Consider the following 57,671-nt stretch of genomic DNA (forward strand, 5'->3'; position numbering starts at 1 on the left):
TCAATTATGGCTTTACCGTTCTTGCATCTGCAATGCTTGTGTCATCAATCGTTACAACAAAGTGACCATTTATAATACTTGGAGAGGTTGAATTCTTCCATTGTATCGCCAATCCATTTCGATAACGTAAGTCAATTGACGAGATTTTAGACCAAACTGGTTTTAAATCACTTTGTGCCAGATGACTCAAGCGTTGAAGTTTACTCATGGTCTGATCTTGATCCACAATAACGCGTAGACCCGAATCAAACTGCATAAACCAGGTCATACGTTCTGTTAAATATAATTCTTTTAAACGAACATTGACCGGCAGGAATAACTGATTAATTTCATTGTAGCGACGCATCATCATTTTGGACTGAGATGTTGGGCCGTGCAGCAATGGTAATCTTTGATTATTTTGCGGAATCACTTCTGCAAAAATATCACCACTATCGCTTAACAGTCGTCCAGTTCCCCAACGCGCAATGGGATGACGCGGCATCACGCGTACCCGAATTGAATTGGGCCATGCACGTGAGACCACCACGCGATCCACCCAAGACAACTCTAGCGCCTGATCTCGAATTTGTTCCAGATCAGAAGTAAAATAATTCGCTGTTACCGCTGGGGTAACATGCTTCATGACCTGACTGTTTTCTGCGTCTGAACGCGTACCCACAACATTGAGTTCCGCGACATGCGCATCGGTCATGACTGTATATAAAGCATAGACCCCTACAGCCAATACCATGAGTGCAACCAGCAATAATAACCAGCCACCGAAATTCGCAAGCTTTTCCTTACGCGTTGGTGGCTTGTCATGTATTGATGTGATTGCTGCTCGTTTACGGCGCATTGAAGCAGGAAGTTGAGCCATAGTTTAGTGAGCCACACCTGTCAAAGTTTGTTCCAAAATGGCAACACAAAGCTCATCAAAGCTATAGCCCACCGCTTGTGCAGCTTTAGGTACCAATGAATGACTGGTCATCCCCGGAACAGTGTTCACTTCTAGCAACCAGAAGTTGCCGTGTTCATCCTGCATTGCATCAATACGACCCCAACCGCTTGCACCAACGGCTTGGAAAGCACGTAAAGACAAGGCTTGCAAACGTTTTTCATCATCTTCGCTTAGACCGCAAGGAATGCCGTACTGTACATCGTTACGATTGTATTTGGCTTCATAATCGTAGAAAGCCACATCTTTTGGCGGCTCAAGACGAATCACAGGAAGCGCCTGGCCATTAAGAATCACAATCGTGAACTCACGACCAGTAATCCATTTTTCAGCCATCACCACTGCATCATGTTCAGTGGCTTTTTCAATCGCTAGCGCAAAGTCTTCAATACGTTCAACTTTACTCATACCGATACTTGAGCCTTCATGTACCGGTTTGATAATGAAAGGCAAGCCAATACTGTCTACAACAGCATTCAAATCCGAATCTTTGGTCACAATACGGTAGGGTGCAGTGGGTAGTTCTGAACCTTGCCAAACCTGCTTGGTTTTGACTTTATCCATACCAATGGCTGAGCCTTGTACACCTGTACCAGTATATGGAAGATTCAACCATTCCAATGCGCCTTGAATTTGACCATCTTCTCCGCCACGACCATGCAAAACAATAAATGCACGATCATAGTTGACCAGTTCAGTCACGCTACGCTCTTGCGGGTCAAAAGCTTCTGCATTTACACCCGAGCGTACTAATGCTTCAAGTACAGCTTTACCACTATCTAGAGAAACCTCGCGCTCAGCCGATTTACCACCAAGCAACACGGCAACTTTGCCGAATTCTGAAGCATTTGCCACGTTTATATCCTTAAACTTTATAACTGAACAATCAAATTCAAAATCACATAAAGTGATTATTTTAAATACAATTTATTTTGTGCAAGATCAATCGAGATAGCACCCACATTACCTGCGCCTTGGGTTAATAACAAGTCATTCGCTTTTAACACTTTTTGCACCGCATTTTGCAAATTGCCTTCCACAGGATCAATCAAAATTGGTTCAACATCGCCACGTAAACGAATGCTACGCGCCAAGCTGCGACTGTCCGCGCCCACAATCGGTTTTTCACCGGCAGGATACACTTCCAGCAATAGTAATTGATCGACTTGTGACAATACATCTACGAAGTCATCGAAGCAGTCACGGGTACGGCTAAAGCGGTGGGGTTGGAATATCATTACCAAGCGACGATCTGGGTGGCTTTGACGCGCAGCTTTAATCGTTGCTTCCACTTCTTTAGGATGGTGACCATAGTCATCGACCAGTTTGACGTTACCCCCATCAAGTTCAAATTCACCTTGAACCTGGAAGCGGCGACCTACACCACTGAAGCCTTCCAATGCACGGCAGATTGCGCCATCAGAAACACCTTCATCAGTTGCGATCCCAATCGCTGCCAAAGCATTGAGTACATTATGCAAACCCGGCTGGTTTACAGTCACACGAAGTGGTTCACGATTTTTTCGCAGCACGGTAAAGTGTGTGCGCATACCGTCTTGATCAACATCGACTGCACGGATGTCATTATCTTCGTTAAAACCGTAAGTTAAAAGTGGACGGCCGATACGCGGCATGATTTCGTGGACATTGGCATCATCGCCACAAACTACAGCCAAACCATAGAATGGAAGTTTTTGTAAGAATTGTACGAAGGTATCTTTAAGGACATCGAAACTACCGCCATAAGTATCCATATGGTCAGCATCGATATTGGTCACAATTGCCGCCATCGGATGCAAATGCAAGAAGGTTGCATCAGATTCATCCGCTTCAGCCACGATATAACGGCTCGCACCCAATGCAGCATTGACCCCAGTACGGTTCAGCAAACCACCGATCACATAAGTCGGATCCATGTTTTCTTCCGCCAACATACAAGTGATCAGACTTGTGGTTGTGGTTTTACCATGTGTGCCCGCCACTGCGATCCCATGACGGTAACGCATCAACTCACCCAACATTTCAGCACGACGAACCACAGGAATACGGGTTTCAATCGCTGCCTTGATTTCCGGATTTTCTGGATCAATCGCTGTAGATACTACCAGTACATTGGCATCTTTAATATTTTCAGCCGTATGACCGATATAAACTTTGATACCGTTTTCTTCAAGTTGCGCAGTCGTTTTAGATGCTTTGATGTCAGAACCAGAAACTTTATAGCCTTGGTTTTTTAACACTTCCGCAATGCCACACATACCGGCACCACCAATCCCTACAAAATGAATGTGTTTGATACGGCGCATTTCAGGCACTTTAATTAATTTTTTCGCTTGCTCAGCAGGAGTAGATGGAGACATATATCACTCTAATTTACAATTCTTGAATTAAACGAACCACATGCTGGGTTGCATCAGGTTGTGCTTTTTGACGTGCCTTGACTGCCATTTCTGACAACAATTGGCGATTCATCAGTGGTGTTAGCAATTCTTTTAAATGATCAACAGTCATGCTTGCTTGCGGACAAATTTTCGCAGCATTGATACCCGCAAGGAATTTAGCATTTGCGGTTTGATGGTCATCTACTGCACTTGGCAGTGGAACAAAAACCGCAGCCACACCCGCAGTTGCAATTTCAGTGACCGTTAATGCGCCCGCACGGCAAATAATTAAATCAGCATCTGAATAGGCTTTGGCCATATCTTCAATAAACGGCTGCACTTCAACCTGTAATGTTGCAGGTGCATTACTATAACGTGCTTGCGTTGCATCTTGATGGTTTTGACCACATTGATGAAATACATGCATCGGTACATTAAGTTGTTTCAATGCTTCCGGCACACGCTCATTCAATGCTTGCGCACCCAGTGAACCACCGACAATTAAAATCTGTAAAGGCTTCGCCGCTTTTTCACGTTCTTGATAACGCCAAGACGGATTTAAAATTTCAGTAATTTCTTTGCGTACAGGATTGCCTGTGGTCACAATTTTTGCACTTTCGGCGAAAGTATCGGGAAAAGCCTGACACACAGTTTTAGCAATACGGGATAATTGGGTATTGGTAAAACCTGCAATCGCATTTTGCTCATGGATAATGACCGGAATACCTAAGGCACGCGCAGCTAAACCACCCGGTCCCGCAACATAACCACCAAAACCTGCAACAGCATCAATATTAAGCTGCTTCATATAGCGCATAGCGCTTAAAGTTGCTTTTAAAATTTTTAAAGGTGCCAATAATTTACGTACAACCCCGTTGCCACGTACACCCTGAATATCAATTTGATAAATTGGAATATTGTGATTTTTTAACAGACGATTTTCCATGCCTGCTGGCGTTGCAAGCCAAGACACCTGTACCCCTTGTTGCTGTAATTCTTTAGCAACAGCGAGTGCTGGAAAAACATGCCCGCCAGTACCTGCGGCCATCATCATGACATGTTTGGGCTTTGTTTGCGTTGCTTCAGTCACAGTCTAATTCTTCAATTCTAAAATATGGATAACGAAATTCGATTTTAAGCGATCAATTGTAATCACAAACGCATAACCGTGAAAGGTTATTTACTTTTTTTCAACAGGCGCTTCATTGTTTTTTTCTACGTATTTAAAAGTTTAAACTAGTTTTATTATTAATCGACGAAAAATATACAATTTTATGCATTTTTTATCCAGTTTCGTGACCTTGTTTTTGATCAGCTGATCAATTTAATACTCTCCTGCCCTAGAAGCTTCGCTAAAAAAAAGAGCCCAAATTGGACTCTTTTTATTTCGTAATGATTCAATCAACTCAATGAAAAGTATCTTGTTACTTTTACCATTATTTGCTTTTCACTACAGCAGGCTCAGTCGCATATCGTTTACCCACTTTTTTCCATGGATTATTACGCTGATATTTTTCCTCTAAAAAATCCAAGCCTTTCCAATACAAGGGAACAAGCCTTTTATTCAGTAAAGGTAAAGACAAGGGATTTAAACCCACCCAAGGCAAAAAAGGATTTCGGCGTGCATATGCCCACAACTCAATCCGCGTCGATGCATGAGTTGATTGACCACGTGCATGAAATCCATAGGTATCCGCCACAACCAAGGTGTTTGCCTTAACTGCAAATGCTTTGGGCTGAGCATATCCCATAGCTAGCAGTTCTTCAGCTTTCACCCGGAAAGAACCACGGCGTGTCATAGCATCGGTCTTTTCAGTGATGGATAACGCTTTTTCATGCTCCCAATTCAATCGTTGCTCTGTAATCTGATGTGAACCGGGGACATAAACAAAAGGCCCCTCATCTTCAGCGACATCCGTTAAAAACAGCCAGGCTTTTACACTGGGATGAAAGGTATCACTATGTAAATTGGTTTGTGGATCGGGACGAGCTTTACGTACATGCGATAAAATCACTTGCACGTAATACATGGGCTGAACTTTAGAACTTCCCACATAATTAATGAGACTTTTCCACTGATGACTCTGTAGCAATGTTTTTGTTACTGGAAGTTGATTCAGCACTTGATGATCTAGAGACATTCGACGTGTCACGGTATCACCTTGCAAAGTTTCACGTGTTTCGAATTTCGTCTCTAATAATTCCTGCTTTAACTGATTAAATTCGGCATCTGACAGAAAGTTTTCTTTTAAAATAAAACCATTTTTCTGAAACTGTTCAACATCTTCTGAAGCAATAAATTTGGCAAGATGTTGTCTACGCTTTTGTGCCAATTGAGCTGCTTTTTGAACCCGAAATCGATGTAATCCCAGCTGATTAAATACAGGATTTCCAATAATTGAATGTGATTCAAAAGATTTTGCTTCCCCAAAAAGTGTAAAGGCATCCACCATCAACTTATTTGGTTTTTCTCTGACTAAGGTTTTAATTTCATTGAGCGCAACTTGCGTGCGCTCATCTTGAAAAAAACTTTTGATCTTTTTTAGCGTTATTTTCATTGATCAAACCTGACCTATTTTTGACCTGCTTCTAAAACATCAAATAAATCATCCGCAATAGATGTCCCAAATTGATCATCAATTTCACGAATACAGGTTGGGCTAGTGACGTTGATTTCTGTCACGTAATTACCAATCACATCCAGACCAACAAAAACTAAACCTTTTTCACGTAAGAAAGGACCGACTTTTGCAGCAATCGCTTTATCATTTTCACTTAATGGGCGTGCTTGACCCAAACCACCGGCTGCCAAGTTGCCACGCACTTCGCCATTTTGAGGAATACGCGCCAAACAGTAAGGTACAGGTTCGCCATTAATCATTAAAATACGTTTATCTCCTTCAACAATTTCCGGGATATAACGCTGTGCCATAATCGGTTGGGTACCATTATTGGTCAGCATTTCAATGGTAGATCCAATATTTATGCCATCTTGATATAAGCGGAAAATGCCTGTACCGCCCATACCATCAAGTGGTTTTACAATCACATCAACGTGTTCTTTCAGAAATTCACGAATCAGACCTTCATTTGAGGTCACTAAAGTCGGCACCTGAAGTTCAGGGAACTGTGTTGCAAAGAGTTTTTCATTACAATCACGCAGGCTTTGCGGTTTGTTGATAATCCACGCGCCTTCACGCTCTGCCTGTTCCAGAATATAAGTGGTATAGACAAAATTCATGTCGAACGGTGGGTCTTTACGCATCAACACCACGTCATAATCTGCAATCGATTCTTTTTTCTTTTCACCCAATTCAAAGTAATGGTTATAGTCTTCAAACACTTTCAACGATGAAATTAAACCGAATGCCTTACCTTGTTCGATATATAAATCTTGCTGTAACGCATAACCCAACTCATGTCCACGACGGCTGGCTGCCCACAGCATTGCCATAGAGGAATCTTTTTTCAGGTTTACATTTTCGATGGGATCCATCACAACAAGTACGCGCATATCGATCTGCTCATGTATTTTTAAATTGAGAAAAGTATAGCGGAGTTTAATCTTTCTTTTTTCTCAATTTTGGTAAAGCTTTTATATGATTGTACAAAGTGGTTTCAGGAGCAGTTGATGCAACAAGCAATTATTGGTTTTCATTTGGACGAAGAATGTCATTGGGTCGCTGACCTTGCCTGTGGTCATGCGCAACATGTTCGGCATAATCCACCATGGCAAAACCTCCCTTGGGTGATCACGGAGCAAGGACGGAAAGAGAAGTTAGGCGTGATATTGGAATGTAAGAAGTGTGATGAACAAATTGAGTAGGTTTTGTATAAACAATTGGTGTTCAATAAGCTATTTATGACTAATTTGATATTGCTTACCTAATCTCTCATTACTGTTCCATAAATTTGATTAGATCACATAAAGGATCAGCATTTTTAATTTTATAGTGCTGATCTTTTTATATTCTTTCTTGATTATTTTTAAATCTTGGTAAGAAAAAAGTTCTCATGCTAAATTCCCCCCAATAACGACCAAGAAGAGTTATATAAAATATATCCTCTTTTCCTGAGATGGAATTAGATTATGCATATTTCTCTAAAACAAAAATAAATCAGCAAACTATCCTAAACTTCTTTTTGATTAAATTTAGCTTAATGGGCTAGGTTTTTGAAAATATGCTTAAGATTTTCTAACATTTTTTCAATTTGCAAGGGGGTTAAACCCTCAAAAGACTGCTCCAAAACGATGTGACTAAGGTCATTAATCTTTTCGATCATCTGCTGTCCTTTATCAGTTAATAAAACTCGGGTAATTCGACCATCATATTCACAACAATAGGTATCCACTAAGCCTTCATCTTTTAAACGGTAAATGATTTTAGTCGTCGTCGACATTTTAGAAATCACCATTTCTGATAGATCAGATACGCTCGCTTTATTTTTAGATTTTAAAGCCAGTAAAATACGACGGCGAGAATAATCTAAACCATATTTTTTTAATGCATGATCAACATTCTGTATATATTGAGAATGCACTTGAGTGATCCAGTAATATGGAGAATTTTCTAAACTAAAATCTGCGGCAGCAGATAAAAACTTATTGTACTTTTTTGTCATGACCTTACCTCTCTAAGTTATTGTTGCCATTAAAATTGTTTAAAAAATTATTTTTAAATCTATACACTCTAGTAACCGCTATATTTATTGAATTTTTGGTATTACTTATTTCGCTATACACTCTGTTTTCAAATTGACTCTCTAATTTGTCCTTCGCTTTCTCCTAGCCGGCTTTATAAAAAGGACTCGAGAGCCAAATGCCACATAAAGTCCTCTTTTGTATTTATTTATTGCTATTTTGTAAGCAAATTAAATCACTTTAATGGTTAAATGATCTATCACAAAAAATACCAATTTATTAGCTTAGATATATAAAAATATTACACATTTAACATTAATTTTTTTTATAAAAATCATCTATTCCCGTCAGTTTCAGCTTATTGGAATAAGTTTAAATTAAAGTAATGGAGGTTTTTTAGACTCAAAAATTCTATCAAGTCATTGTTTAGTTTAATATTTTTTTATTTAACAAAATATAATAGTTAAGCTTATATCTTTAAATAATACTATAAAAATCACATATTTTTACATAATAACTAGATGCATTTTATATAATTAATTTTAATGATTATCAGTTTTTAATTTTTTTTATTTAATATTTCTAAAAAATAATTTTTTACTCTAAAGCAATTGGGTCTCCCTATCGGGAGTTTAATATGCTTATTCACTTAATCACTATTGTGAAATAGATCTCTCCACTCAATTTTCCTCTCAACCCCTTAAACTTATTAAAAGACTTGTTTAAATGTTGTGGATTGAAACATCAATAAAAGAGATTGAACGTTCATAGTTCTAAACCCTAGAGATAGTACATTATGAATATTGCGAATAATTGACCAAATCTAATCATTTTTACTTTTCTACTTTTCTACTTTTCTACTTTTCAGTAATTTATCACTTTCTTAAAATCATAAAAAAAGGAAGCACTTGGCTTCCCTTCTCAACCATCTAACCATTAAATACCATATTTCACACGGTACGCTTCCATTTTCGCTAAAGCTTCTTTGTCGCCTTTAGCATCTAAAAAGTCCATTAAATCTTTCATGGTAATTAACGCATGTACTGGAATTTCGAGTTCTTTTTGCACTTCTTGAATTGCAGACAAGTCACCTTGACCTTTTTCTTGACGGTCTAACGCAACCAATACACCGGCAATTTTCGCACCGGCATTTTTAAGAACAGTTACCACTTCACGAATAGCTGTACCTGCAGTGATCACATCATCAATGATCCAGACTTTTTTACCTTCAACAGAAGCACCAACCAGCACGCCACCTTCACCGTGGTCTTTAGCTTCTTTACGGTTAAAGCCCCAAGGCACGCTCACACCATGATTTTGTGACAATGCCACAGCAGTCGCGGCTACAAATGGAATACCTTTATACGCAGGTCCAAAAATCACTTCAACATTATCGCAAGTTGTTAATTTATCGGCATAGCCTGAAGCCAATAATGTTAAAGCTTCACCATCATTGAGCAAACCCGCATTGAAAAAATAAGGACTCACACGACCCGATTTTAAAGTAAACTCACCAAATTTCAGCACACCACGTGATAATGCAAGTTCGATAAAAGCTTGAGGGTTAAATTGAGCTGGCGAGGTCATGAGGTGCTCCAAAATTCATAAATAGAGGTAAGACTTGCGCATGATACCAAAGAGTAGCTATCCAAGTGATCAAAAAATTCTAAGAGTCGTTTCAATTAACGTAAATGGCTTACGTTCATCAGTGACCAAAGGTTTACTTGAATGGATGGAACAGTCAGATGCCGATGTCATCTGCATGCAGGAGAGCCGGATCACGCATGCGCAGTGGACTGAAAAATTTAGACCTGACGGTTGGTACACCCATCTGTTCCCTGCAGAACGTGCAGGCTATGCAGGTACTGCCATTTATAGCCGCTTGCCCTTTGTCTCAGTGACTGATGGTTTAGGTTTTGAATTAGCCGATTCTCAAGGGCGCTTTATTTCTGCTGAATTTGACTTGGGCTTGGAAAAACCTGTTCATATCTGTTCACTTTATTTACCTTCAGGCTCATCAGGCGAAGAAGCCCAAGCGCGTAAAGACCATTTTTTAGATCAATATCAAGACATTTTAAAACAATGGCGTGATGAAAATAAATCGGTCATCGTCTGCGGTGACTACAACATCGTGCATAAACGCATTGATATTAAAAACTGGTCGGGCAATCAAAAATCTTCAGGCTGTTTACCGCATGAACGTGCTTGGCTCGATCATATTTATGATGATCTGGGTTATGTCGATACTTTTCGTGAAGTACGTAAGGAAGCGGAACTTTATTCATGGTGGTCAAACCGCGGACAAGCCCGTGCCAAAAACGTCGGTTGGCGCATTGATTACCAAGCGTGTTCGCCAGACTGGAAAGACCGCACCATCAATGCCTGGGTCTATAAAGAAACCTGGTTCAGCGACCATGCCCCAGTGGTGATTGATTATAAAATCTAATCAATAGCACTCATTTGAGTGAACATGTGTTCACTCAACACCATCCAAAAACCTACAACACTTGACGCGTTTGTGTATTTTTATACACGCATTTTAAGTGCATTATGGCTTCACGGCAAAGGGATATGTCAGGATGACACAAAAGGACAGGACGCCGTAGGATGAAACAAAATAAACGACTTCGGTCGCTTATTTTGCAAGGATGTGACAATGGACGTTGAAATGAGACCCGCATGATCAGGATGATTAAATGCGGGTTTTCTCTTTTTATAGATCTATTAAATCCATATTTTTAATCATAAAGTTATTCTTATCTATAGCGCTATATTGGCAAATCTAAATGTCAATTTCATGACATCTCGTTTGTTTTTTAGTTTTAATACTTTTAATTCCCCTCTAGAGCTTCTTGATAATTTTCGCTAGGCTATCCAGCAATCGAAAATGGAATGATCCTCTTATGCTTAAAATTTATGGCATCAAAAATTGTAGTTCAATGAAGAAAGCGTTCGACTTACTCAATGAACTGGGTCTGGCGTATGAATTTCATGATTACAAGAAACAAGGCATTGATGCTGAAACTGTAAAGAAATGGCTAGATGAAGTCGGACCAGATCTCATCCTGAATAAAAAAGGCACCACTTGGCGCAAACTGAGCGAAGAAGAACAACAAACTGCGCTTGAAAATGAAACAAACTTAATCACTGCCTTAACAACGCATAACAGCTTGATTAAACGTCCGGTACTCGCAACTGAGCAAGGCTATATCGTAGGTTATGATGAAGCTGCTTACCGAGCTTTAAAGTAAAACTGAAGCATTAAAGCTTATATTAAATTAAAGCTCACATGAAAAAAGCCTAGCTGAATATCAACTAGGCTTTTTTCTTCGTTTTCATTTTGGCTTGAAATTAGTTTGCACGAATCCAAGTTTGGTTACGACCTAAAGCCGCTACACCAATAAAACCGCGTAACTCTAATTTTTTACCACCTTCAACCACTTGACCTTTTAATCTGTAGGTTTTACCTGAAGAAGGATCTAGAATAGTACCGTCTTCGTAGCTTGTACCACCACTATTTTTAAGACCATGAACAATCTTTAGACCTTTTAAAGATTTATTATTATAAGGGCCTTCACATTTTGTACATGCGTTTTCTTCACCTGGTGTTAAAACCTTTTGAATACTCGCAGATAATGTGCCATTTTTTTGCTCAGTAAATTTTACTATCGCTTTCGGTTGTTTTGTTTTGTCATCAATCGTTTTCCAAACAGAACCATTTAGTGGATCAGCAGCATTAGCCAAAGCTGTTAATCCGAGCAATCCTAGTGCAAGTGCAATTTTTTTCATTTTTTTTCGTTTCCCTAGTCTGGTATAGACGGCTTAGTATTAAAAAGTCACAACATTATTGCAATTTTTCAGTGTGACCATTTAGTGTAATCTTGTAACTTGAATTGGTAAATATCCAGTCATCCCCTAAAAGATAGAACAAGATGGAAAAAATATGAAGATAAGTCCGTTATGGAAACAATTAATTACAGAAAGCATCTTAAAAACCACCATACGTAAACCCAGCCAATTTAACTTACCTCCCAACTCGATACGTTTTGCATTGGAGCAAATGTGTCGTGCCTTTCCAAGCAACAAGGAAGTTGAAATCAGACCACTACGCTTGGCAGGTTTTCGCGCTGAAGAAATCAAACCTCAAAGTGAATCATCGCAACTCATTTTGCACATTCATGGCGGTGCATTCTTTTTGGGCTCACTCAAAACCCATCGTGCCTTTTTAACCCATGTCGCTGCACGTACACAAATGCAGGTGCTTCATGCCGACTATCCACTAGCTCCAGAATCTGTTTATCCTGAAGCCAGCGATGCGATTTTTGATATCTATACCACCTTGTTAGGTCAAGGGATTCAAGCCAAAGATATTATTTTATCGGGCGACTCTTGTGGGGCTAATTTGGCTTTGGCTTTGGCACTTAAAATCCGTGATGAAGGCCTTCCACAAGTTAGTGGTCTGATACTACTATCACCCTTTCTAGATTTGACCCTGACCAGTGAATCCTTACGCTATAACCGTAAACACGATGCATTACTCTCGATTGAAACTTTAGAAGCAGGCATTGACTATTACCTACCTAAATCTATAGATAGCGCAGACCCTGCCATTTCACCCTTGTTTGCAGACTTAACCGGATTACCCCCGATCTTGGTTCAAGTCGGCTCTAAAGAAATTTTATTGGATGATGCGCAGCGCTTTAAAGAAAAAGCGGAACAAGCAGGTGTAGATCTGACCTATAAACTTTACACGGGTATGTGGCATAACTTTCAGATGTTTCATCATTGGTTTGATGAAGGTAAACAGGCCTTGGCCGATCTGGCCGAATTTGCACATCAACTCGATCGGGATTAGATCTTGGTGTTAAAAAGTGATGGGCATAAAAAAGGTCAGCCGAAGCTGACCCAAAAGGAATGTACTATATTTTCAAAAATTACAGCGCTTGCACTTGAGCCAAAGCGCTAGAAATTGCTTTGTCCTTCAACTCTGGTCCCATATTCACGCCTTCAGCACGAATAATTTCGACATCATTCACACCAGTGAAGTTAAATACAGTTTTCAAAAAGCCTTCCTGGAAATCGACTGGGCTATTTTCACCATAAACCCCACCACGGCTACTTGCGATATAAACTTTTTTCTCACCTGCCAAACCGACAGGACCGTTTTCAGTATATTTAAATGTTTTACCGGCTACGCTAATACGGTCAATCCACGCTTTTAAAGTTGAAGTCAAACCGAAGTTGTACATTGCAGCACCGACCACCACGATATCTGCATCCAGATATTGCTGAATAATTTTCTCACCCAGCGCAGTTTGTTCTGCATCTTGCCCCATTAAAATAGCACCTGTTAAATGCGGAATAGGCTGTGCAGCTAAATCTAGATAATCCACAGCTAAATCTGCGTGTTTAGTCTGTAATTGATCAACAATTGCTTTGCTTAATTGGCGTGAAACTGAAGCCTCGCCTAAAATACTTGAATCGATATGTAAAACTTTCATGCTCAAAACCTTAATGTTTATTTATTCAATGAACGCAGTTTAATCGATTAACAAAAATAGAATAATATCCTTATGCACAACACACTGTTTTATATTTAGAACAATAAACATTCGGATAAAATCCATTTTTATACCTAAAAGTACAAAATACAGGCATTACCATTCATAAAAAAACGTGCTATGTTGTGAATTATTAAAAATAAATCAGATCAACTCATCATTAATACATAATTTGAAGATCTAAAGGTCATATCTATCGAATGAAGCAAACCTTTTCACCCAATCTCAGCTCCTCACTCAAAGAGAAAATTGCGAAATATCTGATAGAAGATGAAGTCGTAATGAACTGGAGTGTCCTCAATAAATGCATCCTGATGCTTATTTTAGGAAGTTTGGTGCATGTGATTTGGATTGTCTGGAAAGTTTTTGTCCTTGTTTCACCTAATGTATGGCACTGGGTGAATTTGCCTTTACTTAAGCTCCAGCTTGGACTCAACATCCTCACCTTGATGGTTTTTATTGGGCTGATTTACCCCTGTTCCGTCTGGCGAAAAAAACCTGCAGTACAGCAGTGGTTGCCTCATGTATGTGTGGCCATTTTTGTTATTTCATTATGCCGGGATGGCTATATCGTTGGGGTTCTCAGTCCCGCCACCATGATCTCTTACATCAGTTTGGTGACTGTGGGCCTGGTGCTATTTAAGCGTAAAATTGTTTACTATGCATTGATTCCAGCTACTCTATATTTGGTCTTATGTGGCTATTTAAGCTTACAAGGTCAAATCAGCTACGCACCGATTTTTTATCTACATAGTCTTCCCTATCAAAATATGTTTTGGGTTCTCACGATGATGTATTTCATTGCACCCATTTTGATTACCTGTTTAATTTTATTTGAAATTTTACTCAGCCAATGGCGCCATCGAGAAAAATTAATCCAGCATTTAAGTCAGATTGACCCACTCACCAATGCGCTTAACCGTCGTAGTATTAGCGATTGCCTGGAAAAATTAGAGCGCAAGCCAGACAACTCTTATGCATTGGTGTTAATTGACCTGGATCATTTTAAACGGATTAATGACCAATACGGACACGATAAAGGGGATGAAACCCTGATTAAAGTCAGTGAAGTGCTTTCCCAAATCATTCGTGATAGCGATGTGGTGGGCCGCTTTGGTGGAGAGGAATTTATTCTTATTCTGAATCAATCTTCTTTAGAACAAGCAAAAATTATTGCTGAGCGTTGTCGCCAAGCTATTCAACAGCTAAATTTAATCAGTGATTTGGGTAAAACCATTCAGGTCACCGCCAGTTTTGGGATTTCATTATCGAATACCCAACTTAGACCGCAACAATTGTTAAGCCAAGCAGATAAAGCACTTTATGAAGCAAAAGCGTGTGGCCGTAATCAGGTCAAATGCTATCAAGAAGAATTGTTGAGTGCAGCCAAGCTGTGTTAAAGCGGTTTCTGTTGATACGACTCTAAATAATTCACCCAGGCATCTTCTTGCAATGCTGCATCGATCCAGGCTTGCACTGCAGGATGTTGCAGCATGGTTTGCATATACTGCCGTGTAGACTCACTTACAGGCAGAGCATAAGTCGTTAAGCGCGTCACCACAGGTGCATAAAATGCATCGGCAATCGAAAATTCACCACATAAAAAACCGTTCATATTTGGACGTTCCGACCAGATCTGCTCTATACGTGCCACATCTTGGTGAAGTTCTTCATTTTCCCGCCACAAACGTTTACCTACATCGGCTAAATTGGCGCGAATATTCATGCCGCAGGCATTGCGCAAACTCGAAAATCCGCTGTGCATTTCTGCAGAGATACAGCGCGCACGTGCACGTTGCTTAACATCTTTGGGCCATAAAGCCTGATCTGGATGTTGTTCCGCCAAATATTCACAAATGGCCAAGGAATCCCAGAGCATTAACCCATCATCCACCAACACCGGGACTTTAGCATTGGGATTAATCGCCAAAACATCCTGTTTAAATGTGCCTGTTCCACGCTCTGATGGAAAGGGAATCGTGATTTCTTCAAACGGCAGGTTAAAAGCCTTTAGCACCAACCACGGGCGCATTGACCAGCTGGAATAATTTTTATTGGCAATATATAGCCGATACATAAAATTATTGTCCTGTATGCTTTTGAAACAGGTTGAGCTGTTTCAATAATTCGGCTTCGCTAAATGCACCGGTTAAACGTAAACCACGAATTTCTTGTTGTTTTGAATTTAAGAATAAATACGTGGGTGGACCTAAAATATCCCATTGATTCAGCAATGCCTGATGCGTTGCATCATAGTCACTTAAATCAAGCTTAATCAGAAAATACGGTGCCAAGTCTTGCTGTACTTGTGCTGATTTTAGGACACGATGTTCAATCGGCTGACATGCCACGCACCAATCGGCATAGACATCAATAATAATACCTTGCTCAGATGGTGCACTGGTTAACAACTGTTGAAATTCATCGGCTGTTTTAGCCACATGCCATGTTGCTTGAGTACTGCTTTGTTCCACAAAGAAGCGTTGACTGTGTTGATATTGAGTATAGGCCAGATACGGAACCACCACGAGCAATGCCAAAATATACAGCCACTTAAATGGGGCTGTTTGTCGCATAATTCGAGGGATTAAATAAACAATAAAAATGATGCCTAAGCCCAAACTTAACCATTGTAGCCAAGCTTCAGAAATTAACGGACGAATAAAATACAGTGCCAGAGCCAACATTATAAAGGCAAAGAACACCTTAATCTGGTGCATCCATAGCCCCGCTTTAGGCAGAACCTTGGAACCTAACACACTGGCCAGAAGCAAGGGAGTGCCCATGCCAAAACCCAGTGTGAACAGTAATAATGCCCCTTGCCACTGACTTTGGGTCTGGGAAATAAATAACAACGCCCCTGCTAAAGGTGCAGTCATACACGGTCCAACCAACAGGGCCGAAATCATGCCCATGATGCCTGCACCAATTAAGCTGCCGCCTTTTTGTATCGATTGGGCCTGATCCAGACGATTGACCCAGCCTTGCGGTAATTTAATTTCAAACAGGCCAAATAAATTCAGGGCGAACAAGACAAAGAGCACGCTAAAAGCAATCAGTGTGGAAGGCTGTTGTAACCAGCGCTGGAAATTCAGTCCTGCTGATGAAGCAATTAAACCTAAAATGGCATAAACCATGGCCATGCTACAGACAAAGACTAAAGCGATCATCCAGGCTTTTATGCCTTTACTGTCACGTACGATTAATGAGGTCAAAATCGGTAACATCGGCAAGGAACAAGGCGTGAATGCCAGTAAAATCCCTAAACCAAAAAATAGCAATAAGCTATAAAATAAAGAATTTTCAGCCAGTTTTTCCGACCACATCTGATCTTGAGCAGTATCTAACGCAACTGAAGATTCAACGGGTTCTGAAATCTTTTGTTCAGCTGAAAAAGGTATCTTACCGCTTGTAGTACTATTCGATGACTGAGAAAGATCAAGCAAACGTTTGCTTGATCTGGCCTGATTTTGCAGCAGCACCAAGCCATCGACATCAGTCTGAAACTCGACTGTTTGTGGCGGATAACAAATACGATCTTGGGCACAGCCCTGCCACATCACCCGATAGGTTTTTGATGCTTCGGTTGGAATATTAAATTGGACATTGTGAAAATAAACTTGGGTATGCCCATAGTTTTCATCATACAAATCGGTGGCTTTAGGCAGTTTTAAAGCAAGTTTCTGAGACCCTTGCTGGACTTCAAATTTGTGCTGATATAAATAATAACCTTGGGGAATATTCCAATTCAGCTGTGCTTCATGCTCACGATTGGATTCAACTGAAAAAGAAAAAGCATCTTCTGCAGAGAGCAATTGATCTTGCGCTTGTAAAGTCATTGAAAACAATAAAATGACGCTACAAATAAATCCGCTCACAGCGGAATGAAACAAGAACCCACTATTTTGAAGACACTTTTTCATATGCGTTTATTTTTTTAATTAAAAGAGGAATGAAACACCTAAACCTGACTGGTAGCTTTTATCTTTGCCATTCAAGTCAACACCCACACTGGCATCCATTTGCACGCGGTCATTCAGTGCATAGATAACACCTGAACCCAGTGAATATTCATAATCTTCACTTTCAACCTTGCGATAAACCAGTTCAGAAAAACCTGACCATTTATCCGCAATTTTATATTCAATGGTTGGAACTGCAGTCACAGCCCAATTACTGTTTTGGGCTTCGTAACGCATGGTGATTGAAGTGGTAATCAGATCAGACGCTGCATAAGCTACGGCAGAGCTCAGGCTGTAAATATCATCGTGATTGCTAAAGCCATCATTGCCTGTGGCAAGAATTGCTTCTGCCAAAATGGCCATAGAAAGCTTTTCATCATCCAGATCAATGGCTTTTTTGAGCCCAATGCTGACATCGCCTAAACCATCTTCTTCAACCGACTGACCAGCACGTTTTATTTTGCTCCAGGCCGGACCTTGCCATCCTAATTGTAGCTCTAAGTCTTTGGCCAAACCGGTACGCAATAACATGTCGGCATTTAAAGTCACAGTTTTTTGTTTTTCACCCTCTACCGTTCTTTCATTATAACTAACACTCGGTAAACCTTGTTCCCATGCCAGTTGACCGACTGGGGTAATGCCGGTACCAAAACCTGTCCCTGGACGGTCAAAGGAAAATTCAGCAGCCATAGTGTTCATACTGAAACCTGCCGCAACAATGAAACCTACTATTTTTACTGCTGACATTTTTTTCTCGCTAATTATGTTAATTCTTTGCTCATTTTAGCACCGTGACTACGGAGCAATTCCAAGGTTTGTTTTTCTTCCGCCAAAGCTTCTGACCAGTTAATTTCATCAAAATCACAATCAAAGAATAAATCGCTAATTGAAGATAAAATAGTTAGTCCTTCTTCATCCTTGCTATTTGGATCGACTTTTTCATCGAGTAAGCGTTTCACTGCAGGCACACAGGCAGCGCTGGCAGCATCCCATAATGGACCATACAGTTCTTCGGCATCCCATAAATGTATATTGGCTTTGGCCTGAATAAGCGCTTCTAAAATTTCAATATGTACCGCCAAATTTTGTTGTTTTTCTTGTTCAGATAAGGGTGAACCTGCTTCATAAGCTTCACAAATCTGTTCCCACCATTTAAACAAACCGTCTGACCAGACAGAAATGACAGGACCTTTTTCCGGATCAATAAAATTAGGGTCGAGACCTTCTGCCAAAAGGCGTTGCACTTGAGCAAGATCGAGTTCTTCTATTGCTTGTACAAAGACTTGTTGTTGCGCTGTTAACATGGAGAAAGCTCTCTTTAATCGGTTTTAAACTATTATGCCCAATAAAAGTGGATTTGTTTTGGCTAAATGTATAACGAACATATTTATTATTCATTTTTCTTTTATAATATCTGCACATAAAAAAAGCTCCGAAGAGCTTTTTTTCCTATCTAATCAAGCAGGTTTCTGCCTAATCTTCTAAATCCTGTACACCCTCGGTATCGTTGCTTTCAGCAAATGCCGGCACTGCAGCACGAGGGTCATCTAGTTTCTCAAATAAATGTTCCAGACTGCGTTTTAAGCGGTCAATGGCTCCATGTATGGCAGTATCGATATTATGACCATGATGATTCACCACCACAGGTTTCAACCCTGCTGGACGCGCTTCAATCATGCAGTGAATATCATCTGCGCCACCTTTGGCTGCATTTTCGTCGCTAAAATGAACTGAAAAATGAGTAATACGTTCGCTATGACGTTGGAATGCTGCATTCAGTTCTGCACGAACATAAGTAATTAAACGTTCACTATTTTGAATGTTTTTATCTGTACGGATTTCAATGTTCATATAATTTCATCCTCTTTTATTCACATCTTTTGTGCAAAACTTTTTATCTTGGCACGTTTAAACTTGCTGTAAAAACAGCGCGAAACATCTTCAAATTGGTTTGGAACGAATTCCTCCACATTGAACGATGAACACTTGTGAGTCTGCAGAATCGTGTCCTTATGCTTCGAATATAAGGGTCTAAGCGAAGCATATGCAAGTAGTATTTTGATATTTTTTTAATATACATATAGCAGTTATGTGATTCGACTTTATTTGCCAAGTTATTTGATAAATCTAATATTATTTTTTGTTGATCAAAAGTAACGGCTAAAATCATTTTAGCTTTTTTATCAGCCTATATTTTTTAAGTATCAAAAAGCTGTAGTGTAAATTTAACCTCAAAAATATCTGGGCGAATTACATTATTTTTGAGTCATTGATCAATTTTGGCTTTATTTTTACTTAAGAATCTGTATGCTTTGCTTGCTTCTCGGGGGAGATCTTTTTAATGAAACTTACACAAATTTTTGCAACATGTGCATTGGCTTCAACTGCTGCACTCACTCAAGCTGCACCAGTATGGCAAGATTTCAGCGTGACTGGTCTTTATGGTGAAAACTATAAAGTTGTAGATGATCAGCAAACCACTATGACTGTTGAATATGCAGCCAAAGTTAAATATGCAGATGTATTCTTCTTTGCTGACCGCCTACGCGGTGGTGATGATAACAAATCAACTTATTTTGAATTATCACCTCGTTTAAGCCTGGGTGAAGTAACTGGTCAAAAACTTGCGTTTGGTCCAGTAAAAGACGTTTTAGTTTCAACCACTTGGGAAGCTAATAGTGCTAAAGAAAGTTACAATAACTTTGATAACTTCTTATACGGCGTTGGCTTCGATTTAGATATTCCATATTTCCAATATGCGAGTGTAAATTTCTATCGTGCCAATAATGAACTTCAAAAAGATGACTATCAAATGACGCTTACCTATGGCGTTCCATTTAAATTAGGCTCTGAAGACTTCCTTGTTGATGGTTTCCTTGATTGGTCTACAGCAGAAAAAGATCACAAAAGTGAATTAAACTGGACCACTCAGTGGAAATGGAATGCGGGTAAACACATTTCTCCAGACACACGTTTATACCTCGGTATTGAACATTCAGTTTGGAACAACAAATTCGGTATTCCAAATGCGAATGAAAACAACGTAAGCGCATTGGTTAAATACCACTTCTAATACGTTTTGATCATCTTAAAAAAGCAAGGCTTCGGTCTTGCTTTTTTATTGCCCTAAAATAGAATTATTTCTAAAATAAAAGCTCTATTTATTCATTCGGCATATGCAATGGACTTTCAAATACGTCCCGCTCAAATACAAGATCTAGAACAAATACTGAATATTTATAATGCTGAAATTCTAAATGGAACCGCGACTTGGAATGACAGAGAAAAGTCTTTAGATGATTTTCATCACTGGTTTAAAAATCTCATCACTCAACAATTTCCTTTATTCGTTGCTGAAGATTTAGAGTCTAAACGCATTGCAGGCTACGCTGACTATTCTTTATTTCGCCAAATTCATGGCTTTAAACACACCATTGAACATTCTGTGTTTATTCATCCAGACTTTACAAGACAAGGTTTAGGCAAAGCTTTAATGCTTAAATTGATTGAGCATGCAAAACAGCATCATATTCACGTCATGGTCGCTGCAATTGATCATGCAAATAAAGCATCCATTGTATTGCATGAAAAATTAGGCTTTAAGCAAACTGGTTATATGCCAGAAGTAGGACAAAAATTTGGACAATGGCGTGATTTAGTGTTGATGCAGCTGATACTAGATTAAGTATTAGGTTATTCAATCTTATGAAAGAATGCTTTAAATTTGTTTTTTACTGCTAAACAAATGATGTGTATGTGCTTTAATAATAAAAAATAATTTGAATAAACCATGTTTGGGACATTTAATGGCAAAATTTTTAAATACCAGTGCGACCAATTTCTTTTTGGAAGAACTCATCAAAAATGCAAAAGAGCGGCTCATTTTAATCAGCCCTTATCTGCGTTTAAATGATCGTATTAAAGAATTATTAGAAGACAAAAACCGTTTAAAAATTGATATTCGGATTGTTTATGGAAAAAGTGATTTACATCCGGATGAAATCAAATGGATGCAAAAACTCGATTATGTACGCCTGAGCTTTTGCAAAAACCTACATGCAAAATGCTATATGAATGAATCGGAATGCATTATTTCGAGTTTAAATCTCTATGAATTTAGCCAAGTAAATAACAATGAAATGGGCATTTTGATTCGTAAATATGAAGATGATGAAGTATTCAAAGATGCTTATGAAGAATCTCAGCGCATTATTCGCATCAGCGATGAACTTCGAATCTCATTAGATGAAGTGAAAACAGAGCAAGTTCAAGTTGAAGAAAAAAATGATGAGGACGCTGATAATTTAAGTAAATTAACTTCATCAAAATTAGCAGCAAAACATAAGTTAAAAACTGCTGATTTATTGGATAAGTTTGTCGAAAAAGGATTTTTAACACTCAATGAAAATGGTAAATATCTTCTCACAGAACAAGGCAAAGCCATGGGGGGAGAATTTAGGACCAGCCAATACGGTGGTTATTTTCTGTGGTCAGAAAGTTTAGACATCTAATAAAAAGCCCGCATTCAGCGGGCTTTTCACAAGCAAATCATGAGTAAAAAATTACACCACTAAATCAGCCAGATTACCTTTTTGTTCGAGCCAATCTTTACGATCACCGGCGCGTTTCTTGGCAAGCAACTTATCGAGCAAACCTGCGGTAAATTGCATGTCATCCAAATCGAGCTGCACCAGACGGCGAGTATCCGGATCTAAAGTCGTTTCACGAAGTTGACTGGCATTCATTTCACCCAATCCTTTGAATCGGGTAATTTGCGGTGTTTTAGTCTTGGTTTTTTTCAAAATTGATTCTAATTCATCTTCATCAAGTGCGTAATGGACGTCTTTACCATCGTCAATTCGGAATAATGGCGGCATCGCCACATACAAATGCCCTGCTTCTACCAAGGTCGGGAAATGTTTTACAAACAATGCGCACAATAATGTCGCAATATGCAAACCATCTGAATCGGCATCGGCAAGGATACACACTTTGCCATAACGTAATTCTGAAAGATCGTCGCTGCCTGGATCCACACCAATCGCAATCGCAATATTATGTACTTCCTGAGAAGCCAAAACCTCATCGGATGCCACTTCCCAGGTATTTAAAATTTTCCCGCGAATCGGCATGATTGCCTGAAAATTCTTATCGCGTGCCTGTTTGGCAGAGCCACCCGCAGAATCCCCTTCCACAATAAACAGTTCAGATTCATCCAAACTATGCCCAACGCAATCGGATAATTTCCCCGGCAAAGTTGGCCCGGCAACAATCTTTTTACGTTCAACTTTTTTAGCTGCTTTTAAACGACGACCGGCTTTGGCAATCATGATTTCAGCAATCTGCATGGCGGTATCAGAATTTTGATTCAACCACAGCGCGAATGCATCTTTGGCAATATTCAGCACAATAGCAGAGGCTTCACGACTTGAAAGCCGCTCCTTGGTTTGTCCTGAAAATTGCGGTTCCTGAAATTTTAAAGACAGAATGTAATTCACGCCATCCCAGACATCTTCAGCAGAAAGCTTTAAATTACGCGGCAATAAATTACGCAGTTCACAGAACTCGCGCATCGCATCCGTGACACCTGAACGCAGACCGTTCACATGCGTACCGCCTTGCGCAGTGGGAATCAGGTTGACATAACTTTCCTGAACCTGTTCGCCACCTTCAGCATTCCAGCAAATTGCAAATTCAGCACTGGCGCGCTCTGCTTCACCTGTTGCCACAAAAGCCGGACATGGAATAATGTCGCGGTCTTGCAACTCATCCATCAAATAGTCGACCAGACCATTTTCAAATTGCCATTCAATTTTTTCGTTATTAATTTGGTCAACATACACAATTTGTAAGCCTGCCGCTAAAACTGCTTTGGCTTTTAAATTATGCTTTAATGCTTTTAAGGCAAATTTGGGTGAATCGAAATATTTTACATCTGGCCAGAAATGAACCGTAGTGCCTGAGGCACGCTTGGGTGCTTTACCTTCAAACACCTCAAGTTGTGAAACTGGTTCACCATGCTCAAATGCCATTTTATAGACATTGCCTTGGCGCTGAACTTCAACTTCAACCCTGTTAGACAGCGCATTAACAACAGAAATACCTACCCCATGCAAACCACCTGAAAACTGGTAGTTATCAGTACTGAATTTACCGCCTGCATGCAATTTGGTCAGGATAATTTCAATCCCGCTTTGACCATATTCAGGGTGAATATCGACTGGCATACCGCGACCGTTGTCTTCTACCGACAAAGAACCATCTTTATAGACCGTCACGGTGATTTTGTTGGCATGTCCTGCAAGTGCCTCATCCACAGCGTTATCAATGACTTCCTGTGCCAAATGGTTTGGACGAGTGGTATCGGTATACATCCCCGGACGACGACGGACCGGATCTAAACCAGATAAAACTTCAAGTGATTGAGCCGTATATTGAGACACGTTGTACTGTTTCCTTATTTTATACAATCCGATAAAAACTGTAATGCCATCGGTATTTTGTCTGCGAAATTGTCCATCGCATGCTTGCCATTCGCTTCAGTGATGATCATGGACTGATGTGAAGCATTGCTATAATAACGCTGTGCTTCACGATAATCCAAAACTTCGTCACCTTGTTGTAATAACACTAAAATTTTGTCTGCATCGTGTACAAATGGCAGCGCCATCTGCTGCAGTTGATCAAGTTGTGCATGATCCAGAGTCCATTCGGCATTCACCACATAGGGAATGTGCTCGCTGCCAAATAAATCATGAAACAATTGCCATGGTCGCATGGCAGGGTTAATTAAAACAGCCGGCACGCCATGTTTTGCGACCAGTTGTGTCGCATAAAAGCCCCCCAGACTGCTGCCAATGAGGACCACTTGATCTAAACTTGCAATCATATCCGAAACATAAGCCAAAACCTGTTGGGGTGGCATATTTAAATCAGGCAGATAAACCTGAAAATCGGTCTGCTGACAAAATGCTTTAATCTGTTGCCCTTTTATAGATAAGGCACTACTTTGAAATCCATGTAAATAAATAATGTTCATCGCTTTTTATTTCATATTAATTTAAATGAATCTGATTTATTCTAAAACGACAACCCTATTACCGCTTCGTTTTAATTTGCATTTTACAGGAATTGTCAGACAAAAAAATTACAACTAAAAGTCAATCATCGTTATTGTAAAAGCTGTTCGAGATGAACCCTATAAGATTAAAAGCTAAGAATTTATACCGTGATCTCAACAAAAAATAAAGTGCCTGCGGGACATGGTCAGCAAAAGGATAGGATAAAATGCCAAGTTTAACACCATTGCATGAAACCTATTGTAAATGGGATCGTACCCCACCTAGCCAAGCCGATGTATTAGAAGGTCTGGCTCAATTGGTCACGACCCGTTTAGGGGATGTGGTACAAGACCTTATTCAGGTCATTCAACGCGAAATCATGATCAGCTTGTTTGGCATGAGCGAACAGCGCTCGAAAAAATTACAGCGAATTCCGTATATTGAAAAAATGTACCAGTTCTCCTACGATACTTTGCTCAATTCCGGTCTCTATGTACTGGCACCCAGTCTACGTCAAATTGTTGAAAAATATCCAAAACTCCATGATAGGCCTCTCACACCATTACTGCACTTTTTAGTTGGTGTTCTAAACGGTTTACTGGGGGATTATTTATTAAAATATCAAAACCCGCTTGCCTTACCGATGGTGCTATACGACCATTATGGTGAACTGCAAAAAGGTGATCTATCAGGTCGGGTAGTGATCTTTGTACATGGTTTATGCATGTCCCATTTAAAATGGTCCAAACATCGATATGGCGGCATTGGTGAGAAGCTTTTGGCACAGCGTGACAATAACACCATGCTCTACCTCAACTACAACACCGGGCGTCGTATCTCTGCCAATGGCCGTAGTCTTTCCCATACCTTAGAAGATTTGGTTCGTCGCAACCCGCTGATTACCAGCATTGATTTAATTGGACATAGTATGGGGGGCTTGGTATTACGCAGCGCCTTATTTTATGCCAAACAAAACATGTACCCATGGGTACATCTGACAGAAAATTTGATCTGTTTAGGTTCACCGCATCATGGTGCCGTTTTGGAACGTTTTGGTTTTATCCTGCAGGATAAACTGGGGCATTTCCCCTTTGTGAAAATCATTCGCCATATCGTCAATATTCGCAGTAACGGCATTCTGGATTTACGTTATGGCAGCGTACGTGATGATGATTGGGAACATAATCATGCACGAATTGGCGGTATGGATGACAATCGCAAACCTGCTCCCTTGCCTTCCCATATCAACACCTTTTTTGTTGCTGGCTCAATTGCCTATGAAAATAGAAAAAATCGCCCTTTAAATGTACTGGGTGATTATCTGGTCAGTATTAAAAGTGCTTTAGGCGAACATCCAAATCCACGCTTTCAATTGAAAGTGCCTGAATCCCATAAAGCGATTTTCTATGGCTTAAATCATTTTGAACTTCACTATCACCCCAGTGTGGCTGAACAAATTGTGAAATGGCTTTATCCACCACAAAATGAGCAAGTGAAAGAACAGGTGCATGAATACAGGCTGAAATTGGAAGATTTGTCTGGTATTGCCCTAACTTAAATGGGTAATAAAAAAGCCAACTTAAAGTTGGCTTTTTTATGAAAATCTTTATTTCTTTTTCGCAGCTTTATGCGTTACAAAGGGATATTTACGCAACAATTGCCACAAACTAATCACAGCCAACACCGCAAAGAAAGCCAATGACCACACTGGAAGGGATTGCCCCAAGAAAGTCCAATCCACCTTGGCACATTCGCCCGAACCTGTCAGCACTTGTTCAAACACCGACTTTAATGGCAACGTTTCTACCCAGTAATCTAAGCCTGGACCACAACTTGGCACTTGATCGGGTGGCAAATTTTGCAGCCAAACATGACGTGCTGCCACGCCTGCTGACCAAAGAATACTGATTGAACCCAACAAGGCATAAATACGTTTAACCGCATTTGAACTCGGGTTATGCAAAAAAGCGACCAGAGAAACAATCCCCAACCCAATCAGGCCAATGCGTTGAAACACACACAGAGGACAAGGTTCAAGCCCTTGTACATGCTCCAGATACAGCGCAAACGCCATTCCAATGACGCTGGCTAAAAACAAAAAACCACTCACGAAGCGATAACTCCATTGCATGGTGAATCCTCTTAATTTTATCGATAATCGGCAAGATATTGCTCAAAACTGAGACTGCTATCTTGCTCGAGTTGCTGTTGCTGTTGCAATGACTGCCCCGCTAAATCATCAAAATAAGACAATGTATCCGGGCTTAATTTATGCTGCTCATAGGTCGTTGCATGTTGTTGTGCCATGAAACTACCAAAGCTCCATGTGCCGCCATTTTCTAAAGTATCGGCAATCACTTGGGCAGACAGGGTTTCATCCACTTCATCAATACGTTTCAGCATGACAGTCAATGCGGCTGAATACATGTCTGTACTATAGGTCGCATCCAGTAAATCAGCCAAAGGTTGCATTTCTGTGACCTGAGCACGTGACCAGTCTTCAATGGCATGTTCACCCGTTGCATCAATAATCAATGCATTTGGCGCACGACCACGATTGACCACTTCCGCCTGATTGCGCTCAATCTGTTCTTGTTCTTTATCCAGTAAATCTGGACTCTCTTGTAATAAACAGTGCAGTGCCAAAACTTCTAAAAATGCCGCGGTGTTTTCATCAATCCCGATCGGGCTATATGGATTGACATCAACCGCACGCAATTCGACATAACTTACCCCACGGTTTTCAAGGGCTTGAGATGGCGTCTCTCCGGCTTGAGGCACCTGTTTCGGACGAACCAAGCTGTAGTATTCATTTTCAATTTGCAGTACATGGTCATTGATTTGAATCGGCTCGCCCTGTTCATCGGTTAAACCTAAACGGCTAAACGGTGCATAAGGGGTTTTTACTGCTTTTTTCAAGCCTTCTAAATAGCCAGATAGACTATTGTAGTGAATGCCCAATTGTTTCTGTGCAGAATTCTGATAACCAAAGTTACCCATGCGTAGTGCTGTCGCATAGGGAAGGAATAAAGTTCCTTTTAATAATGGCAATAAATGATGCTCACGCCCGATCATAAAACATTGACACACAGAAGGACTGGCACCCACCAAAAACATCACCAATGGAGTTAAACGAATAAAGTTACGAATTAAACCAAAGTAACGATGACTGCGATAATCCTGTAAATTTAAACTTTTTAAGGCTTCATCGCTTTCATGCTGTTGCAGCGCTTCAAAGACCTGGTCAGGGAAAGATAAATTATAATGTACCCCTGAAATGGTCTGCATGCGACGACCATAACGCACGCCTAAACCACGACGATATAAAGTCTTAAAACGTCCCACATTGGAGGTGCCATATTGGGCTAAACGAATACTGTTTTCGTCATCATCGAGCATGCAGGGCATCGACAATGGCCACAGTTTTTCACCATTTTCCAAATGACGATGGGCAATGGCATGAATATCTTCTAAATAATCTAATGCTTTTTCAATGCTGTCTTGCGGAGGAGTAATAAACTCCATCAAGGCTTCAGAATAGTCCGTGGTGATGTGCGGATGTGTTAAAGCCGACCCGAGTGCTTTTGGATGCGATGCTTGCGACAAAAAACCATTGCTTTGCATACGCAGGCTTTCGCGCTCAATACCGCGCAACATGCCTTTAAACAGCGAAGAATCCACCCAAGCTGGTAATACAACTTGAGCGGTCGATTCGGGTTGACTCATTACAATCTCGCTTATCGGAAGATAACTAATAAAATAAAATCATCAGTTTATATCAGTATAACGTGATTTGGGACTGTCACATTACACCCTGTATAGTTTTCAAGCAAAATGTCGATTTTATTTCTGGCAAATTTTTATCACAAAGTTACTCTATATGACACCTACATTTTGTGATTGTATGGAATAATAAGTGCTAAAGAATTGTAAATATTATGAATTATCGGGATATTTTGGACTTTTGGTTTAACTTGGAAGTACAACCCTTATGGTTTGCAAAAAGTGCTGATTTTGATGCATTAATTAATCAAAAGTTTCGTGATATTCACCACCAAGCCGCACAAGCCGAGCTTTGGTCCTGGCGTAAAACCGCCGAAGGCCGCTTGGCTGAAATTATTGTACTGGACCAGTTTTCGCGTAATTTGTTCCGGGATCAAGCGCAGGCCTTTGCTCAAGATGCTTTAGCGCTGACACTTGCCCAAGAAGCCATTAGCCTGGATTTAGATAAACAATTAAGTCCGGAACAACGTGCGTTTTTATACATGCCCTTTATGCACAGTGAATCGAAATTGATCCACGAATTCGCGTTAAAATTATTTCAACGACTGGGTAATCCAATGAATCTGGATTACGAGAAAATGCATAAAGCCATTATTGACCGTTTCGGGCGCTATCCGCACCGCAATCAAATTTTAGCGCGTCCCTCGACTGCAGAAGAGCTCGAATTTTTAACCCAACCCAACAGCAGTTTCTAAAAATTTATTGTGGCTCCTCCCTCGCACAGTAAATTGTATGGAGGTTTAACATGAAGAACAGCATTATGGGTCTAAGCATGGTAGTGGCAATTGCCCTATCTGGCTGTGCAACAACACCTTCAAAACCACTGACTTTTGACCAATTGGGTCAATTCAGCAATACGCCTTTAAATGCACAATCCTATCGCATCAGTTTCCAGGCCCGTCCCAATATGAGTTTTGGTACAGCGGAAGAAATCACTCTGGTAAAAGCCGCTCAAACCACCGTACAAAACGGATTTCGCTATTTTAAAGTGATGGATGATCCGAGTAATCGTAACCAGCCACCACGCCAGGCTGTGGTCTACTCAAGCCCAATGTACTACCCATACGGATATTATCGCCGTTACCCGGGTTTCTGGCCTGACCCGTTTTATGATATGCCACGCGTGGTCACTATTGACCCGGTACAAGTTTCCTATACCATTGAATGCTATAAAGATCAGAAAAAAGCACCCAGTGATGCCTTCGATGCCTATTTGATTTTACAATCTTTAGGACCCAAATATGGACTCAGTCCGACTGGACAAGTCTTGGCACCGCCATTGCCAGCCAAAACAAAATAACCATGCGCCACACATAAACAGGAATACTGCATGACCACAGCGGAAGCGACCCCAACGCCTAGTTTGCAACGCAGTAAACGCTTTGCCACCATTGCATTAATCATGGCTGTTGTAACATGGTTGGTGCTGATGGTGGTTGCCAAGCTGATTCCTGAATATGTGTGGCTGATTCATATTCTCATGCTCGGTGCTGAAGCCGGTGTCGTGGGTGGCTTAGCGGACTGGTATGCCATTACCGTACTATTTCGCAACCCGTTTGGGAAAATGCCGATTCCTAAATTCATGCTCGATCACACCGAAATTATTCCGCGCAATAAAGCGCGAATAGCCGAGTCGATGGGACGTTTTGTACAAGAAAATTTTTTATCGCCACAAGTGGTCGAGAAAAGTCTACAAAGTACTGATATCAGTCTAGCCATTGGACAATGGCTTGCCAAAGCTGAAAATAACTCTCAAGTCACGCAAGTCATTCAGCAAACTGTGCCGAAAATTTTTGAATTTGTGGGACAGGAACAAATTGGACGCTTTATTCAAAATAATAGCGTGCAATGGGTTCGTAATACCCAAATCAATACCTTAGCCAGTGAAATGCTGCGCGCGGTGCTGGAGAATGACTTCCATCAGGATGTATTACAACGTGGACTCGATTTAGCCCATGAATGGGTGATGTCCCATCCCGAAGAAACCCGTCAACTCACTCGCACATTGTTCAAAGAATTGGGAGTGTGGAAACTGGCCAAAGGCGCAAGCTGGATTGGCATTGATGTACAGCAACGCACCATTGATTCACTGGTTGAACGGGTTGAATCGATGCTTGCCGACCCGCAGCATCCTTGGCGTCAAAAAATTGAAGACATGGGACATCAATTGATGCTGGAACTGGCGGACGATGAAAGTAGTGCCAGTCATCGCTTAAATAGCACCAAGGATGCCTTGCTGGATAGTCCACAAGTGCTGAATTTTATTAGCGGTGCGGTAGTCATTCTCTGTGATGCGATTAAAGCTGACTTACTCAAACCAGATTCAGGCATTGCACAAAACCTAAGAGTTGCCATTCAGCAAGTGGGTGAAAATATCATTTCCAACCCTGCTGTACGTCAGTTACTGAATGACCGTATGAGTGGGATAGCGGTTAATTTAAGTGACCAGTACAGTGAAAAAGTCATTCGTTTTATTAGCGAACGGATTCATGAATGGGATTCACGAGAAATGATCGACAAAATTGAAAATGAAGTCGGTGGCGACTTGCACATGATCCGCGTCAATGGCGTGGTGGTGGGTGCATTTATTGGTTTGGTGCTTGGGATTATTCGCGCCTTGGTGGATTTAATTCTGTAAAAATGTGTGCAAGATAAAGAAAAATGTCTTCTGCACACACACCATATATTAGATAACTTGCATAAATCAAAAAATGTTCAATATTCGATTCTTTAAAACCCGCACTGCCTCAGTTTATTGATTCAGTTTTTATGACTTTGCGTAGGCATTACCTCTACTTTTGAAAGGTCAAAAGTAGACAAAAACCTTTTGTTCCGCCATACACGACATCCTTGTCGTGATGGGGAACGTGTGGCATCCATGCCACACTCTTGAATCCAATGTTTTCTAAAATTTGTTTTTTTATTTTTAGCTTTACGAACGATTTGTATTGATCAAACAAAGACTCATAAAAAAAGTTTACTTTAATGTCTGCTTTACTTCGGTGGATTCACAGCAGACAGATCTACCAGTTTGCCTGTCAATTTACGCACAAAAGGTAGTAGTGTTAATACAATTGGAAAAGCAAAAGCCCAAGAAATCATCCAGTTGTGGAACCATAAATTCATAAAACCGTCGATCCAACCCAGATTACGCAGCATATTAATAAAGGAAATAATGCCACTCATCAGGCAGGATAAAATAAACGGCATCACCACCATGGCCCATTTTGCTGGAAGTTTGGGAATATTGCCGATAATCGTTGGGCGTTCAGGTCGCATATTGTCTGTTCTGTTCATTCCTTTAAGCCCTCCAATATGCCATAAATCATGCTTTTTGGGATCTTTTCCTTGTTTTATCTCCTGCCCCTTTAGGTAGACTGTCGGACAAGATTCATTCAATACAAATGGGTTTACCTAAAGACGGTGAAATTTGCTATATTTACTGTTTTTCCGCGACGTTTATTTTTCGACTGATTATGAATACGGCAATCCAAGCAGCTCTCGATCATGCAGTGCAATCTCTTCAAGCCGAAGGTGTACTCCCATCCGACTTTAATAACAGTGGCAACTTAACGCGAACCAAAGACCGAAGCCACGGCGACTTCGCATCAAACATCGCAATGATGGGTTCTAAAGCTGCAGGCATGAAGCCTCGTGATCTAGCGGAAAAAATCCTCGCCAGTCTTCCTGAAGTTGCCGATATCAGCAAAGCAGAAATTGCGGGTCCTGGCTTTATTAATTTCTTTTTAAATGCCGACCAACGCTTTACTGTCCTTGATCAGATTCAGGCGCAAAAAGATCAATTCGGTCGTACCCAAGCCAATGCTGAAAAACGCATCCAGGTGGAATTCGTTTCAGCTAACCCGACTTCAAGCCTGCACGTAGGTCATGGTCGTGGTGCAGCGTATGGTATGACTGTCGCGAACTTGCTTGAAGCAACGGGTGCAAAAGTTGATCGTGAATATTATGTCAATGATGCCGGCCGTCAAATGGACATCCTCGCAACATCAACATATTTACGTTATTTGGAATTAACCGGTCAAGAATTGGTCTTCCCTAAAAATGCCTATCAAGGTGACTACGTTAAAGAAATTGCACAAAGCATTATCGACAAAGATGGCGATGCTTATGTACGACCTGTTGCTGATGTCTATAAAGATGTACCTGAAGATGTACAATTTGCAGAGGAGCTTGATGCAGATGGCAACAAAGTTGTACTTTCAGGCGATAAAGAAAAACACATCGATGGCTTAATTCATAATTCGCAAAACTTGATTGGCACAGGCTATCGCGTGTTCCATCAAGCGGCATTAAAAGCCATTCTTGATGACATCAAAGATGACCTTGGTGAATTCGGTGTAACTTTCCACCAATGGTTTAGCGAAGCTTCTTTAACTGAAAAAATTGATGAAGCCTTAGAAACTTTAGATCAACGTGGCTTCTTGTACGAACAAGACGGCAACATCTGGTTTAAATCGACTGAATTTGGCGATGAAAAAGACCGTGTCGTCAAACGCCGTAATGGTCAAACCACGTATTTCGCATCTGACATTGCTTACCATTTAAATAAATTACAACGTGGTTATACCGATATCGTGGATATCTGGGGTTCAGACCACCACGGTTATATTGCACGTGTAAAAGCTGCGATTGATGCGCTGGGTTATGACTCTAAAAAATTGACTGTGCTTCTGGTTCAGTTCGTCAGCCTATGGCGTGGCGGTGAGATGGTGCAAATGTCATCTCGTTCAGGTCAGTTCGTCACTTTACGCGACCTTCGCAAAGAAGTCGGCAATGATGCTGCGCGTTTCTATTATGTGATGCGTAAATCTGAACAGCACATTGACTTTGACCTTGACCTTGCTGTGTCACAAAGCAAAGATAATGCGGTGTACTACATTCAATATGCGCATGCACGTATTTGTCGTATGCTTGAAAAAGCAGCGTCTACCGATGTTAATTTTGATGCCGTGAATGCACGTCAATTTGCAGTAAGACTTGATCTTGATGCTGAAACTGAAATTTTAGCGAAACTTGCCGCGTATCCTGAAATTGTGATTCGTGCAGCGAACAGTTTTGAGCCGCATCAAGTAGGGAACTATCTGAAAGAATTGGCAGCATTATTCCATGGTTGGTATAATGAGCATAAAGTACTCAATGATGATGCTGACCTCACGCAAGCACGTTTACTCCTTTCAGTAAATGTACAACAAGTCTTACGTAATGGTTTAGAATTATTAGGCGTATCTGCCCCTACATCCATGTAATTAAAATAAAAGGAAGTCCACGTGTTTGGAAAAACGCAACGCGGTGTATCTGAGCGACCGAATAAGCCTAAAAAGCCATTGATTCCGGCATGGCTTGGAACACTTGTCGTCATTTTAATCGTGCTGAGTTTTGCTGTAGCGTTGATGCTATGGAAACCGTGGGCACCTGTTCAGCCGAAGAATCAGATTAATTCTGAACATTACCAAGAAGACACCAACAAGGACTATCGTTTCTACGATTTATTGCCTCAACAGCAAGTCACGCCTATTCCTGATCAGGCTGTACCTGAAACGAAAAACTCAGAAACTGTGGTGATTGTTGAAGCACCGGAAGAAAAACCGACGATTAATACGGAAGCCACTGAGCCAGGCCTTGAAACCGCTGAAGCTCCTGTTGCCCATCAGCCAAGTTATATTCTTCAAGTTCGTAGCTATTCTGATCCAGATAGTGCCGATGCTCGTCGCGCTGAAATTATTTTGAATGGTCTATCTGCCGATGTGGTTAAATCGGTTGAAAATGGTCAAACCTGGTATCGGGTGATTTCCGGTCCTTATGATTCTGCTGATGCCGCACTGATTGCACAGCAAACTTTACAGCGCAGCGGAATTGATTCTATTGTGGTGAAACGCTAAGTTGAATTCGTAAAAAAGCGCCTCAAATGAGGCGCTTTTTTATAGCTTAAATTCCCTCTCCTGCTAGGAGAGGGTTAGGGAGAGGTAATACTTAAAAGCCCCTCCACCTAACCTCCTCCCATAGGGAGGAGGAATATTATTAAACCGTATGCCCCAAAGCTTCACCCATTACTACAGTTGAATTGGCTTTGAATGCTGCATCCCACTGCATTTTATCTTGTTCAAATAAAATCACGGCGGTAGAACCCAAATAGAAACGCCCTAGCTCTGCACCTTTTTCAAGGAACAGGTTGTGCTGGTTGAGTTCCAGACGACCTGTTGGTTTCACCTTACCTGTCGCAACTGTTTCAATACCCGCAACAATCATGGCACCGACTAAAACCACAGCCATACGACCGAGTTCAGTATCAAACAAACACACCATACGTTCATTACGTGCAAATAAACCCGGAATATTTTCCGCAGTCGTCTGATTCACCGAGAACAATTCGCCGGGCACATATAAAGTTTCAGTCAGAGTTCCCGCAAAAGGCATATGCACGCGGTGATAATCTTTAGGTGATAAATACACGGTTGCGAACTGACCATTTTTAAACGGTTCAGCCAGTTGTGGATCGGCAATCAGTTTTTCCACCGAAAAGCTTTGACCTTTAGCCTGAAAAATATCGCCATCTTCAATTTTGCCTAATTGTGAAATTGCACCATCCGCAGGTGAAACCACACTGTTAGGATCAGCATCAATCGCACGTACACCCTCTTTCAATGAACGGGTAAAGAATTCATTGAACGATTTATATTTCAATGCATCGCCTTGTTCAGCAATCGACATATCAATACCGTATTGGGCTTTAAAAGCCTGAATGACGGTATTTTTAACAATCGGGTTTTCACTGGCTGCGAGTTTCCCCACCACACGTGATAATTGGTGTTGTGGCACAACACGTTGTGCTTGAATAAATAATTGTTTTTTTAAACGTGATGCGAAACTCAAGACGGTAACTCTCCGGTAATAATCGGACTGTCGAGGCGGTTGCCCCATTCACTCCACGCACCATCATAAGCCTGAATATTCCAACCGAGTAATCGACCCAAGATATAAGCTAAACCTGAACGGTGATGTGACTGACAATAGACCACCACAGGTTCGTTTAAATTGAATCCCAATTGTTCCAAGCGTTGTTGAGTGCGTTCTAAGGGTTGTAATTTTAAATGATTTTCACGATTAAGGGCAGTACTCCATTCAAAATGTCGGGCATTTGGAATGTGACCGCCGCGTCGCGCTGCGAGTCGAAGTCCTGTGTATTCATCTTCAGTGCGGCAATCCCACACTTGAGTTTTATTGTTTTGAACTTTTTCAAGAAGTTGTGGGTATTCAATACGGTATTGATCAATTTGAGCTTGGTTAATTCCAACCAAATTGTCAACAGGGGCTAATTTTTCGACCTCTGAAGAAGTTGGAAAACCCGCAGCCAACCAGGCATGAATACCACCATTCAGCAAACTGGTATTTTCAAAACCAAGGCAATGCAAATTCCAGATCAGACGTCCTGCCCATGCACCACCTTCATCGTCATAGGCCACCACGTGATGGTCTGGAGAAATATTTAAATATTCAATCAGTGCTTTCAAGCCATCAATATCGGGAAGCAAACCTGAAGCTTGTTCTTCTTGACGAACCAGCTGCTTAGGCTTGACATGAATCGCATGCGGAATATGCAATTGATCATAAACAGAACTACGGCTTAAATCGACAATACGTAATTTCTCATTACCCAGATGTGGCAAGAGTTCTTCTGCTTCAATGAGCAGACCAAAATTAAATGCAGAAACAGTCATACTTTTTCGAGTTTTATTTAGATCAACATTAATGATCTTAGCACAACTCATTTTCACTATTATGCTGATTTTTTGCATTCTTTTAGCAAAAAATCAGCTATAGAAAAGGCACTGTCATTTAGTTTCAGTGATTTGGAACACCTGACGTAAATAAGCCAGGAAAGTATCATTATCGGTCATGGTTTTTCCGGGACTATCAGAAATTTTAGCCACCGATTGACCATTACATTCCACCAATTTCAACACAATATTTAATGGAGTTTGCCCCAAATCATTGGTTAAGTTAGTGCCAATACCAAAACTCACCTGGAAACGATCTTTAAAGTATTGATGCAAATTCCATGCTTTTTCCAGGTTCAGCCCGTCACTAAAGGTCAGCATCTTGCTTTTGCTGTCCACTTTTAGTTTTTTGTAGTGTGCATAGGCTTTATCGCCCCATTCGTAGGGATCGCCACTGTCATGACGCAAACCATCAAACAGTTTGGCAAAATACAAATCGAAGTCGCGCAGGAAGGCATCCATTCCGACCACATCAGTCAAGGCAATTCCTAAATCACCACGGTATTCCTGCACCCAGGTTTCCAGAGCCAGTTTTTGAAAATTACGTAAGCGCACATCTAAAGCTTGAAAGGCTTGCAGAAATTCATGTGCCATGGTGCCAATTGGGGTAATGCCCAGTTCTTTGGCAATTAATACATTGCTGGTACCACGGAAAATATAGGGTGAGGCTTGATTAAACTCGGTAATGACATGTTTCTGCCAGGCATAACTATAACGACGACGAGTACCAAAGTCAGACACTAAGAACGGTGGATCATTTGGATTTTGTTCTTGTTCGTACTTTTTAAGCAAAGCCACTTTGGCCTGCAAACGACGTTCACCTTCTGCCAAAACCTCATCAGTACGGATACGGCGGAAATACAATTCGTTAACCAGCGCCAGCACAAAGATTTCAAACATCATCGCTTGTACCATCGGGCCTTCAACCCAGATATCCAAACGGCCTTGATCATCAATACTGGCTTTAATAAAGCGTCGTTTCAGTTGGAATAATTCTAAGTAATCGACAAAGTCACTTTTAATAAAACGCAAGCTACGTAAATATTGCAACTCATCTTCTTTAAACTTGAGCTGACATAAATAATCGAGCTGCTCATTCAAATCATCCAAAATATCCGTCAGTGGATAAACGGTATCTTCTAAATTGCGACAACGAAAATGGTAGACGCTATGGGTTTGAGGAAATTTATGCAGAACCACCTGTAACATGGTGAATTTATACAGGTCGGTATCTAATAAGGAATGAATGATTGCGGACATATAACTTTCAGTTTTTATCAACTATCCGCATTAAAGCATATTTTTTTCACTATAAAACCAATGTTTTCGTAAATACAAGAAACTATTGAATAAGTTATATTTCTTTTATCAATGACTAAAATAACATTTACTCCTTTTAAAGCACGCCAATCCGTCTTAAAAATACGCTTAACCATTTTAAAAATACTGTCTCTAAAGCACAGATTGTAAAAAGATACTTTCATCTTTATTTATTCATTTAGATTTTTTAAATTCACCTATACAAAACACGAGTTTTTAAAGCCTTTAAGCACCTATTTGCTACAATTCACAGCAAATTTGAAATAACTGATTTGGTTAAAATATGCGTGCATTATTGCAACGAGTTCTTGAAGCAAAAGTTGTGGTCGATGGTGAAACCACCGGTGAAATTGAAAAAGGCATTTTGGTGTTTCTGGGTCTAGGTAAAGAAGACAATCTAGAAAAGGGCAAAAAGCTGATCGACAAAATCTTGAAATATCGTTTTTTTGATGATGAACAAGGCAAGATGGGCTGGAATGTCAGTCAAGCGGGTGGCGGATTATTATTGGTTTCGCAATTCACCCTCATGGCTCAAACACAAAAAGGCTTGCGTCCTGACTTTGGTCCAGCGATGCCACCAAGTGAAGCCAAAGCACTTTATGAACAATTGGTTGAATATGCCAAATCACAATTTGAGAATGTGCAAACCGGCATTTTTGCAGCGGATATGAAAGTGCATTTGGTCAATGATGGCCCTGTGACCTTTAACCTGGAAGTTGAATAAACGACACCATCCATCCTCCATAAAAAAGCCCTCATTTGAGGGCTTTTTGCTTTAATCCTCCCCTCTTGCGAACTCAGAATATATTCTGAGGATTCTCACCTTTTAAAAAGGAGGGGGAATGAAAGGTATAAAATCTTATTTACCGGTTTTCTCACGAATAAATGAACGCACCAATTTCACTTTTTCTTGTACCGGTTTTGGTAATTTTGGTGGAATCAGTTTGGCTACTTTGTTAAACCAAACCAAAAGACCGAAATCGCCTTCCATTTTAATGCTGCCATTTTGCATGCCTGTCATGAAAGCGGTTGGATCGCCTTTCATTAAGGTTTTTACGCCTTGCTCACTGTCTGCAAACTGCAAAATGAAGTCAGCTTTTTCAGCATCGCCAGACACAGTATCAATTTGTCCATTGTTTACGATAATTTGACGCGCAACACCCAAATCTGTACCGATTTGAATACGGAATTGACGTTCATGAACTAACTCAATAAATTTTGGACTGGTACGAGCCAATTGCTTCATACGCAAAGCCAAGCCCGCAACTAATAAATCAAGCGGATCCGTGCTTACATCGACCAGTGGTAATTTTACGACAGGAATCGAAGATAGTTTCATGACATTTAAGCCTATTGTAATTGTTGGAAAATTGACGACTTATCCTAACATAAGTTATGTTTTTTGAAGTAAGGCTTTGTATAACAATATTGAACGAACAAAAAAAATGTGCTCCTGGCACATCTTTTTTAGAATTATTGAATCCTTCGGTTTAACGGCTTGAGCAGTGCTGCTGGTCTTCTTCATATACAGGTGTATGTTCAATACAACGACGTTCAGTCAAAGCACGTTCTGCACGACGATCTTCGCGTAACAAAAGCATGACCACCACAACCATTGCTGACATTAACGCAGTAAGATAGCTATAGGTCATGGGCAATTCAAATACCACTTGTGTACTGAGGCGGACAACTTCAATCAATCCCCAAAACAGCATACCTGCAAACATAAAGCTTAACAAACGACGATAAGGCGAGAAGAAAACAGCTATCAAAGCAGCCGCAATCAAGCTTAAGCCTACGATGGTCGCTAAATTCGCTGTAACCATAAAAACCTCCGTCTAAGATAAGATTTGGACATTGAATGTTTGTCTAAACCTGATTCCCGATACCGTTAAATAAATGATGAATATGTCTATATCAATCTCTATGCAAGCATTATGCGTAGTTTTTTACAGAAAAAAAGTCTTGTATTTTCAGAAAGCGACACACCTTGTCGCAACATTATTTTGTCATTACATTTTTTTATTTTTAACTTTTTCTGGAAGTGAGATGGGCACGGACTTGCCGTGTCATTACAAAAAAACAACGCCTTAAAAGCATTAAAAAAATATTTTTTACGAATGGATTGATTGTTGTTTTTATCAGCACCCCAAGTTAACCGCTCATCGTGTTTTGACTCTTTTTACAACAAAAAACGCGACATTAATGTCGCGTTTTGTCAATAAACTTCAATAGTTAGCTATGAGAGTTAGGCACGACTCAGGTCTTTATCGTGCACACCGAGTAGATATAACACACCATCTAAACCTACGCTTGAAATGGCCTGATTTGCATTTTGGCGAACCAATGGTTTGGCACGGAATGCCACACCCAAACCGGCAATGGACAGCATCGGCAAATCATTCGCACCATCCCCTACAGCAATGGCTTGTTCCAGTGAAATGCCCATTCGTTCAGCAAGTTCACGCAGTAAAAATGCCTTACGTGCCCCATCGACAATATGACCTTTAACTTCGCCTGTAACGATGCCATCTTCAACATCCAGGCAATTGGCATGCACTTCATCAATACCCAATTTTTCTTGCAGGTATTCAGCAAAATATTGGAAACCGCCTGACAGAATAGCTGTTCGATAACCCAATGCTTTCAAGGTAGAAATCAGGCGTTCTGCGCCCTCTGTAACGGTTAAGCGTTCTGCAATTTGAGGTAAAACAGAAGCATCCATCCCTTTTAATAAGGCAACACGGGCACGGAAGCTTTGTTGGAAATCAAGTTCCCCTTGCATCGCACGTTCAGTAATTTCAGCGACTTGCTCCCCCACCCCTGCTTCAATCGCCAACTCATCAATGACTTCTTGTTCAATCAGAGTGGAGTCCATGTCAAAGCAGACTAAACGGCGATTACGACGGTAAGCATTATCTTCTTGAACTGCGACATCCACATTAAGTTCAGTCGATAAACGCAGGCAAGCTGCACGCATTGCAGTAGCATCCAACATTTGTCCTTTCAAACCAAATTGTACGCAAGAGCGTTTTGGTCCATCGGCTTGACCCGTTAGCTTTGGACGTTCCGACAAACGCGTTACGGTTTCAATATTAAAACCTTGGTTAGACACAATATTGGTGACTGCTTGTAATTGTGATGCGGTTAATTCTGGTGCAAGTGCAGTCACGATATAACGGGTCTGCCCACCCTCACTGACCCATTGATCATATTCTGATGTAGAGATTGGTTTAAAGCGCACAGTTAAACCAATATCATGTGCTAGAATCAAGATCTCCTTCATGGCTAATGCTGTAGCAGTTTGGTCATCTGACGAAACAACAATACCTAAAGTCAGTTGGTTGTGGATGACGGCTTGTCCAACATCCAAAATTTGTAAGGAATGTACGGACAATACCTGCATTAATCGTGTAAATTGATTAGGCTGGTCTGGTCCCAAAAATGATATAAGAATGATTTCTCGCATGAATTGACTCGGATCTGAGCTACAACTATTGTAAGAATCATAATCGAATTTGAATATAAATGCCTTGGAAGTTTACGTTGAATGCGCCTAGACAAGGGCTATTTGCTAGCCTACTGATTGTAAGTTTTGCTTTACACACGTTTTTACTGGTACTTGCGACTACGCACCAACTGAATGCAAATCGCGCCAGTCAGGGACAGCTGATGACCACGCAACTGGTCACAGACAGTCTATCCGAGCTTGAACCTGCCAATACGGTGTCATTGGCCTTATTAGCCGACCGTTATGCAACCAACCCGAGTGTTGCCTCTATTCGCATTTTAGATGCGAATAATCAGGTGCTTGCAACAGGTGGTTTAACCAAAACACGTCAAGGTGAAGTCTTTGTTCGTGAAGCACTGCAAAATGAAAAGAAAGTCGGCACGATTGAAATCACGTTAATCCAATCCAGTATTGGTGAAATTTTACGTACCCAATGGCTGGCAATTTTATTATCGCTAATGATTCACGGCCTGTTATGGTTAGCTTATCGTGCGATTGCCCGTCCAAGTCGAACTGAATATTTGGCGCGTATCAATAATGAATCACGTCTAAAACATGAAATTCAAACCCTAACCCAAGCTTTAGAACAAGAACAACACAATGCTGCTGTCGCAGTGGCTCAAGCACAGCACAATGCCCAAGCAAAAAGCAAAACTAAAGAATCTAAACCTGTCGTTCTTGATGACAATTGTGTTGCATTGAATATTCAGTTTTATGATCCAAAACAACTTCTGGATTCGGTCAATAAAACAGTATCCGTTCCTTATTTCAATTTATGTCAGATTTTCCTGAATAAAACGGCTGAATTGTGTGTTCAACACTATAAATTAAACAGTTCAGATATTTCGACCGTACATAAATTTGATGAACATGGCGCAACCATCAGCATGTCGGTAGAAACACCGAATGCAGTGCAATGCTTGGTAATGATCAGTACCGTATTCCAGTTATTGTCAGATGTATTGTACAAACGCTATCGTGAAGAAAAGCGCTTTGTTTTACAAACCCGTAGTGCAATTTCAAGTCATGTCGAGGCTATGCACCTGACTCCTGTGCAAGCGGCAGAACGTCTGGTTCAACAGTTGGCGGCAAAAGAAAGCGCAATTCATTTACCGAATGAATTACTCAAAGATATTTCTGACCGTTACCAGTTGGTCAGCCTGCCAAATCCAACCAATGTACTGACCCGTCATGCCTTTATGATGAACGGGATGGACAGTGAAGTGGCAGAATTGGCACAGACTTTCAGAACTGAAATTCTAAAAGCCAAACAGTCCAAAGCATCTTAAAATAGATTCATAAAAAAGCCGAGCTGATGTGCTCGGCTTTTTTTCGTCTATTTAAAATAGAGATTTCTTAAACCACTATTTCGTTTTATTGGCTTTACTGGCCCAATATGTCGCCAATGCGGGTCCTGAAATATTATGCCATAAACTAAAAATAGCACTCGGCACAGCAGTAATCGGTGATGCCGCAAAATGCACCGCAGCCAAAGCGACGCCCAAACCAGAATTTTGCATGCCAACTTCTATGGCAATGGCTTTACTGTCAGCATAAGGTAGTTTAAACAGTCGACTTGCCCAAAAACCCAGTAAATAACCCAAACCATTGTGTAACGCGACCACGCCTAAAATCAGTAAACCTGATTCCAAAATTTGTGCCTTACTGCCCCCAATAATGGCAGCTACAATGGCAACGATCGCAATTACAGAAATCAGTGGCATGACTTGAATATAAGCATCTACTTTTTGTTTCAGTACTGAACGAACGATTAAACCCAAAATAATCGGGAAAAGTACAACCTGCAAAATTGAACCCAGCATTGACACAGCATTAATTTCAATCCATTGACTTGCCAATAAATAGAAAATGGCAGGCGTGAGTAAAGGTGCAAGTAAAGTAGACACCGAAGTACAGGCGACTGATAAAGCAGTATTGCCTTTGGCCATATAGGTAATCACGTTCGATGCTGTTCCGCCCGGACAACACCCCACCAGAATCACACCAATCGCAATTTCGGGTGGTAATTGAAATAACTGACACAACAGATAAGCCAGTCCCGGCATCACCACAAACTGTGCTACAACACCAATCACAACCGCTTTGGGACTTTGTAAAATGCCTTTAAAGTCATCTACCGTCATGGTCATGCCCATACCGAACATAATGATGCCGAGCATCCAGGTGATATAGACTTTAAGCCAGACAAAAGCTTCAGGCACAATTAAAGCGATACCCGCGAACAGCACCACCCATAGGGCAAAGGTTTTTTGAATAAATTGCGTAAAGCGCAAAAAAGCTGACATGATTCAATCCCATATTTATTCTAGCATCTGGGCTAAATGTTACCTTCTACAACAAGCACGAAGAAATTATTGATGATTCCTTTCGCCTAACTGCACACTTTATAATGCCTGTTGCTGAATAATATCTTTGACCAAAATACGTTTTACCCCTGCTGCGAGCATATCTTGCCAGGCATGTTGCAATGAACCATCGAGGTCAATGCCCTTGGTCGCATCTGAAACCACATAAGCCTTAAAGCCTAATTTACAGGCATCGATTGCCGTCCACGCCACACAAAAATCTGTCGCAATGCCGACGATAAACACCGTATCAATGCCACGTTCTTTTAAATAACCTGCCAAGCCGGTTGTGGTCTTTTGATCCGCTTCCATAAAGGCAGAATAACTGTCGATATGCGCATGGAAACCTTTGCGAATAATCAATTGTGCGATGGGTAAATTTAGATCTGGATGCAGTTCGGCATCTGGCGTACCTTGAACACAATGCGCAGGCCACAATACTTGGGTTCCATAATCTAATTTGATCGTTTCAAAAGGCTGTTTAGCTGGATGATTTTCAGCAAATGAAATATGATTTTCTGGATGCCAATCTTGGGTAATCACAATATTGTCAAAACACTGCGCCAATTTGTTAATGTTCGGAATGATTTGATCCGCATGTGCCACGGCTAAATTACCCCCTGGGGTAAAACCATTTTGTACATCTACTACAATCAAGGCGGTATTTTTTTGCATAATTCGCAGTCCATTATTTGCATGTTGTCATTTTTGTTAAGCATATAACAAAATAAATTGCAGTATTGAGGCTGGGCGATAAAAACAAAATGACTGTGGATTGAAATAATAAAGCGACTTGGGCAAATTCGATCCCATGTTTTCGATACTAGGCATGTTCAATACTATGCATGTGTTTAATCCTATGCATGATTCAAAGCATAGCAGGAAGTTTTTGATTTGTTTGCGGCTGCAGGATAGAAATAAATTTTAAGTTAAAAAAATAGCCCGCAATCTGCGAGCTATTTTATACATCAAGAAATTAAGCTTGAGTTTGTAAGCGACGAACCAGAATTAACATAAATACAGCTGAAATCACGATACAAGGAATGGCTGCTGAAATGACCCCTGCTGCACCAAAACCCGCGGCAAGTAACTGACCTGCAATTGTGGGCCCAAGCATTGCACCAACACGTCCCACGGCTGATGCCATACCAACACCTGTTGCACGCACTTCAGTTGGGTATACGATACTACCGAAAGCATAAAGTACACCTTGGCAACCAATAACGAATGCACCCACCAATGCCGAAGCCATATACATTTGCGTCAATGAACTTGCTGCATTCAAGCAGAACAAACCTGCCAAAATACCACCATACATTAAGATAATCACATACGCTTTTTTCCAGCGGTCAGTCAGCATACCGAGAATAATCGTACCAACCGTTGCACTCATCATGAAGAAGAACTGTGCAGTACTACCCTCTTTACGGCTAAAGCCCAGTTCCATAAACAATGAAGGCAACCAGCTCAACATGATGTAAACCACCATCAAGGTGAAGAAGTAGCTCACTGAAATTAAACAGGTGCGCATCACGTTCTGGCTATTGAATAAATCTTTAAAAGAACCTTGAGTCGTTACTGTAGTCGTTTGAGTTGTATTTTGCGCTTTTAAAAATTCACGTGATTCTGGTAAGAATTTAATCATGATTGGAAGCACAATAATCGGCAGCAAACCGCCTAAATAGAAAATGTTTTTCCAATTTGAACCAAAATCTAAACTCGCAATGTAAGACAAAATGGCTGCACCTACAGGCATACCGCAATACATCAAACCCACAGCACGACCGCGGTTTTCAGGTTTTACGGCTTCAGAAGCAAGGGTAATTAAGTTTGGCATTGCCGCACCTAAACCTGCACCCGCTAAAAAACGAACCAGTAAAAGGCTATTAAAACTGTTTACCCATACGGTACATAAGGTAAATAAGGCAAATACTGCAACCGACCAAATCAGTACCTTTTTGCGACCAATACGGTCTGAATATCGTCCACCAATCAGCGCTCCAGGTAATAAACCCAGAATCCCTGCGCTAAAAAACACCCCCAATTGCGAACTATCTAAGCCAAAAGATTCACGAATACCGGCTGCTGCAATACCTGCCGCTTGAATATCCAATCCTTCAATCACTGCAATTAAAAAACAAATCGCGACGGTAATGACGGAATGTCTGTTATCTGATCTTTCCATTGGAAAATCCTTGTTCAATCAGTGTCCAAAATAGAACTCCATCATCCATGAGTCTGGAAATACAAATAACTACCAATAAGTTGAACAATCTCTAGTTTATGAACAAAAATAATGGATATTTAACGCTTTTAAACCCAATAACTCATAGTCGCAAAAACACTTAATCGCGATTAATCAGCACAAAAAATTTAACACGACAATCAGGATTTTAATTCTGAAAATCATCCTGCGCGAAAATGGTAAAAATAGATTAATAGTTTTAACTGATTATTCCTCAAGTTTTTGATGATGATTTTTATCATTTAAACTCTTAGTTTATATAGCTTTTAAGTCTATGCTCATCTTTATTAAATCTTAAATCCTGATGTTTTTACCCGGAATTACCAATGTGACTGGCTTTAAAGCACTTTTATGACAGCTTTAGCTGTACTTTTGAACTACACCAACCTGACACTTATATATGATGCTGATTAAAATTTTAGTGGAGCCAGATTTAAAAAAGCTGACTTTTGTATTGTTCAGTAAATTTTTCCATTGCTTTTCATAAAGTTTTTATATGGTTTGACTAAAGCATATTGTTCTTCATCGTTTGTTCGTTCATAATTTGCATAAGCATTATTCAATTACGCTCAATCGTAGTGAAATTGCTATAAATCAAAATACGCACCCATCCAAATTTATGTTTTTCTACCTCAGCCGGATGGACAAATAGGATATTTTTTCAAAATGACTCAGCAAGCACAGATCATCCAAGGTTCAATTGTCGCAATCGTCACTCCGATGTTTGAAGATGGCAGCGTAGATTGGAAGGGTCTAGAAAAGCTCGTTGAGTGGCATATAGCACAAGGTACCAATAGTATTGTTGCTGTAGGCACAACTGGTGAAGCTTCAACCTTAAGCATGGCAGAACACACAAAAGTCATCGCCGAAATCATTCGTGTAGCCAACAAACGTATTCCTGTGATTGCAGGTACGGGTGCGAACTCAACCCATGAAGCGATCGAACTCACCAAAGAAGCCAAAGAACTAGGGGCCGATGCAGCGCTCCTTGTCACACCTTATTACAACAAACCTACACAAGAAGGCTTATATCAGCACTATAAAGCTATTGCTGAAGCCGTTGATTTACCACAAATTCTTTATAATGTACCGGGTCGTACTGGCGTCGACATGTTAAATGAAACGGTGATTCGCCTTGCCGACATCCCGCAAATTATTGGGATTAAAGACGCAACCGGTGATGTACCTCGTGGTCAAGCGCTTATTGAAGGGTTACACGGTAAAGACATGACCGTTTACTCGGGTGATGATGCCACTGCATACCAGTTGATGGGCTTCGGTGCAAAAGGCAACATTTCTGTGACTGCCAATGTAGCACCGAAAGAAATGAGCCAGATGTGTGCTGCTGCACTTGCAGGTGATGCAGAACGCGCTGAAGCTTTAAATAATAAAGTTGCAAATTTACACAATATTCTATTTTGTGAATCCAACCCAATTCCTGTGAAATGGGCACTTCATGAAATGGGATTAATTGGTACCGGTATTCGCTTACCATTAACTCCTCTTGCAGAACAATATCGTACACCATTGCGTGAAGCACTGAGCGCTTCTGGTGTCATTAAATAAAGAGCACAACACTATGCAATTACGTTTTGGTTTAACCCTTGCACTTTCAGCATTCAGTTTAGTGGGTTGTAGTTCAATGGGAATCAGCAATGGTTCACTGGATTATAAAAATACTGCAACCCTTGAACCCCTGAAATATCCTGAAGGCTCAATGGTTCGACCTGCAACGCCATTGTATCCGTCTCCGATGGTTGACCCACTTGCGATTGAACATGCGCCTCAGCTTGAAAATAAACGTGGCAACCGTTTTGCTCTACCTCGCCCTGACAAAGCTCAGGCAAATGCGCCAACAGATAGCCAAGATGACAGCACAAATGTCAGTCGTCCACAATTAGTACGTGATGGAAATCAAAATCCATTGCTCAAAATTGATGGAAATTCTGCTACAATTTGGCAGTACACACTTGCTACCCTCAGCAGCCTTAACCATACCATTGTTGGTCAAAGTAAAAATCGTTACGAAGTAACTATTAAGGTAGATCAACAGATCTATGTATTAAGACTGACGTCTGTAGGAACAAGCAACAACATAGCTGTGTTCAATGCCGATAATAGCTTTGCAGACCAAGAAAAAGCTGCAGAACTGTTAACCCAGATTTACCAAAATTGGCCAGCCTAGTCGTACTAGGCATTTTTTTTTGAAAAAGGTTCCCCCATGTTGAAACAAACCTTGCTCTATACTGGTAAAGCGAAATCTGTTTATGAAACAGACAGTGCAGATCACCTAATCCTAGTCTTCCGTGACGATGCATCTGCATTTAACGGCGAAAAAATCGAACAGCTGGATCGTAAAGGCAAGGTGAACAACCGTTTTAACGCCTTCATCATGGAAAAATTGGCTGCTGCTGGCATTGAAACTCACTTTGAAAAACTTCTTTCTCCGACTGAAGTTTTAGTGAAAAAATTGAAAATGGTTCCTGTTGAATGTGTGATTCGTAACTACGCAGCAGGTAGCTTGTGCCGTCGTTTAGGCGTGGAAGAAGGTAAAGAGCTTGTTCCGCCTACTTTCGAATTGTTCTTCAAAGACGATGCTCTTGGCGATCCAATGGTCAACGAATCTCAAGCGATTGCTTTGGGTTGGGCGACTGCTGAACAACTTGAACAAATGAAAGTACTGACTTATAAAGTAAATGGCGTACTTAAAGATTTGTTCGACAAAGGCAACATGCTGCTTGTTGACTTCAAACTCGAATTTGGTGTGTTCCATGACCGTATTGTTCTTGGTGATGAATTCTCTCCAGACGGTTGCCGTCTATGGGACAAAGACACCAAGAAAAAACTCGACAAAGACCGTTTCCGTCAAGGTTTAGGCGGTGTTGTTGAAGCTTATGAAGAAGTAGCTACACGTTTAGGTATTGATCTTTCTGATATCTAATCAGTACGCTGATTCAAAAAACCGAGCCTGATGGCTCGGTTTTTTATTGCGAATTCATGATCCAAAATTGATTTTAAGATATCTAAGGCTTCTATAAAAAAGACTGCGTATATTCATCGAAACCAAGTGAACAAAAAATTATTCTCGATAAAATATAAAGTATTAAAAAAGGCTCTTTTCAGAACCTTTTAATGTAATTATTACTGCTGTTGTTGTTCCTGCTGCCAACGACGTTGTTGAAGTTTTTCACCTTCCACTTCACGTTTATTTCGAGCTGACTCATATAGCTTTGTGCCTTTCAATTCAGGCGGCAAATATTCTTGCAAGACAAAATGCTCTGGGTAATTGTGCGGATAAAGATAATCCACGCCATAGCCCTGCTCTTTCATCAATTTGGTCGGTGCATTTCGTAGATGCAATGGTACGGGTAAATTCGCGGTTTTTTCAGCTAAATCTAAAGCCTTGTTAATGGCTAAATAAGTACTGTTACTTTTGGCACTGGTTGCCAAATACACGGCACATTGCCCCAAAATAATCCGGCATTCCGGCATACCCACGGCTTGTACCGAACGGAAACATTCTCCTGCCAGAAGTAAGGCGTTCGGGTTGGAGTTACCAATATCTTCAGACGCTGCAATCAGCATACGACGTGCAATAAAAACCGGATCTTCACCGCCTTTAAGCATGCGGGCCATCCAATATAATGTCGCATCCGGATCACTACCGCGAATCGACTTAATAAAAGCAGAAACCAGATCATAGTGCTGCTCACCGGATTTGTCATAGCGGGCAATGTTCTGCTGCGCGACTTTCACCACAATTGCATTGGTAATGATATTTTCAAGTTCTGGTTCAAAGGTGCTGGCGATGAGATCGAGCAGGTTGAGTGCCTTACGTGCATCTCCCGCAGCAAATTGAATCAGTGCTTCATATTCTTCAATTTGAATAGATCGTTCTTTTAAAAAAGCATCATTTTGCAATGCTTGATTCAATAAAGTTTGAATCGCATCAGCATCTAAAGCATTCAGGCTATACACTTGACAACGTGATAACAACGCACTATTCACTTCAAAGGAAGGGTTTTCTGTGGTTGCACCAATCAGCGTAATTTTGCCCTTTTCCACTGCATTCAATAAGGCATCTTGTTGTGACTTATTAAAACGGTGGATTTCATCAATAAACACCACAGGTTTTAGTAAATCACCACTTTCAGCAATGATTTCACGGAGTTCTTTCACGCCCGTATTCAAGGCAGATAAACTGATAAAAGTTCGATCAACCGCCTGTGCAAGCAGCAAAGCAATAGTGGTTTTCCCGACTCCCGGTGGACCCCAAAAAATAATCGAGGGTAAATGCCCTTGATCAATCATTTGGCGTAAAGGAGCCTGATCACCTAATAAATGATCTTGACCAATAATTTCTGATAAATCACGCGGACGAAGCCGTTCAGGAAGTGGAATATGACTATCTGACATCTTGTTATTTCTTGAGTGTGCTTAAAACAAGTCTACTATGTAATTTTAATATCGCGTATTTCAATTGAAATGTTTTACAAAAAAATCATACTGTTTTTTAAAAGGATGGGCAATATTATTGATCATTATTGTGTCTGTTGTCTGAATTTACTTTTAAATAGAACCAAGTAGATTTACTGTGATAATCAATATTAAGAAAAATATGCTTAATAATTCCACTTCTTATTTATGAAGTACATAATCATTGCGTGAAATGCATGACGCTTTTTGACATTTTGGTCGTTTTTAATGGGTGAGCTGCATGAAATATATTTTCAAAAACAAGCCAGTACCGCTTACACAGAATTTTAAAATTAAGCCAGATCACACCACTCAAGCCAATAATGCTCAATTAAATACAGAAAATTTAATTCTTCAAAATGTATTAGATCAATTACCGCAACTCATCTGGGTGAAAAATAGACAGAATAAACATTATTATAATCAAGCGCTTTGTGACTATATTGGTATCAATCTTAATCTACACGACGCTGATGATTGTAAAAAATTCATTCACCCTGAAGATTTCGAACATTTCAGTATTCTTTGGCAACAAGCCCTAAAAACACAACAAACTTTCGAAAAAGAATGCCGGATTAAACATCATGAAAAGGGCTATCGGGTGTGTTTGATTACCGTGCAACATCCGCAAAATTTAGACAATACTGAATGGATGATTACAGCAACCGACATTCATGATCACTATTTAAAGCAATTTGAACTGAATCAACAGGTTCATGCACAAAGCAAAATGCTCGATGCCAGCATGGATTGTATTAAGCTTTTGACACCAGATGGCCGTGTTAGCCATATGAATCGTTCAGGTTGTCTTGCTTTAGGTGTACCGCTAAGTGAAAAAAAGTTTGGTATGCCTTGGCTCAACTTATTGCCTGAGAATATTCAAAATTCAGGACAACAGGCTTTAACTCATGTCGCAAAAGGTAAAAATGTTCGTTTTGATGGCATGAATATCATTCCAGGTCAAAGGCCGCAATATTGGGATAATATTTTAACCCCGGTGCAAAATGAAGATGGTTCAATACAAAGCATTCTCTGTGTCTCTCGAGATATTAGCCAACAAAAAATTGCTGAAAAAAGCCTGCAACAATTCATCGAAATAGATGAATTAACCGGTTTATATAATCGCCGGGCATTTAATAAAATTTTCAAAAAGACCATTCAAAATGCACGCCATCAAAACCAATCGATTGGCTTTTTGCTGATTGATTTAGACTATTTCAAGCATATCAATGACACTCTGGGACATATCGCGGGCGATCATCTGCTGCAGATTTTAGGTCAACGTTTCAGTGATTGTTTTAAAGATGAAATCGTTGTTGCACGCCTAGGCGGGGATGAATTTGCCATTATTGTGCCTCATCTGAACGATGAAGCTGAATTATTCGAAATTGCAAAAACAGCTCGGCAACAGCTGGATATCCCGATTTGCTATGCAGGACAATATATTAATGGCGGGATGAGTGTCGGCTGTGCCATTTATCCTCGCGATGCACAAAATAGTTCAAATTTACTGCGATGTGCAGATGTAGCACTCAATGATCTTAAAATCAGCGGTCGCGGTGGTATCCAAATGTTTAAGCGTGCCATGTTCCAGACCATAGAGCTCACCACCAAACAACTCTCGCTCGCCCGAGCCATTATCCACAATGATAAAATTATTCCGTTCTATCAACCCAAAGTCAGTCTGAAAGATGGAACAGTCACCGGTTTTGAGGCTTTACTGCGCTGATATGATGTAGAAGATCAAATCCAACTTCCTTCACATATTTTTTCAGCTTTTCAGGACTATGAACTGGCAACGCGAATCAGCGAGATCATGCAGTTAAAAGTGTTTAATGATATGACCGAATGGCGTGAATCTGGACTGGAACTTTTACCCATTTCAATCAATGCCGCACCGGTCGAATTCTTAAGAGATAACTACGCAGAAACGCTTTTAAACAGACTCGCTCAGTTTAATATTCCCCATGAAATGGTTGAAATTGAAATTACTGAACAAAGCCTTTCGGAACGTGGCTCTGACTATGTCATTCGCGCACTGACGCTATTAAAACAAGCAGCTATTCGCATGATTTTGGTACAGGACATTCATCTTTAACACGCTTAAGAAACTATCCGGTCGATTGCCTTAAAATAGATCGTAACTTTATAGAAAACATCCACGATGACCCTTCATCATTGGCCATTGTCAAAGCGATTAGCCAAATTGGTGCCAGCATTTCCCTGGAGATATTGGTTGAAGGTATCGAACATTTAGAACAAGTGGATGCGTTGAAAGCATGTGATTGTCATACTGGACAAGGTTTTTATTTTTATCGTCCCATGCCCTCTACTAATGCCACTCAACTGTTACAACCTGTGATGATAGCTCAATCTTAAGCCGTAACTATGTTATAAAATCTTCTCGAAAAACAAGTGGTTATGCGGATACTAATGCCTTATTAAGACCACATGGTTTAGAGATGATATCCAAACAGACGTTTTTAAGTTATTGAGCCAATCAGATTAACGCACCCAACGGACAATATATTCTTCAAGATCATCTTCATTGACTTCGACTTCTGAAATACAGCGTCCTGCTGCCGACTTTTTCGCTTTAATTACACTCTCACGTGTACCGGTATTTAAATAATGCCAAGACGGTAATTTCTTGCCTTCTTTTAAGCGGCGGTAAGCGCAACTCGGTGGTAACCAGTGAATTGTCTCTAATTTTTCAGGAGTCAGTTGAATACAATCAGGAACATAGTCAAGACGCTGTGCATAATTGCTACAACGCGCTGTTTTACAATCTAAAAGTTTGCACGACACTTTGGTATAGGCCACTTCGCCGAGTTCTTCATCTTCCAGTTTGATCAGACAACATAAACCACAGCCATCACAAAGTGCCTCCCACTCGGTGGGATTCAGTTCCGCTAAAGGATATTTTTTCCAAAATTCCGGACGTAATTGTTCAGTCATAAAACTAAAAAGAAGGAGAAGTTAGGCATTATTATAACGTGTTCAAGTTCACAATGTATGGATGTTATTTTTACTTTGAATCATATATTTACTGTCAAAGTGAACATTTTTTAAACACAAGCATAACACTTTTAGGAATTTCTACGCCCTATACTGAATCTACTTTGAAAACAACAACACATGGAGAAAGCTTATGTTTCGTTGGGCGATTATTTTTGCAGTGATTGCACTTATAGCCAGTCTACTAGGTTTCGCTGGTGTCGCAGGTTTATCTAAAGATTTTGCAATTATCTTACTCGTCGTTGCGGTTATTTTAGCAATCGTCGGCTTCCTTTCCCGAGGAAAAATATAATTCCTCATGTTTAAAAAACATATTAAATCTCGTCAAAAGAGCCTATTTAGGCTCTTTTTTCATATTAAAAATTCAGCTCTTGCATCATAAAAAAACCTGAATTAAATTGAGCAAAATTAAAGTAATTTTCACCCATTTAATTCAGGTCACTCTTTCAGGATAAAGGATAGATTCTTTATCTATTCCTTATGGTCTTAAATGACGTGGTCTAAACCCGGTTACGAGCAGACCAATCGCATAAGCTAAAACGCCCACCACACAAAGTCCGATTACTTCGAAAACACGAATCCATTGCGAAACATCGCCGTTATACCAAGTTAAGGCATACCAAAGTGCAGCGATCATGATTGCATTGGCAATGGCAAACTGTAGGAAAAGTTTTTTCCAGTGCGCCCCAAAACGGAAAATATTACGTTGGTGCAGATAGAAATACAGCATCCCGGCATTCACCAGTGCAGAACCTGAAGATGCCAAGGCCAATGCCATATGTTCTGCTTCCCAATGAATCAATTTAAAGAAGCCAATAAAGATCACGTTTAAAATCGCATTGGCTGCAACAGCCATTAAGCCTACACGAACTGGTGTTCGGGTATCTTGTTGCGCATAGAAACCTGGAGCAAAGACTTTAATCAACATAAAGGAAATCACCCCTGCACTCATACATTGCAAAGCCAATGCCGTCATTTGAGTATCTTCAAGGGTGAATTGCCCGCGTTGGAATAGTGCTTGAATGATTGGAGTCGATAGCATGAACAAGGCAATACTGGCGGGAATACCGACCAGCATAATTACTTTGGCCGCCCAGTCGATCATGCCACGGAACTTCGTTTTATCTTGCTCGGCATGACGCATAGAAAGCGATGGCAGGATAACCGTACCAATCGCAACACCAATTAAACCTAAAGGTAATTCAGTCATACGCTCGGCACTGTATAGCCATGACACTGAACCGTCTTGCATGAAGGATGCCCAGATGGTGTTCAGCAGCAAATTGATTTGCGTCACCGAAACGCCAAAGAGTGCAGGCAGCATCAGTTTCATTATGCGATCCACACCTTCATGTTTAAAATCAACTTTAGGTGGAATCAGCAGATTTTTACGCCATAGCTCCGGGATTTGAATGGCCAGTTGCAATACCCCTGCAACCACGACCGCCCAACCCAAGGCCATAATCGGTTCAGCCATATATGGCGTTAACCACCATGCCCCTGCAATCATGGTGACATTCAGTAAAACTGGCGCAAAGGCAGGGGTCGAAAATGAACCATAACTGTTTAAGATACTGCTCGCAAAAGCGGTCAGCGACATAAATAACAAATATGGAATCGTCAGACGGAACATATCCGTGGCTAAAGCAAATTTTTCCGGATCACTATGAAAACCCGGTGCATAGATATACATAATTGCAGGGGCAGCAACCATCGCAATAAAAGTTAGCAGGGTCATAAAGGTTGCGAGACAACCAAATACCCGACTAATCAGAATTTGAACTTCAGCATGCGTTTTCGTGGTTTTATATTCGGTTAAAACTGGAATAAAAGCTTGTGAAAATGCCCCTTCGGCAAACAGCCGCCGAAAGAAGTTCGGGATACGAAAGGCAACCACAAAGGTATCGAAATCTTTACCTGCACCAAACACATTCAGCAAAACCACATCTCGGACTAAACCCAAAACCCGAGACAACATGGTCATTGCACTGACAATAAAGGTCGACCGCCACAGCGCCATCGTTTCCACCTAGTCTTAAAATAAGTCGCTATTGTAAAGAAACTCCACAGGAATTTCGTTGTTAAATCATAAAGTCGAACAGCTATTGATCTGCTTTGCATTGTTGGATTAATGCTCTGGTTTTCGGCCAATCAAAAAATGGACCCGGATCAGTTTTACGTCCTGGGGCAATATCTGAGTGCCCCGCCAAATGTTGTAATATCTTCGGATAGGTTGCCTGTAATGTTGCAATCACTTCTGCCAACAGGCTGTATTGCACCTCTTCAAAAGGCTGGTCATCGCTGCCTTCAAGCTCAATGCCAATCGAATAATCGTTACATTCTTTTTTAGCTAAATAGCTCGAACGTCCTGCATGCCAGGCGCGATCATTGAAATTCACGAATTGCAAAACTTCGCCAGTGCGCAAAATTAACAGATGTGTCGAAACCTGCATGCCTTCAATGCTCTGAAAATAAGGATGCTTTGACCAATCCAGCTGATTTTGAAAAAACTGTTCAATATAGCCGCCACCAAATTGTGAGGGGGGCAAACTGATATTATGCACCACCACCAACTGAATTTCGGCGTGTTCGGGACGTTGATTATAGTTCGGGGATGGTACTTGCCTTGCACCGATTAACTGACCATCGATGACCTGAAAAGACGGTGCCTGTTGCATATTCCTATCCTGAGTCTTATTTTCGCGTAAGTAGATGATTTTAGCGCAATCCTAAAACTTTAAGCTTAAAATCTCAAACTCCAAAGATAAAAATCCGTGGAAAAAACATTTCTTTTAAATGAACAATGCTAATATAACGCGCAATTTTCATGGGTTAAAAAAGATACGGAATTCTAATGAGCATATCTCAATCTTTGTTGGAACACGCAATCCAGATCAATATTCAACAGGCTTTACAAGAAGATATTGGCGAAGGTGATATCACCGCTTTATTAACCCCGGAAGATGAGCAAGCCACTGCAACCATCATTAGCCGTGAAGACATGGTGCTTGCCGGTCAGCCTTGGGTCAATGCACTCATTCAAGCTTATGATGCCAATGTGCAAGTAACATGGCTGAAAAATGATGGCGACCGCGTACAAGCCAATGAAGCCTTTTTAAAATTAGCCGGTTCTGCACGCAGCTTACTGACGGTTGAACGGCCTGCACTGAATTTTGTACAAACGCTTTCTGCAGTAGCCACTAAGACAGCTGAATATGTAAAACAATTAGAAGGTTTAAACACCAAATTATTAGATACCCGTAAAACCCTTCCCGGCTTACGTATTGCACAAAAATATGCTGTCGCCATTGGTGGCGGTCAAAACCATCGCCTAGGTTTGTTTGATGCCTTTTTGATTAAAGAAAACCACATTATGGCAGCGGGCGGTATTGCGCAAGCAATTGCCAAAGCACACAATATTGCACCGGGTAAGCCTGTGGAAGTTGAAGTAGAAACTTGGGATGAACTGAATCAAGCCCTAGAAGCCAATGCCGATATCGTGATGCTGGATAATTTCAGTCAACAACAAATGATTGATGCGGTTAAGCATGTTGCCGGTCGTTGCAAGTTGGAAGCTTCGGGCAACATCACCATTGAAAATTTACGTGAAGTGGCAACGTCTGGTGTCGACTATATTTCGATGGGCGTTTTAACCAAGGATGTCAAAGCGATTGATTTATCTATGCGCTTTAATGCTTAAGTCTGCTAAGGATCATTTTGCGGTTTAGATTTCGGTTTAGAGGTTGAATCCTGAATTTCACTGGATGGTGTTTGCTGTTCTGTTGCCAAGCGGATTGGATCGATTCTTGTTCTGAAGCTCGGGGATCACTGGTCATCAGTGCCAGAGTCACCACGGATACAACCAAGATGATGATATTTAACATCTAATGCTCCTGTAAAACAAAGCATCAGTCTAGCCACTGAATATGAACTTGATCTTAAGCCTGCGTTTCAAAAGGGGCGGAAATTGCAGCCTTTTTGTATCAAGCTTTTTTATATCCGGCTTTTGACTGATCCATAAAAAAAACGCACCTTAAGATGCGTTTTTTTATTTTCAAATAAACAACTTACCAGCCTAAAGCTTCCTGTTGTTTTTTAATCAATTCTTGAATGCCTTTTTCAGCCAATTCAAGCATCTCGTTACACTGTGCACGAGTAAATGGTTTTTCTTCAGCAGTACCTTGCACTTCAATAAACTCACCTGCTTGTGTCATCACCACATTTAAGTCAGTTTGGCAGCTTGAATCTTCTTCATAACAAAGATCCAACAACGCTTCGTCTTGGTACATACCTACAGAAATCGCAGCCACCAAGCCTTTCAGCGGATCTTGCTTAATTTTCTTTTTCTCAAGCAATACATTCATCGCATCAATCAGAGCTACGGCTGCACCGGTAATAGATGCGGTACGCGTACCGCCATCTGCCTGAATCACATCACAGTCAATCGTAATGGTGTTTTCACCCAATTTTTTCAAATCCACCATGGCACGTAAGCTACGACCAATCAGACGCTGAATCTCTTGAGTACGACCACTCTGTTTACCACGAGCGGCTTCACGGTCACTACGGGTATGGGTTGAACGTGGCAACATACCGTATTCAGCGGTTACCC

General features: G+C 40.7%; 57 protein-coding genes and 1 pseudogene (1 of these 58 only partly in view). 23 read left to right on the forward strand and 35 right to left on the reverse strand.

All coding sequences use genetic code 11. The features are described 5' to 3' along the window. Window positions 1-4: 4 nt before the first annotated feature. From HLH14_RS03295 to gshB, 6 genes are all read right to left on the reverse strand, one after another. Window positions 5-859, reverse strand: a complete 855-nt coding sequence (locus tag HLH14_RS03295) for a cell division protein FtsQ/DivIB (protein ID WP_171532674.1) — start codon at window positions 857-859, stop codon at window positions 5-7. Window positions 860-862: 3 nt separating this feature from the next. Continuing rightward, window positions 863-1,792, reverse strand: coding sequence for a D-alanine--D-alanine ligase (locus tag HLH14_RS03300; protein ID WP_171532675.1), 930 nt, complete (start codon window positions 1,790-1,792; stop codon window positions 863-865). 56 nt (window positions 1,793-1,848) lie between these two features. Further along, entirely contained in the window at window positions 1,849-3,297 is a 1,449-nt protein-coding gene (gene murC / locus HLH14_RS03305) for a UDP-N-acetylmuramate--L-alanine ligase (RefSeq protein WP_171532676.1), read from the reverse strand. A gap of 13 nt (window positions 3,298-3,310) precedes the next feature. Next, a complete protein-coding gene (gene murG / locus HLH14_RS03310) occupies window positions 3,311-4,408 on the reverse strand; it encodes an undecaprenyldiphospho-muramoylpentapeptide beta-N-acetylglucosaminyltransferase (RefSeq protein ID WP_171532677.1) in 1,098 nt (365 codons plus the stop codon). A 346-nt stretch (window positions 4,409-4,754) separates the two neighbouring features. Beyond that, complete coding sequence (locus tag HLH14_RS03315) at window positions 4,755-5,876, reverse strand: phytanoyl-CoA dioxygenase family protein (RefSeq protein ID WP_214645705.1); 1,122 nt, start codon at window positions 5,874-5,876, stop codon at window positions 4,755-4,757. A gap of 14 nt (window positions 5,877-5,890) precedes the next feature. Continuing rightward, window positions 5,891-6,832 carry a glutathione synthase gene (gene gshB, locus HLH14_RS03320; protein ID WP_131271376.1) on the reverse strand — a complete coding sequence of 314 codons (942 nt, stop codon included), beginning with the start codon at window positions 6,830-6,832 and terminating at the stop codon, window positions 5,891-5,893. Between the two features lie 117 nt (window positions 6,833-6,949). On the opposite strand from gshB, the gene HLH14_RS03325 reads away from it, so the two are divergent. Continuing rightward, entirely contained in the window at window positions 6,950-7,144 is a 195-nt protein-coding gene (locus HLH14_RS03325; protein ID WP_131271377.1) for a DUF3565 domain-containing protein, read from the forward strand. Between the two features lie 332 nt (window positions 7,145-7,476). Here the strand turns inward: HLH14_RS03325 and HLH14_RS03330 are convergent, their stop codons facing one another. After that, window positions 7,477-7,941, reverse strand: a complete 465-nt coding sequence (locus HLH14_RS03330) for a MarR family winged helix-turn-helix transcriptional regulator (RefSeq protein WP_067725435.1) — start codon at window positions 7,939-7,941, stop codon at window positions 7,477-7,479. A gap of 955 nt (window positions 7,942-8,896) precedes the next feature. Beyond that, window positions 8,897-9,547 (reverse strand): orotate phosphoribosyltransferase, encoded by a 651-nt coding sequence (gene pyrE / locus HLH14_RS03335; RefSeq protein WP_171532678.1) that lies wholly within the window; start codon window positions 9,545-9,547, stop codon window positions 8,897-8,899. Window positions 9,548-9,587: 40 nt separating this feature from the next. Between pyrE and HLH14_RS03340 the strand changes: the two genes are divergently transcribed. Further along, window positions 9,588-10,406: an exodeoxyribonuclease III gene (locus HLH14_RS03340; protein WP_131272203.1), complete on the forward strand. Its 819-nt coding sequence runs from the start codon at window positions 9,588-9,590 to the stop codon at window positions 10,404-10,406. A gap of 457 nt (window positions 10,407-10,863) precedes the next feature. Continuing rightward, window positions 10,864-11,211, forward strand: coding sequence for a Spx/MgsR family RNA polymerase-binding regulatory protein (locus HLH14_RS03345; RefSeq protein ID WP_131272204.1), 348 nt, complete (start codon window positions 10,864-10,866; stop codon window positions 11,209-11,211). Window positions 11,212-11,311: 100 nt separating this feature from the next. Here the strand turns inward: HLH14_RS03345 and HLH14_RS03350 are convergent, their stop codons facing one another. Then, complete coding sequence (locus HLH14_RS03350; protein WP_067725428.1) at window positions 11,312-11,749, reverse strand: DUF2147 domain-containing protein; 438 nt, start codon at window positions 11,747-11,749, stop codon at window positions 11,312-11,314. A 154-nt stretch (window positions 11,750-11,903) separates the two neighbouring features. Between HLH14_RS03350 and HLH14_RS03355 the strand changes: the two genes are divergently transcribed. Then, the gene (locus HLH14_RS03355; protein ID WP_171532679.1) at window positions 11,904-12,815 is read left to right on the forward strand and encodes an alpha/beta hydrolase; all 912 of its coding nucleotides are present in this window, start codon (window positions 11,904-11,906) and stop codon (window positions 12,813-12,815) included. A 79-nt stretch (window positions 12,816-12,894) separates the two neighbouring features. On the opposite strand, the gene HLH14_RS03360 is transcribed toward HLH14_RS03355, so the two are convergent. Next, entirely contained in the window at window positions 12,895-13,461 is a 567-nt protein-coding gene (locus tag HLH14_RS03360; RefSeq protein ID WP_171532680.1) for an FMN-dependent NADH-azoreductase, read from the reverse strand. Window positions 13,462-13,721: 260 nt separating this feature from the next. On the opposite strand from HLH14_RS03360, the gene HLH14_RS03365 reads away from it, so the two are divergent. Beyond that, window positions 13,722-14,921, forward strand: a complete 1,200-nt coding sequence (locus HLH14_RS03365) for a GGDEF domain-containing protein (RefSeq protein WP_171532681.1) — start codon at window positions 13,722-13,724, stop codon at window positions 14,919-14,921. On the opposite strand, the gene HLH14_RS03370 is transcribed toward HLH14_RS03365, so the two are convergent. From HLH14_RS03370 to HLH14_RS03390, 5 genes are all read right to left on the reverse strand, one after another. Then, entirely contained in the window at window positions 14,918-15,598 is a 681-nt protein-coding gene (locus HLH14_RS03370) for a glutathione S-transferase family protein (RefSeq protein ID WP_171532682.1), read from the reverse strand. The two genes, HLH14_RS03365 and HLH14_RS03370, sit on opposite strands and share 4 nt — an antisense overlap. Before the next feature lie 4 nt (window positions 15,599-15,602). Continuing rightward, entirely contained in the window at window positions 15,603-17,444 is a 1,842-nt protein-coding gene (gene dsbD, locus HLH14_RS03375) for a protein-disulfide reductase DsbD (RefSeq protein WP_171532683.1), read from the reverse strand. Window positions 17,445-17,462: 18 nt separating this feature from the next. After that, window positions 17,463-18,230 carry a transporter gene (locus HLH14_RS03380; protein WP_171532684.1) on the reverse strand — a complete coding sequence of 256 codons (768 nt, stop codon included), beginning with the start codon at window positions 18,228-18,230 and terminating at the stop codon, window positions 17,463-17,465. A 14-nt stretch (window positions 18,231-18,244) separates the two neighbouring features. Continuing rightward, the gene (locus tag HLH14_RS03385) at window positions 18,245-18,787 is read right to left on the reverse strand and encodes an ankyrin repeat domain-containing protein (RefSeq protein WP_171532685.1); all 543 of its coding nucleotides are present in this window, start codon (window positions 18,785-18,787) and stop codon (window positions 18,245-18,247) included. 169 nt (window positions 18,788-18,956) lie between these two features. Then, window positions 18,957-19,334 (reverse strand): HPF/RaiA family ribosome-associated protein, encoded by a 378-nt coding sequence (locus HLH14_RS03390; protein WP_171532686.1) that lies wholly within the window; start codon window positions 19,332-19,334, stop codon window positions 18,957-18,959. A 490-nt stretch (window positions 19,335-19,824) separates the two neighbouring features. Between HLH14_RS03390 and HLH14_RS03395 the strand changes: the two genes are divergently transcribed. The 3 genes from HLH14_RS03395 to HLH14_RS03405 all read left to right on the forward strand — a co-directional run bounded on the left by HLH14_RS03395 (window position 19,825) and on the right by HLH14_RS03405 (window position 21,994). Next, on the forward strand, window positions 19,825-20,556 hold the full coding sequence (locus tag HLH14_RS03395; protein ID WP_171532687.1) for an outer membrane protein OmpK: 732 nt from the start codon (window positions 19,825-19,827) through the stop codon (window positions 20,554-20,556). Between the two features lie 108 nt (window positions 20,557-20,664). Further along, window positions 20,665-21,168 carry a GNAT family N-acetyltransferase gene (locus HLH14_RS03400; RefSeq protein WP_171532688.1) on the forward strand — a complete coding sequence of 168 codons (504 nt, stop codon included), beginning with the start codon at window positions 20,665-20,667 and terminating at the stop codon, window positions 21,166-21,168. A 121-nt stretch (window positions 21,169-21,289) separates the two neighbouring features. After that, window positions 21,290-21,994 carry a phospholipase D family protein gene (locus tag HLH14_RS03405; protein ID WP_171532689.1) on the forward strand — a complete coding sequence of 235 codons (705 nt, stop codon included), beginning with the start codon at window positions 21,290-21,292 and terminating at the stop codon, window positions 21,992-21,994. Window positions 21,995-22,045: 51 nt separating this feature from the next. Here the strand turns inward: HLH14_RS03405 and parE are convergent, their stop codons facing one another. After that, entirely contained in the window at window positions 22,046-23,926 is a 1,881-nt protein-coding gene (gene parE / locus HLH14_RS03410) for a DNA topoisomerase IV subunit B (RefSeq protein ID WP_131272214.1), read from the reverse strand. A 14-nt stretch (window positions 23,927-23,940) separates the two neighbouring features. After that, complete coding sequence (locus tag HLH14_RS03415; protein WP_131272215.1) at window positions 23,941-24,522, reverse strand: YqiA/YcfP family alpha/beta fold hydrolase; 582 nt, start codon at window positions 24,520-24,522, stop codon at window positions 23,941-23,943. Window positions 24,523-24,770: 248 nt separating this feature from the next. On the opposite strand from HLH14_RS03415, the gene HLH14_RS03420 reads away from it, so the two are divergent. Beyond that, window positions 24,771-26,102, forward strand: coding sequence for a PGAP1-like alpha/beta domain-containing protein (locus tag HLH14_RS03420; RefSeq protein ID WP_086193783.1), 1,332 nt, complete (start codon window positions 24,771-24,773; stop codon window positions 26,100-26,102). Between the two features lie 48 nt (window positions 26,103-26,150). On the opposite strand, the gene HLH14_RS03425 is transcribed toward HLH14_RS03420, so the two are convergent. Then, complete coding sequence (locus HLH14_RS03425) at window positions 26,151-26,675, reverse strand: disulfide bond formation protein B (protein WP_171532690.1); 525 nt, start codon at window positions 26,673-26,675, stop codon at window positions 26,151-26,153. Between the two features lie 17 nt (window positions 26,676-26,692). Continuing rightward, the gene (gshA, locus tag HLH14_RS03430; protein WP_171532691.1) at window positions 26,693-28,270 is read right to left on the reverse strand and encodes a glutamate--cysteine ligase; all 1,578 of its coding nucleotides are present in this window, start codon (window positions 28,268-28,270) and stop codon (window positions 26,693-26,695) included. Window positions 28,271-28,482: 212 nt separating this feature from the next. Between gshA and HLH14_RS03435 the strand changes: the two genes are divergently transcribed. Genes HLH14_RS03435 through HLH14_RS03445 form a run of 3 tightly spaced genes read left to right on the forward strand, consistent with a single transcriptional unit; the run spans window position 28,483 to window position 30,965 of the window. Next, a complete protein-coding gene (locus HLH14_RS03435) occupies window positions 28,483-29,022 on the forward strand; it encodes a DUF924 family protein (RefSeq protein WP_171532692.1) in 540 nt (179 codons plus the stop codon). A gap of 50 nt (window positions 29,023-29,072) precedes the next feature. Continuing rightward, a complete protein-coding gene (locus HLH14_RS03440; protein WP_171532693.1) occupies window positions 29,073-29,627 on the forward strand; it encodes a CC0125/CC1285 family lipoprotein in 555 nt (184 codons plus the stop codon). 30 nt (window positions 29,628-29,657) lie between these two features. Further along, the gene (locus HLH14_RS03445; protein ID WP_171532694.1) at window positions 29,658-30,965 is read left to right on the forward strand and encodes a DUF445 domain-containing protein; all 1,308 of its coding nucleotides are present in this window, start codon (window positions 29,658-29,660) and stop codon (window positions 30,963-30,965) included. Window positions 30,966-31,321: 356 nt separating this feature from the next. Here the strand turns inward: HLH14_RS03445 and HLH14_RS03450 are convergent, their stop codons facing one another. Continuing rightward, the gene (locus tag HLH14_RS03450; RefSeq protein WP_131272070.1) at window positions 31,322-31,606 is read right to left on the reverse strand and encodes a DUF2798 domain-containing protein; all 285 of its coding nucleotides are present in this window, start codon (window positions 31,604-31,606) and stop codon (window positions 31,322-31,324) included. Between the two features lie 197 nt (window positions 31,607-31,803). Between HLH14_RS03450 and argS the strand changes: the two genes are divergently transcribed. Together argS and HLH14_RS03460 are read left to right on the forward strand one after the other, a co-directional pair. Further along, window positions 31,804-33,594, forward strand: a complete 1,791-nt coding sequence (argS, locus tag HLH14_RS03455) for an arginine--tRNA ligase (RefSeq protein WP_131272063.1) — start codon at window positions 31,804-31,806, stop codon at window positions 33,592-33,594. Between the two features lie 21 nt (window positions 33,595-33,615). Then, window positions 33,616-34,227, forward strand: coding sequence for an SPOR domain-containing protein (locus HLH14_RS03460; RefSeq protein ID WP_131272062.1), 612 nt, complete (start codon window positions 33,616-33,618; stop codon window positions 34,225-34,227). Between the two features lie 139 nt (window positions 34,228-34,366). Here HLH14_RS03460 and asd read toward each other — a convergent pair whose 3' ends face one another. The 3 genes from asd to pncB all read right to left on the reverse strand — a co-directional run bounded on the left by asd (window position 34,367) and on the right by pncB (window position 37,383). Then, the gene (gene asd, locus HLH14_RS03465; RefSeq protein WP_131272061.1) at window positions 34,367-35,218 is read right to left on the reverse strand and encodes an archaetidylserine decarboxylase; all 852 of its coding nucleotides are present in this window, start codon (window positions 35,216-35,218) and stop codon (window positions 34,367-34,369) included. Continuing rightward, window positions 35,215-36,063, reverse strand: coding sequence for a sulfurtransferase (locus tag HLH14_RS03470; protein ID WP_131272060.1), 849 nt, complete (start codon window positions 36,061-36,063; stop codon window positions 35,215-35,217). The genes asd and HLH14_RS03470 overlap by 4 nt, the downstream gene beginning before the upstream one ends. A 114-nt stretch (window positions 36,064-36,177) precedes the next feature. After that, a complete protein-coding gene (pncB, locus tag HLH14_RS03475; protein WP_131272059.1) occupies window positions 36,178-37,383 on the reverse strand; it encodes a nicotinate phosphoribosyltransferase in 1,206 nt (401 codons plus the stop codon). Window positions 37,384-37,726: 343 nt separating this feature from the next. Here pncB and dtd point away from each other — a divergent pair, with 343 nt between their 5' ends. Then, on the forward strand, window positions 37,727-38,167 hold the full coding sequence (gene dtd, locus HLH14_RS03480) for a D-aminoacyl-tRNA deacylase (RefSeq protein ID WP_067725355.1): 441 nt from the start codon (window positions 37,727-37,729) through the stop codon (window positions 38,165-38,167). Window positions 38,168-38,302: 135 nt separating this feature from the next. Here dtd and HLH14_RS03485 read toward each other — a convergent pair whose 3' ends face one another. From HLH14_RS03485 to serB, 3 genes are all read right to left on the reverse strand, one after another. Further along, window positions 38,303-38,782: an SCP2 sterol-binding domain-containing protein gene (locus tag HLH14_RS03485; RefSeq protein WP_131272058.1), complete on the reverse strand. Its 480-nt coding sequence runs from the start codon at window positions 38,780-38,782 to the stop codon at window positions 38,303-38,305. 151 nt (window positions 38,783-38,933) lie between these two features. Then, window positions 38,934-39,269, reverse strand: a complete 336-nt coding sequence (gene aciT, locus HLH14_RS03490) for a ciprofloxacin tolerance protein AciT (RefSeq protein WP_131272057.1) — start codon at window positions 39,267-39,269, stop codon at window positions 38,934-38,936. A 422-nt stretch (window positions 39,270-39,691) separates the two neighbouring features. Next, complete coding sequence (gene serB, locus HLH14_RS03495) at window positions 39,692-40,912, reverse strand: phosphoserine phosphatase SerB (protein WP_131272056.1); 1,221 nt, start codon at window positions 40,910-40,912, stop codon at window positions 39,692-39,694. A 77-nt stretch (window positions 40,913-40,989) separates the two neighbouring features. Between serB and HLH14_RS03500 the strand changes: the two genes are divergently transcribed. Next, the gene (locus tag HLH14_RS03500; protein ID WP_086193883.1) at window positions 40,990-42,243 is read left to right on the forward strand and encodes a hypothetical protein; all 1,254 of its coding nucleotides are present in this window, start codon (window positions 40,990-40,992) and stop codon (window positions 42,241-42,243) included. Between the two features lie 75 nt (window positions 42,244-42,318). On the opposite strand, the gene HLH14_RS03505 is transcribed toward HLH14_RS03500, so the two are convergent. The 3 genes from HLH14_RS03505 to mhpT all read right to left on the reverse strand — a co-directional run bounded on the left by HLH14_RS03505 (window position 42,319) and on the right by mhpT (window position 45,505). Beyond that, entirely contained in the window at window positions 42,319-43,260 is a 942-nt protein-coding gene (locus HLH14_RS03505; RefSeq protein WP_171532695.1) for a bile acid:sodium symporter family protein, read from the reverse strand. 99 nt (window positions 43,261-43,359) lie between these two features. Then, entirely contained in the window at window positions 43,360-43,995 is a 636-nt protein-coding gene (gene pncA, locus HLH14_RS03510; protein ID WP_171532696.1) for a bifunctional nicotinamidase/pyrazinamidase, read from the reverse strand. A gap of 301 nt (window positions 43,996-44,296) precedes the next feature. After that, window positions 44,297-45,505 (reverse strand): 3-(3-hydroxy-phenyl)propionate transporter MhpT, encoded by a 1,209-nt coding sequence (gene mhpT, locus HLH14_RS03515; protein WP_171532697.1) that lies wholly within the window; start codon window positions 45,503-45,505, stop codon window positions 44,297-44,299. Window positions 45,506-46,231: 726 nt separating this feature from the next. On the opposite strand from mhpT, the gene dapA reads away from it, so the two are divergent. Genes dapA through purC form a run of 3 tightly spaced genes read left to right on the forward strand, consistent with a single transcriptional unit; the run spans window position 46,232 to window position 48,506 of the window. Then, window positions 46,232-47,131, forward strand: coding sequence for a 4-hydroxy-tetrahydrodipicolinate synthase (dapA, locus tag HLH14_RS03520; RefSeq protein ID WP_067725340.1), 900 nt, complete (start codon window positions 46,232-46,234; stop codon window positions 47,129-47,131). 13 nt (window positions 47,132-47,144) lie between these two features. Next, window positions 47,145-47,750: a lipoprotein-34 precursor (NlpB) gene (locus HLH14_RS03525; protein WP_086193769.1), complete on the forward strand. Its 606-nt coding sequence runs from the start codon at window positions 47,145-47,147 to the stop codon at window positions 47,748-47,750. 36 nt (window positions 47,751-47,786) lie between these two features. Beyond that, window positions 47,787-48,506 (forward strand): phosphoribosylaminoimidazolesuccinocarboxamide synthase, encoded by a 720-nt coding sequence (gene purC, locus HLH14_RS03530; RefSeq protein ID WP_067725336.1) that lies wholly within the window; start codon window positions 47,787-47,789, stop codon window positions 48,504-48,506. Between the two features lie 200 nt (window positions 48,507-48,706). Here the strand turns inward: purC and HLH14_RS03535 are convergent, their stop codons facing one another. After that, on the reverse strand, window positions 48,707-49,981 hold the full coding sequence (locus HLH14_RS03535) for a replication-associated recombination protein A (RefSeq protein WP_131272050.1): 1,275 nt from the start codon (window positions 49,979-49,981) through the stop codon (window positions 48,707-48,709). 301 nt (window positions 49,982-50,282) lie between these two features. Here HLH14_RS03535 and HLH14_RS03540 point away from each other — a divergent pair, with 301 nt between their 5' ends. Beyond that, entirely contained in the window at window positions 50,283-51,770 is a 1,488-nt protein-coding gene (locus HLH14_RS03540; protein WP_235940459.1) for a sensor domain-containing protein, read from the forward strand. Window positions 51,771-51,833: 63 nt separating this feature from the next. Continuing rightward, window positions 51,834-52,420 (forward strand): annotated as a pseudogene (locus tag HLH14_RS15915) (EAL domain-containing protein). A gap of 126 nt (window positions 52,421-52,546) precedes the next feature. Here the strand turns inward: HLH14_RS15915 and HLH14_RS03545 are convergent. Beyond that, a complete protein-coding gene (locus tag HLH14_RS03545) occupies window positions 52,547-52,999 on the reverse strand; it encodes a YcgN family cysteine cluster protein (RefSeq protein ID WP_067725330.1) in 453 nt (150 codons plus the stop codon). A gap of 193 nt (window positions 53,000-53,192) precedes the next feature. On the opposite strand from HLH14_RS03545, the gene HLH14_RS03550 reads away from it, so the two are divergent. Further along, complete coding sequence (locus HLH14_RS03550) at window positions 53,193-53,351, forward strand: DUF1328 domain-containing protein (RefSeq protein WP_067725328.1); 159 nt, start codon at window positions 53,193-53,195, stop codon at window positions 53,349-53,351. Window positions 53,352-53,537: 186 nt separating this feature from the next. Here the strand turns inward: HLH14_RS03550 and murJ are convergent, their stop codons facing one another. Then, entirely contained in the window at window positions 53,538-55,088 is a 1,551-nt protein-coding gene (gene murJ / locus HLH14_RS03555; protein ID WP_171263080.1) for a murein biosynthesis integral membrane protein MurJ, read from the reverse strand. Between the two features lie 73 nt (window positions 55,089-55,161). Then, a complete protein-coding gene (gene ampD, locus HLH14_RS03560; protein ID WP_086193765.1) occupies window positions 55,162-55,737 on the reverse strand; it encodes a 1,6-anhydro-N-acetylmuramyl-L-alanine amidase AmpD in 576 nt (191 codons plus the stop codon). Between the two features lie 176 nt (window positions 55,738-55,913). Here ampD and nadC point away from each other — a divergent pair, with 176 nt between their 5' ends. Continuing rightward, a complete protein-coding gene (gene nadC, locus HLH14_RS03565; RefSeq protein WP_171532698.1) occupies window positions 55,914-56,759 on the forward strand; it encodes a carboxylating nicotinate-nucleotide diphosphorylase in 846 nt (281 codons plus the stop codon). Here the strand turns inward: nadC and HLH14_RS16315 are convergent. Further along, window positions 56,749-56,943, reverse strand: a complete 195-nt coding sequence (locus HLH14_RS16315; RefSeq protein ID WP_451916760.1) for an ABZJ_00068 family colistin stress protein — start codon at window positions 56,941-56,943, stop codon at window positions 56,749-56,751. The two genes, nadC and HLH14_RS16315, sit on opposite strands and share 11 nt — an antisense overlap. A gap of 183 nt (window positions 56,944-57,126) precedes the next feature. Next, window positions 57,127-57,671 carry the 3' portion of a ribonuclease PH gene (gene rph / locus HLH14_RS03570; protein WP_067725320.1) on the reverse strand. 172 nt of this gene lie beyond the right edge of the window, so only the last 545 of its 717 coding nucleotides appear in the window; its start codon lies beyond the right edge, outside the window — the gene reads right to left on this strand; it ends in the stop codon at window positions 57,127-57,129.

It is taken from the genome of Acinetobacter terrae (assembly GCF_013004375.1).
Taxonomy (GTDB): domain Bacteria; phylum Pseudomonadota; class Gammaproteobacteria; order Pseudomonadales; family Moraxellaceae; genus Acinetobacter; species Acinetobacter terrae.

What these genes read in the sequence shown, in the direction of transcription:
- HLH14_RS03365 (WP_171532681.1), top strand. Translation starts at nt 13,722, where the DNA reads ATGAAGCAAACCTTTTCACCCAATCTCAGCTCCTCACTCAAAGAGAAA.
- purC (WP_067725336.1), top strand. Translation starts at nt 47,787, where the DNA reads ATGTTGAAACAAACCTTGCTCTATACTGGTAAAGCGAAATCTGTTTAT.
- HLH14_RS03400 (WP_171532688.1), top strand. Translation starts at nt 20,665, where the DNA reads ATGGACTTTCAAATACGTCCCGCTCAAATACAAGATCTAGAACAAATA.
- HLH14_RS03405 (WP_171532689.1), top strand. Translation starts at nt 21,290, where the DNA reads ATGGCAAAATTTTTAAATACCAGTGCGACCAATTTCTTTTTGGAAGAA.
- HLH14_RS03345 (WP_131272204.1), top strand. Translation starts at nt 10,864, where the DNA reads ATGCTTAAAATTTATGGCATCAAAAATTGTAGTTCAATGAAGAAAGCG.
- aciT (WP_131272057.1), bottom strand. Translation starts at nt 39,269, where the DNA reads ATGGTTACAGCGAATTTAGCGACCATCGTAGGCTTAAGCTTGATTGCG.
- argS (WP_131272063.1), top strand. Translation starts at nt 31,804, where the DNA reads ATGAATACGGCAATCCAAGCAGCTCTCGATCATGCAGTGCAATCTCTT.
- HLH14_RS03385 (WP_171532685.1), bottom strand. Translation starts at nt 18,787, where the DNA reads ATGTTAACAGCGCAACAACAAGTCTTTGTACAAGCAATAGAAGAACTC.
- HLH14_RS03330 (WP_067725435.1), bottom strand. Translation starts at nt 7,941, where the DNA reads ATGACAAAAAAGTACAATAAGTTTTTATCTGCTGCCGCAGATTTTAGT.
- HLH14_RS03295 (WP_171532674.1), bottom strand. Translation starts at nt 859, where the DNA reads ATGGCTCAACTTCCTGCTTCAATGCGCCGTAAACGAGCAGCAATCACA.
- pncA (WP_171532696.1), bottom strand. Translation starts at nt 43,995, where the DNA reads ATGCAAAAAAATACCGCCTTGATTGTAGTAGATGTACAAAATGGTTTT.
- HLH14_RS03450 (WP_131272070.1), bottom strand. Translation starts at nt 31,606, where the DNA reads ATGCGACCTGAACGCCCAACGATTATCGGCAATATTCCCAAACTTCCA.
- HLH14_RS03350 (WP_067725428.1), bottom strand. Translation starts at nt 11,749, where the DNA reads ATGAAAAAAATTGCACTTGCACTAGGATTGCTCGGATTAACAGCTTTG.
- murC (WP_171532676.1), bottom strand. Translation starts at nt 3,297, where the DNA reads ATGTCTCCATCTACTCCTGCTGAGCAAGCGAAAAAATTAATTAAAGTG.
- pyrE (WP_171532678.1), bottom strand. Translation starts at nt 9,547, where the DNA reads ATGACCTCGCCAGCTCAATTTAACCCTCAAGCTTTTATCGAACTTGCA.
- HLH14_RS03340 (WP_131272203.1), top strand. Translation starts at nt 9,588, where the DNA reads ATGATACCAAAGAGTAGCTATCCAAGTGATCAAAAAATTCTAAGAGTC.
- mhpT (WP_171532697.1), bottom strand. Translation starts at nt 45,505, where the DNA reads ATGGAAAGATCAGATAACAGACATTCCGTCATTACCGTCGCGATTTGT.
- ampD (WP_086193765.1), bottom strand. Translation starts at nt 55,737, where the DNA reads ATGCAACAGGCACCGTCTTTTCAGGTCATCGATGGTCAGTTAATCGGT.
- serB (WP_131272056.1), bottom strand. Translation starts at nt 40,912, where the DNA reads ATGCGAGAAATCATTCTTATATCATTTTTGGGACCAGACCAGCCTAAT.
- HLH14_RS03540 (WP_235940459.1), top strand. Translation starts at nt 50,283, where the DNA reads ATGAAATATATTTTCAAAAACAAGCCAGTACCGCTTACACAGAATTTT.
- HLH14_RS03325 (WP_131271377.1), top strand. Translation starts at nt 6,950, where the DNA reads ATGCAACAAGCAATTATTGGTTTTCATTTGGACGAAGAATGTCATTGG.
- gshB (WP_131271376.1), bottom strand. Translation starts at nt 6,832, where the DNA reads ATGCGCGTACTTGTTGTGATGGATCCCATCGAAAATGTAAACCTGAAA.
- HLH14_RS03440 (WP_171532693.1), top strand. Translation starts at nt 29,073, where the DNA reads ATGAAGAACAGCATTATGGGTCTAAGCATGGTAGTGGCAATTGCCCTA.
- pncB (WP_131272059.1), bottom strand. Translation starts at nt 37,383, where the DNA reads ATGTCCGCAATCATTCATTCCTTATTAGATACCGACCTGTATAAATTC.
- HLH14_RS03395 (WP_171532687.1), top strand. Translation starts at nt 19,825, where the DNA reads ATGAAACTTACACAAATTTTTGCAACATGTGCATTGGCTTCAACTGCT.
- HLH14_RS03470 (WP_131272060.1), bottom strand. Translation starts at nt 36,063, where the DNA reads ATGACTGTTTCTGCATTTAATTTTGGTCTGCTCATTGAAGCAGAAGAA.
- HLH14_RS03535 (WP_131272050.1), bottom strand. Translation starts at nt 49,981, where the DNA reads ATGTCAGATAGTCATATTCCACTTCCTGAACGGCTTCGTCCGCGTGAT.
- dtd (WP_067725355.1), top strand. Translation starts at nt 37,727, where the DNA reads ATGCGTGCATTATTGCAACGAGTTCTTGAAGCAAAAGTTGTGGTCGAT.
- HLH14_RS03355 (WP_171532679.1), top strand. Translation starts at nt 11,904, where the DNA reads ATGAAGATAAGTCCGTTATGGAAACAATTAATTACAGAAAGCATCTTA.
- HLH14_RS03370 (WP_171532682.1), bottom strand. Translation starts at nt 15,598, where the DNA reads ATGTATCGGCTATATATTGCCAATAAAAATTATTCCAGCTGGTCAATG.
- nadC (WP_171532698.1), top strand. Translation starts at nt 55,914, where the DNA reads ATGAGCATATCTCAATCTTTGTTGGAACACGCAATCCAGATCAATATT.
- HLH14_RS03435 (WP_171532692.1), top strand. Translation starts at nt 28,483, where the DNA reads ATGAATTATCGGGATATTTTGGACTTTTGGTTTAACTTGGAAGTACAA.
- dsbD (WP_171532683.1), bottom strand. Translation starts at nt 17,444, where the DNA reads ATGAAAAAGTGTCTTCAAAATAGTGGGTTCTTGTTTCATTCCGCTGTG.
- dapA (WP_067725340.1), top strand. Translation starts at nt 46,232, where the DNA reads ATGACTCAGCAAGCACAGATCATCCAAGGTTCAATTGTCGCAATCGTC.
- gshA (WP_171532691.1), bottom strand. Translation starts at nt 28,270, where the DNA reads ATGAGTCAACCCGAATCGACCGCTCAAGTTGTATTACCAGCTTGGGTG.
- HLH14_RS03415 (WP_131272215.1), bottom strand. Translation starts at nt 24,522, where the DNA reads ATGAACATTATTTATTTACATGGATTTCAAAGTAGTGCCTTATCTATA.
- HLH14_RS03390 (WP_171532686.1), bottom strand. Translation starts at nt 19,334, where the DNA reads ATGAACATTGAAATCCGTACAGATAAAAACATTCAAAATAGTGAACGT.
- HLH14_RS03425 (WP_171532690.1), bottom strand. Translation starts at nt 26,675, where the DNA reads ATGCAATGGAGTTATCGCTTCGTGAGTGGTTTTTTGTTTTTAGCCAGC.
- HLH14_RS03380 (WP_171532684.1), bottom strand. Translation starts at nt 18,230, where the DNA reads ATGTCAGCAGTAAAAATAGTAGGTTTCATTGTTGCGGCAGGTTTCAGT.
- HLH14_RS16315 (WP_451916760.1), bottom strand. Translation starts at nt 56,943, where the DNA reads ATGTTAAATATCATCATCTTGGTTGTATCCGTGGTGACTCTGGCACTG.
- HLH14_RS03445 (WP_171532694.1), top strand. Translation starts at nt 29,658, where the DNA reads ATGACCACAGCGGAAGCGACCCCAACGCCTAGTTTGCAACGCAGTAAA.
- HLH14_RS03420 (WP_086193783.1), top strand. Translation starts at nt 24,771, where the DNA reads ATGCCAAGTTTAACACCATTGCATGAAACCTATTGTAAATGGGATCGT.
- HLH14_RS03550 (WP_067725328.1), top strand. Translation starts at nt 53,193, where the DNA reads ATGTTTCGTTGGGCGATTATTTTTGCAGTGATTGCACTTATAGCCAGT.
- HLH14_RS03360 (WP_171532680.1), bottom strand. Translation starts at nt 13,461, where the DNA reads ATGAAAGTTTTACATATCGATTCAAGTATTTTAGGCGAGGCTTCAGTT.
- HLH14_RS03315 (WP_214645705.1), bottom strand. Translation starts at nt 5,876, where the DNA reads ATGAAAATAACGCTAAAAAAGATCAAAAGTTTTTTTCAAGATGAGCGC.
- HLH14_RS03525 (WP_086193769.1), top strand. Translation starts at nt 47,145, where the DNA reads ATGCAATTACGTTTTGGTTTAACCCTTGCACTTTCAGCATTCAGTTTA.
- HLH14_RS03545 (WP_067725330.1), bottom strand. Translation starts at nt 52,999, where the DNA reads ATGACTGAACAATTACGTCCGGAATTTTGGAAAAAATATCCTTTAGCG.
- HLH14_RS03505 (WP_171532695.1), bottom strand. Translation starts at nt 43,260, where the DNA reads ATGTCAGCTTTTTTGCGCTTTACGCAATTTATTCAAAAAACCTTTGCC.
- HLH14_RS03485 (WP_131272058.1), bottom strand. Translation starts at nt 38,782, where the DNA reads ATGAAACTATCTTCGATTCCTGTCGTAAAATTACCACTGGTCGATGTA.